This is a genomic window from Venatorbacter sp. C2-1, assembly GCF_022832715.1.
GTDB lineage: Bacteria > Pseudomonadota > Gammaproteobacteria > Pseudomonadales > Oceanobacteraceae > Venatoribacter > Venatoribacter alkanivorans.
The window spans coordinates 1,550,690-1,608,360 of record NZ_CP094879.1; the positions used below are offsets into that span (position 1 = coordinate 1,550,690).

Genomic DNA, 57,671 nt, shown 5'->3' on the forward strand with positions numbered 1-57,671 from the left:
AATATCCCGATAATCCGGCGTTCGATTTTAACCAGCTGTATCAGCGCTTAAAGCAGGAAGGCTTTGTGATTTATCCGGGCAAGGTAACGGCAACGCCGTGTTTCCGCATTGGCCATATCGGTGATGTTTTTCCGCAGGATATGCAGCGTTTGCTGCAGGCGCTGGAAAAACACCGCTTCTGGCTCTGACAGCCGACAACGGAGGAATCATCATGCGCTTACGCACGCTGGCGCGCAAAGCCGTGGATCAGGTCTGGCAACCCTTTGCTGATTACGGCCATATGCCATTGGGGGAAGATATTTCCCAGACCCGTCATGCTCTGCAATGTGCCTGGTTTGCCGAACAGGATAATGCGCCAGCGCATCTGGTTATTGCCGCGCTGCTGCATGATGTTGGCCATTTAATTACCTGGCAGGAACAGGGGCTGCATCCGGAAGCCGGTGGCGATAACGGTTACCACGAAAAAGTCGGTGCGGCTTTTTTAAATGAGTATTTTGCCGATGACGTGACCAAACCCATTCGTCTGCATGTCGCGGCCAAGCGCTATTTATATTCCACCGATGCCGTTTACCGCGAGTCGCTGTCGGCGGCATCGCAGCAGAGCCTGGAACTGCAGGGCGGCTGGATGGATGAAAGCACCTGCCGCGCCTTTGAATCTTCGCCCTGGTTTGTCGACGCTTTACGGCTGCGTAAATACGACGAGCAGGGAAAACAACCGGCGTTACAGGTGCCGGGCATTGACCACTATTACGAACTATTAATTCAGCACACCCGTGTGGTGCAGGAGCGCAATACCCATGTTTAAATCGCAACGTTTTTTTGCCGGGCCAACAGAAGCCGTTATTCTCGACTGGGCGGGCACCACCATTGATTTTGGCTCGCTGGCACCGGTTTACGCCTTTATGGAATTATTCGCCGCCGAAGGTATTGAAGTAACCCAGGCCGAAGCGCGTGAACCCATGGGCACCGAAAAGCGCGAACACATTACCCGTATGCTGGCCAATCCGCGTATTCATGCGCGCTGGTTGGAAGTGAAAGGGCAGGAAGCCGACAGCGCCGAAATCGACCGCCTGTACCATGCCTTTGCGCCGATTCAGACGCGCATCGTTGGCGAGCGTGCGCAATTAATTCCGGGCTGGAAAGCCGCTTACGACCAGCTGCGTGCGCAGGGGTTAAAAATCGGCGGTAATACCGGCTACGGCCCCGGCATGATGGAACCTGCACTGGCCGCCGCCAAAGATCAGGGGTACGAACCGGATGCCTGTGTCTTCGCCACCGATGTATTGCGTGGCCGCCCATACGCCGATATGGCGCTGGCGTTAGCGCTGCAACTGAGCGTTAACCACGTACACGCCTGCATTAAAGTGGACGACACCTTACCCGGTATTGAAGAAGGCCTGCGTGCCGGTATGTGGACCGTCGGTGTCAGCATCAGCGGCAACGAAGTTGGCCTGGATCTGGTCGACTGGCAGGCGCTTTCCGCCAGCGAACAGGCACAGCGCCGCAACAAAGCAACCCAGCGTTTTAACGATGCCGGAGCACATTACGTGATTGACTCGGTTGCGGATTTGCCGGGAGTTGTTGCCGATATTAATGCGCGTCTGGTGCGGGGAGAAAAGCCCTGAGCTGAGTTCAGATCAGGGTTTTCAGAGTTCAGAAAGAGTGGGGTGATTTAACGGATGCTTTGGGTATGGTGTCCGTTAAAGCAGTAGCGATCATGATTCACGAAGCATGATGTCTAATTTTTTCCGGCATTCGCGAGCTTAGAGGCAATTTCAAGTATTTCATCTTTCATTGCTAATTTATCTACCCAATGCGAGGGGATATTTTCAAGACCGTAAAAGGCTCCCGCGATTTGCCCGGCAATGGCAGCCGTTGTATCCGCATCATTCCCGATGTTAGCAGCCATAAGTACACATTCTTCAAAACTATTACTATTCATAAAACACCAGAGTGCGGACTCCAGGCTCTCAATAACATAGCCGCTGCCGGTTAACTGTGAATATGAGTTATCGAGGAATCGCGCTTCGGATATGCCGGAAACTTTATCTGTGGCCGGTTTATACGTATTCCGGGTAAAAATCTCAGTTTTTTCAGTGCTTGCATAAGCATGGTAAAGAAGGCTTGCGAATAACTTGCAGCTATCGATGCACTCTGCTGATCCATGTGTCGTGCGAGAACTTTCACCAGCAAATTTTATGCACTCTTCCAGATCTGAAAAGAACATTGGAATTGGTGCAAGTCTCATTAAAGAGCCATTGCCGGAAGAGTATTCATCCACAGCTCCTGAAAATGGATTGCCGTTTTCAAGATAGCTTCGTAGGGCAGTTGATACCGTGAAGCCGATATCGAAGCATTCTCCCGTTGAACTCATGTAACCATATTGATACCAATTGCAGTATCGGTTCATCTGATCAACGGCATCGAAACCGTTTCTGAATACAAGACTGTGAGCCAGGCATAAAGCCATGGATGTATCATCTGTCCACTCGCCGGCATTAAGCCTGAACGGCCCACCACCCATCATATCGGTGACAGGTTCAAAGTTGCCGCGGGTCTCAAACTCGACTGTTGTTCCTACGGCGTCACCAATGGCCAGGCCTACTAATGAACCTATTTTTCTGTTCTCCATGCATTCTCCACAGAGTAGTGCTCAAAGTTGAGAGCTTATATGTCAGCTTGATTAAATTAATAGGTCAATAATGTGAGGGCATATATTTCTTCATACTATCTATCATAAATTCAGATGCCTGAATGAGTATGCAGGGCTTCATTATTATTCACAAGGATGTGAATTTTTCAGGAACTCACAAAAGCCACCGACATTCATTTTAACAATCATATCGGGTGTGTCTTTGGCAGATAATGCTGCTTGTGCTTGCTGTTTAAGAATATAGCCCTCTACTAGCTGCAGGGCATTGTACAAGCCACAGCTGTTTGCTGCCCCATCGTTGTCTATCGCATACTGAAGAGTCTCCATGCTTTCTTTAGCCCTATCGGCCGTGAAACTGGACTCTGACCAATGAAAGGAATCTTCTTCGGATGGTTGGTAGTCTTTACATATTTCACCAGCCTGAGTAAGCGGTGAAAGGAATATTATTGTCAGGATAATTGTCTTCATAGAAGTTGGCTCCTGAATCTATAGTTCGTCATAGTTCTGTTCCAGATTTTTAGGCGATAGCTAAGCTAACACCGTATTCATGCAAGCCCTTGCGTTTGATGCTGGTCATAATATCGTCAGAGCTTGAATAAGTGTACCTACGGTATGTGAAGGTTCGTGTCGTTCTTCGATAATGACGTCGGCCTGGACTTCCGGAGTGGCAAGCGCTTTCCGCCAGCGAACAGGCACAGCACCACAGCAAAGCAACCCAGCGCTTTAACGATGCCGGAACACATTATGTGATTGATTTGGTTGCGGATTTGCCGGGCGTAATTGCCGATATTAATACGCGTCTGGTGTGGGGAGAGAAGCCCTGAACTGAGTTCAGATCAGGGCTTTTGGAGTTCAGAAAGAGTGGGACTGCTTTAACGGATGCTTTGAGTATGGTGTCCGTTAAAGCGGGGGTAGATCAATTTTCCGTAGCAGCACTTTGTTAGGGCTGATCTTTGTTAATCGGATAAAATCTAGTAGCAATATTTTGCGCATCTGATTCTGTCATCGCATCATGTACAAACTTTAACTTTGACACTAAACGTATACATTTAAGGCCAGACTCATCATATATTTCTAGTTTGACAAGGTATTCATCTCCAAAATCTATATAAACTGGGCAATTTGCATCTAACCATGTTTTTCTTGGTCGTACCCAATCATATTGATGGTAGCCGTTATATGATTCTGTTATTTCTTCCTCAATATCATATATTCCATGTATCCAACCTCCCCTGAGAGTTGCTTTCGTAACCTCCGGGTATTCTTCAACTGCCTCAGAGAGCCGGAAAAAGATTCCAGTGTTGGCTCCATGCATATGCCTTTTGGCCTTACTCCACACTAAATCTTGAGCCAACTCAGATCGCGGATCGGGCAGCATGTGATAAATATCAAAGTTGTCTTTAAAAGCGGAGCCATCAATTACCCAAACAAGATTTTTATAAAACTCTTCTCTGGATATTCTTTCAGCATCAGTCATTGAGGAATGCTGAACTTCAATAACGATCCCTGTTGGAGTCTTTATATCTGCCCTGTGAATTTCTCCATCTTCAGCAACATGAGATACTTCCCTGCATTCCAATGGAAATCTATTCTTCCACTCTCGATGCCAAGGAGTCTCATTCTCCCACCAGGGATCGCAATCCCTTTTTCTAAGGTGTGCCCAGTGATGCATAACTCTCGGGCCGCACTTGGCTATAGCTTCTGCGCCACAAATAGGACAAAACCCTCTACCTTTTGGAAATGCCTCTAACTTTTTTTCATTGACCAATGCCAATTGCATAAATTAATGTTCGAATCCTTGTGTGCCCTAACGTTCAAAGCAGCGGCGCGCGTTAGCGCGTCCAGCCCGAAGGGTGATGCTGCCTTTGCTTGTTATACGTTTAATGAACATTCGCCCCATCGCCATTTTTAACGATAGACACTGATAGTTCACCGTTGTTCTTTTCATTTGTAGCCCAGACTACTATTTGATTGTTGGATAGCTCGTAATGAACCCTTATCAAGGGCTGTCTTGCTTCTTCAAGCTTATAGCCCCGGATTCTCAATTGACCTATCAAACTCTCATTCGTAGCTATAGTTTCTGAGCTTCGATGAAACTCCAATGTAATCTGATCCTGCATATTTTCATCTGTACTGAATGAATAAGACCCTTGTGCCGGGTAGCTTTCACCTTGCTTTGCAAAAGGTGCAATTGAGCCATCGTAAATCCGAATTCCGAAAGCCTGAGTCAAAACCCCATCTGCAGAAATTGGAGCATTAGAATCAACAATTAACCGATTATTACTCGGAGTTTTCTTTCTTGAAAAAATATTCTTAAGCATTATTTACCGTATAACGCCCGCATTTTCGGCTGTTTTTGAGCGCTGCGGAAAAACAGTCCGACAACATGCGCTGTTACATGCTGTGACTAGAGCGAATTTCATCATACGGTATAAATCCATAAGCGATATTTGCTTCTTCATCAAACTCTGCCTTTCCAACAATCACTCTTAAATTGCAGCCCATTTCTGGCATACGAAGTTTTGCGAAACGTAAAACCTCATCAAGATCATCTTCGTTCAATACAACAAAAATTAGTGCAACCTCATAAAACCCATTTTCGTTTAGCATAAAATAGGCTTGGTGAATCATATCTCTGATTCTGTGCATCAGCATTCGAGGTTCACGAATTACTTTAACCTCAAATCCAAACTTTAGATTATCTTGATAGCCAACGAAGTCAGGAAAACCTCTCCGGTTTTCTTCCAAGTTTGAGAAGCTACTAGATAGCCATTCAAAGACTGCTTTTTCAGCAGACATAGCCAGCCGCTGAATACTTTTCATCTCCATTGCTCTACTCCGCCTAGCAACAGAAACTTCTCGTACCTCCTCAATAGCTTCTTCTGTTACCTGTGCATCTAGTTGCTCATTGGCGTAACTTAGGAAACCTTCGGTGTTATACACATAAAACCTTTCAACACCGGTCTCCCTTTTTAACTCATCTGTCAATTCAGGCCTTACACCAATGTTTTTTTTACCATTACTATCTATTTGCCACCACCAATCAGATTTATTGTCATCTGTGATGAAGATTATATCTTTAATGGTCCTATTTTTGGCTTCTTTAATAATCTGCTTCCATACTAAAATATCACCGTATTTTCGTTTGTAAGTTATTCCTCCGTATGTAAATTCATCAGGATTTTTATCATCTTTATTAGAATCCTTAAAACCAGGAGGAATTGAGCACTTGTAGCGTTCTTCGGCTTCCTTAAATAGATCGTCAATTTCTTTTTGGTCGTCTGGAGAATCTCCAACTTTACCTTCAAAAAGCTTATCAATTCGATCCCTTATTGTGTCAGTAGAGTTGACACTAATGCTTTTTTCTTCAAGCGAATCCAATTCGGAAAGAAAACCATCCTTAATACTATTGATTCCGATAATTAGCTTGTCTGGGTCAATATGACTATGTCGCTTTTTTAGTTGGAGACCTTCTAGCTCACTCTGCATTCCAGATATTGACTTAGTTACAATATTTCGGACCTCTGAATAGCGCTTGTGTTGATCAGCTATCACTTGCAGTCGATTGCGCTGAAACTCTAAGCCAACGTGATACGGAATCCATACACGATCTGCCAACCGCTCAACAACCGAAAAAAGAGAGTCTCGGGTAGATGTTTGATACCTATATAAATTAAGTAATACATTGGTATCAAATACGAAAATTGCATTCTTCCAGAGAGTGGAGAACTCATCTGTTGTCAGCTTGTAATATCCGTTGAAAATTGTCTTCATAATTCCTTTAGTACTCTACGGCTGGGTGGGCATGTAACAGTTTATTCCTAGGCGTGCTCGTTTACACACCTAAGCCCTTATTCAGATTCCCAGCCTAAAGCACTGTCCGGGCTGTAAAAATCATTGTTATTTTTTTCTTGTCAGGATATGAACGCGCATGCGCGTTTTTCCCTGAATAGTTCTTTGACTTTGCAACTATCACTTTCTGATAGTAACCAGCGTCTATCTGCTCTTTTTATTCCAGACACGCTGCCGCCCATCCTTATAAACGCAGGGCAGGAGTGGCGCATGTTTGATATCGGGGTTTCAGACGGGGAGGGGAATCGGATTGGATATCTGTCCGTTAAGTGTATAGCTGCCTCCCTGCTGTGGTTTGAGAGTACTGAAGTTTGGGAAGAGGTTCAATCTGTTGATAGATTTGGTTACAAGTGGCAAATGACGACAATAGCTTTGGTGGGCAGTGCCCACCCTACATTTCGGCGTGAGCGTATGGCTGGCCATGTCGCGGATAAGATCCGCTCCTTGTATCCGTTTGACCGCTAGTAGGTTTGTCGGCAGCATCGCGGGCATGGCCCGTTCCTACAATGCTGCGCCTGATCTGATAGGCGGCATTGCGTCTGAGTTTATGGAAACCCCTTTTCAAAAGTACTCTGTTTGCTCTGAAAAGCCGCGTTGAGTCTGAATAAACGCGGCATTTGTGCGGTGCCAGTCAACCAGGCAGACAATCCGGTGGAAAGCACAGTACGGCCCGGAGCCCATTCATTTCAATTATCAAACGGTAAAAGGCTCCGGGCGAATTGCTGTGCGGGCCGGATTGGCCACGCAGTTGACTGAACAGCACCGGACAGCCGCAAGAGAGGATCGGAAGGAGATACTTCTCCTTGCATGGGGGCGCAGGGGGCGGAGCACCCGCAAAGGCATTGCAAAGACTACAGAGGCCAGCCCGCGCAGCGGCTACAGAAACAGTATCGCGGCTGAAAGCCGCTCCCACAAAGCCGCTCCTGCAGCCATTCCAAAAAAACACTCCCCACAAACATTCAGCCCAAAACCGCGCTGCCCGGCTGCCAATCGCAGCCATAAAAAAACCGGAGCCTCTGCTGCACTCCCAACAGAAACTCCGGTTTTATTACATTTCAGTGCTCTCAGTTCAGACAGCTCTGCTGATGTTCTCCCGCGCACCTGCGCGAAACAATCACAGCGTTAGTAAATACTGCACTAAATCATCTACTTCAGCGCTGTTCTGCGCACACCACGGATGCGGAGCCGCTGGCATGCCAATCGGTTCGGCGGTGCCCATTTCATCCGGGCCGTATTCGGCGCGCATTTTCTGGTAATCCCAGTAATAGTGGTCTTTATCCCAGGGTACGCTGACAAAATATTTATGCCGCTCGATAAAGAGGTTACGTTTGTAGCCTTTATCCAGCTTGGTTAAATATTTCGATTTAGGTACACGGAACACATCGCCTTTGCGGTTCAGGTCGGGGAATGGCGTAACATGATCCGGGCCACCGGCATCCGGGCGTACCGGTGCGTGCAGGGTGTAGTAGTTGTTATACAGGTTGCTGCCCGGTGTGCAGCGTTGCGGGCTGACCAGATCTTCGAGGTTGCGCACATGGCCATCCGACAATAAACCACGGTGCTGAGTCCAGTACAGATCGCGCAGGAAAGTCGCACGTACCGATTCGGTTTCTTTCTGATAAATGGTCGGGGTAAAGAAGCGGCCGACTTCATCCAGCCGTACCATTTTCTCGTTGGTATTGGCACCTACGCCGTCGCTGTGGCAGCTGCTGCAGTCGCGCTCATAAGTGGCCTTACCACGGTTAACAGCGGCGCTGACATCGGCGTATTGTTGCCAGCCACTCTGTACAAATTCCCCTTCGCTTAACTGAGCATTGCCGGTTTGCGCGCTGAGTTTATTGCTGTATTTCAGCCAGCGGTATAAGCCGACATTGCGCAGATCATCGTCGTCCTGATCGAGGGTGGTCATATAGGCGGTCAGGGCTTCGAGCCATTCTTTGCTCATGGCACCCTGTGCGCCGTCCGGTTCTTCGGAGTGAATATAAGAACCTTCAAAACCCACATAGGATTCGGTGTGCGATAACGAACGGCGGATGGCCATGTAATTGGTCACGTTCGGAATGGCAATGGGCGAGAACTGGTAGTCGTTGTCGGTATGGCTGCCTTCGCCAACCACGCGCACCATATTGTGTTCACCGGCACCGGCGGGCATATGGTAAAGCAGCATATCTTTGGCGATGTCTTTTTTACCGCTGTTCCAGCTCGGGCCTTCTTCGCTGGTATAAATACCGTCGAAGGTGTTGGTGAGGGTTTGCAGCACGGTCCATTTCATCGACCAGTTCGGGTTAGGTAAACCCGGAATCACTTTACTGATGGCCTGGCCCGGTGCTTTTTCATAACTGACTTTATAGCCGTGGCAGGAGGCACAGTTAAAACCAATCCATTCGCCATTGCCTTTATAAGGCTCGTTGGCTTCGGCGTAACGGTAACCCACCCAGCCGCTGTCGCGGGTATTGCCTTTGAATTTCGCCGGTTGTGTGGTTAAAAAGCCGGGAATCGGTGTCGCCATCGGGTAGGAATTAAAATACACATCGTCGATGGCTTCGTCCGGTACTTCGCCGCGTACGGTTTTTACCGCACCAAAGAGTTTCGCCGGGTCGGCTTTACCGCCGGCAATCGGGTCGTTGGCTTTGTAATTAAAAATCGCATTCCAGTCGAGTTTGCGCACGCTGTGCGCTACACCGATGTTGTAATCGTAAGACCAGAAAGCCTGGCGGCCTTTTTCCACCAGTTGCTCAAAGCCGGGGTTATTCACGCTGACAGCTATCGGCGTGGTGGATTTTGCATCGCTCAGGGTCGAGACCACATCGCAGTCGTGCTCAAAGGTGTCGGAAATAATGCGTGAGGTTTGTGCATCAATCACGTTATGCGCCTGGCCCGGATGTTTTAATGATTCATTAAACCCGGTGCGCTTTTGTACCTGCACAATTAACGGCCCGCTGCTGGCATGGTCGGGTACGCGGAAGCGGATTTCGCTGTCGTTCCAGCTGAGAATGTTTTTATCCCAGCTGTCGAACTGCTCGTCGCTTTCAAAATTCACCTGATCGTTAATGGCCAGGTACTGAGTGAACATGCGCAGGTCGGTTTCCAGAATACGGGTATTGCCGAGCATGATTTTTGAGAAGTCGATGTCGGTACCGCCACCAAAGCCGCTGCCTTTTAAGGTAACTTCGTCACCGGCATTCAGTTGGGCAGTATTGGCAGAACCGGCACTCCAGCGCAGTTCGCCATTCACCAGTAATTGCTGAATCTCCGGTTGCGGAAAGCTGGCCACCGAGGCCGCACGCTGTGCTTCGCGGCTGGCGTCAAAGGTACAGAGCGTTTCCTGGTCGGGAAATTCACCGGGCAGTTCGGTAATGCAGCCGCTGAGCAGCAGCGGTACGGCCAGCAATGCCAGCCCTCCGCGGGTTGGGTATTTGATTGTCATGGTGGCTAGGCCCCTGATTATTATTGTTGGTAAGAATGCGCCGCCGGCCGGCAGAAGCGGCCAGCGGCTGTATCACGCTATGCCTTGCTGTATGGGGCGACAAGCCTATGATGGAGGCTTCGGCGGGTTGGCCTGAACTACGCTAGTACGTTTGTGCTAAAAACTCAGGGTGGCGTATTTTATCCGCCCAATAGCGGCCACAGAGCTGACGATTAAACCAAGCGGAGAGAGAGGGATGGACGACAGTTTTTTGCTGGCACTGGCAACCTTGTTTGCCACCGTCGGCCCGGTGGATGTGGCGGCGATTTATGCGGCCATCACTCTGCATGCCAGCCAGCAGGAGAAACGGCGCATGGCCTGGCGCGGTGTGCTGATTGCCAGTGGCGTACTGCTGCTGTTTGCGCTGGTCGGCGATCTGGTGCTGCATACGCTGGGTATTTCGCTGGCAGCACTGCGCACCGCCGGTGGCATTATGCTGCTGCTGATTGGTCTGGATATGGTGTTTGCGCGTAACTCCGGCGCCATCAGCACCACGCCGCTGGAAGAAGCCGAAGCCCGCCGGCGCGGTGATGTGGCGGTGTTTCCGCTGGCGCTGCCGTTAATTGCCGGGCCCGGCACCATGGGCGCGGTGATGCTGCTGATGGCGCAGGCCAGCGATGACCTGACGGCGCAGTTATCGGTACTGGCCGCGTTGTTAACCGTTATGCTGATCTCGCTGTTGTGCCTGCTGGCGGCCAGCCGGTTAACTCAGCTGCTGGGCGTAACCGGCATGCAGGTCATTACCCGCGTGATGGGCGTTTTATTATGCGCTCTGGCGGTCCAGTTCGTGTTTGATGGTATCGCCGGGAGTGGTTTGCTCAGCCATAGTGCTGACGCCGCCGCGGCCGCTTCTGTTGCGCCCGGCATCACCACGGTCGAGCAGTAATAACAGCGGCGGCAGCAGCAGAAAATCAATCAGCAGTGCCACGGCAATCGACAGCGCCAGCAGGTTGCCCATGTTGGTGCTCGGATTAAAGTGCGAAAATTCCAGCACGGCAAAACCGCCGACCAGAATGGCTGAAGTAATCAGCAGCGCCACGCCGACGGTGTGAAATGCATAGCGTATAGCATCGGCCGCCTGCATCGTCAGCACCTTGCGCGCGTGCTGGTATTTACTGAGAAAATGCACGGTGTCATCCACCACAATCCCCAGACTGAGGCAGACCACCACCGAGGTGGCGGTATCGACCAGGCCGCTGATCATGCCCCATAAACCGTAGGCCATCGCCGCCGGCAAAATATTCGGAATCATGCTGATTAAGCCCATTTTCCACGACCGCAGGGCGGCAATCAGCAGCAGCGAAATTAATACCAGCGCAATACCGGTGCCCTGCAACATGCCATGAATATTGCGGAAGGTAAGGTTGGCGAACACCACATCCAGGCCGGTGGCTTCGCTCAGATGCAACAGCGGTGCATGTTGCTGCGCCCAGGCAATGGCGGCCTGTTCGACGCGGATAATATTGACCGAATCGGAGCGGTATAAACGCACCTGCAGACGTGAGGATGAGCGGTCATTATTGACCGTATCGTCCAGACCCAGCCCCAGCGGTAACGACAGTTCGTACAGCAATAAATACTGAGCCGCAGCTTCGGCAGAATCGGGCACGCGGTAAAAGGTCGGATCGCCGCCGTTTAAATTCTGATTCAGGCGTTTAATGATGTCGGTCAGGCTGCTGACGTGTACGACCTCGGGCTGAGCGCGCAGCCACTGACTGAAGGCTTCCAGTTGCTGCAGATAGTCAACATTATTAATGCCTTCCGCCTGCTGGCTGTCGGCAATCATAAACAGAAGATGCAGGCCACCCAGTTCCCGGTCGATCATGTCGTTGGTCTGACGCACTTCAAAACTTTCGTCAAAAAATTCGTGCCAGCGTTCGGTAATTTCGTTGCGGCTGATCTGGCTGGCACAGGCGGCGACAATCAGCAGCATGCTGAGCAGCAGACCTTTATGATGACGCACAATCAGATCGGCCAGACGGTCAATCCACTGGTGGTTATTTTCGGCGCGTAATTTTTCCGGAACCGGCAGTAACGCCAGCACGGCGGGCAGAAAGGTGAGGGTAAAGGCCCAGGCAAAAAATACTCCGGCGGCAATCATATTACCCATGTCACGGTAAGGTGGAGAGTCGCTGGTATTCAGGCAGAGTACGCCGACCATGGTGGTAATGCTGGTGATTAAAACCGGGGAGAAATTCAGCCTCATGCTGTTAAGCAGTGCCTGCTGCCGTGGCTGGCCGTGGCGCAGGGCAAAATAATACGACACCAGAATATGCACGGTATCGGCGACGGCAATGGTCATGATGGCGGTGGGTACAAAACCGGTGGGCGGTGTCAGGGTATAACCCAGCCAGCCGAACAGGCCCATGGTGGACACCACCGAGAAACTGATAATGCCGAGAATCAGCAGGGTGCCCGACAGCGTACGCAGGGTCAGCAACATAATGCTGATCATTACCAGATAAGACACCAGCAATAATGACTGAATATCCTGATGAATGGCTTCGCCCATGGTGACATTGGAAACCAGCGAACCGCTGAGCATAATCCTGAAATCCGGGTAGCGGGCGCGGAATTCATCGGCGAGGGCGCGGGCGGCGTATACCACCTCCGGGGATTTTTCGGCGCTTTTTCCTTCCGGTAATAAAAAGCGCACATTAACGCCGGAGGTGCCGCCATCGGCGGAGATTAATTTATGCAGCAGCTCGGGTAATGAAACAGCCAGTTGCTGGAGGCCGGATAAATCTTCCGTTAATTCTTCTGTGCGGTAAAAATCGTTGATCAGCAGGTCATCGCCATCAACCTGAGTGTGCTGATAATTCTGCAGCGAGTCGACCCGCTGCGAATAGGGCAGCTGCCAGCCGCGTTCAGTCAGTTGTTCTATCAGGGTCAGCCCCTGTGGGGTAAACAGGCTGCCGTTGGGGTTCTGCACCAGAAAATAAATATTATCCTGATTCGAATAAGTGCGCTCCATGGCTTCGAAGGCCTTTAACTGCGGATTTTCCGGGCCGAAATAGGTGCGGAAATCGCTGGTAAAGCTCAGCTTCAGTACGCCGCTGGCAAGCAGGGCAACGATTAACAGGGTAAAAAACACAACGCGGCGCGGGTGGCTGATAACCCACTGTAGGTAGCTTTGGATCATGATGAAAATGCCTGCAGGCAGAAATTATTATTGTCGGCCGATTGTAGGCCGGTCAGGCCTGCCCACAAGGGGGAATTCCGCCATTCGGGTACCTCTTCAGGCGTATAGCGATGGGCGCCTCAGGCTCTCGCCGCTATACTGGGGCAGACTTTCAGTCTGATACAGCAACAAAAAGCAACAAACAGGAAGAACAGCATGAACGGCAGTAACGATCAGGCAGTACCCAGCATGAACTGGCAGCAATTATTATCGGCCGCCCGTTCCGGTGAGCGTCAGGGTTCGCTGGGTTTTGCGCTGGAACCCGGGCGTACGCCGTTTCATAAAGATTATGACCGCATTATTTTTTCTTCGGCGTTCCGTCGCCTTGACCGCAAAACCCAGGTGCATCCGTTATCGGAAAATGACCACGTACACAGTCGTCTGACCCACAGTCTGGAAGTTGGCTGTGTTGGCCGCTCGCTGGGTACCCGGGTTGGTCAGGCGCTGGGTGAGCGCTTACCGGCCGGCATTGATGCCAGCGATGTTGGCGCACTGGTGCAGGCCGCCTGTCTGGCCCACGATATTGGTAATCCGCCCTATGGCCATACCGGGGAAGATGCTATCCGTCACTGGTTCCGCGCGGAGGAAAATGCACATTTCCTGCAGGAACTGACACCACTGCAGCGTGCTGATCTGCAGACCTTTGAAGGCAATGCGCAGGGTTTCCGCATTGTTACTCAGGTAGAGTCGCACCGTTTTCAGGGCGGTATGCGTTTAACCTACGGTACCTTGGGTGCTTTTCTCAAATACCCCTGGACGGTGGATTATGTGCAGCGCGGCGAGGCGAAAAAGTTCGGCTGTTATCAGACCGAATTACCGCTGCTGCGTGAGATTGCCGGGCGTCTTGGTTTGCTGGAATTAAAACCGGACTACTGGGCGCGCCATCCGCTGGTGTATCTGCTCGAAGCGGCGGACGATATCTGTTACGGCCTGATCGATCTGGAAGATGGTATCGAAATGGATCTGCTGCGCTACGATGAAGTGGAAGCGTTGCTTAAGCCTCTGCTGGCCGATCACTGGGACATGGCTCAGGCCGAACTGGAGCAGGCCGATAACCTGCGCCGGCGTTTACAGGTGTTGCGCGGTATGGCGATGGAAGTTTTGGTTACGGCTGCCAGCCAGGCCTTTATCCGTAACGAGCAGGCGTTACTGCGCGGTACGCTGCAGGGCGATCTGATTGATTACTGCCCGCCGGTGGTTAAGGCCGTTGTGCAGGGCGCTAAAAATATGGCACGGGAGCGGATTTTTAAAGACAGCCGTAAACTGGCGGTGGAAATCGGTTCTTATTCAACCCTGGGGGTATTGCTTGAGGCCTTTTTAAGTGCCGTGCGTGAACGCGTACTGGATGGTCAGGCGACCTTCCGTAATCAGCGCGTGCTGGAATTAATGGGCCGTTCGGCGCCACAGGCCGATTGGAGCCTGTACGAAGCCTATATGCGCGCGCTGGATTTTATCTCCGGCATGACCGACAGCTATGCCGCTCAGATTGCCCGGCAGTTTTCCGGTTACCAGCCACCGGGGCGTGGATTTTAACAACGCCGGGTTATGCTGTTGTTTTATCGTTGCTGTTGCTGTTGCTGTTGCAGGACGGGCGGCTGATAATCAGCGCCGTATTTTTTTCTTCTTTTTTTGCGCCGGTGAGGTGCTCTGATGATTAACGAATTATTACTGATAGCGCTGCTGATTGTACTCAGCGGGCTGTTTGCGGTGTCGGAAATATCCATCGCTGCGGCGCGTAAAATCAAATTACGGGTACTGGCCGATGAAGGCAACGAACAGGCTGAGGCGGTGCTGCGTTTGCAGGAAGAGCCCGGTGCTTTTTTTGCCATGATACAGATCGCCCTGAATGCGATTGCCATTATGGGCGGTATTGTCGGTGAGCAGACCCTGACGCCGTATTTTCAGAATCTGCTGCAGCTGTTTTATCAGGGCCCGATGCTGGAACAGATCAGCTTTGTACTGTCTTTTACCACGGTTACCTCGCTGTTTATTCTGTTTGCCGATCTGCTGCCGAAGCGTCTGGGCATGATTATTCCGGAAACCATGGCGATGAAAGTCGTCACGCCGATGCGCTGGGTCACGCAGTTACTTAAGCCTCTGGTGATGTTATTTAACAGCCTGACCAACCTGTTGCTGCGCCTGTTTGGCTTGCCGATGCAGCGGGAAGATACGGTCACCACCGACGATATTGTTGCCATGATGGATGCCGGTGCCGAGCACGGCAGTCTGCAGCAGCAGGAATACCATCTGATTGGTAATGTGTTTGAGCTGGAAGGGCGCACGCTGCCAACGGCGATGACCATGCGTGAGCAGATTGTCTATTTCGATATTAACGACAGCAGTGCAGATATCAGCGCCAAAATTATCGAGCATCCGCACAACTGGTTTTTAATCTGTGATGGTTCGCTGGATAAGCTGGTGGGCGCGGTGGAGTCGAAAGAAATTCTGCGCAAGGTATTAAAAGGGGAACAGGCGCAGATTGGCGACGATATGATCGAGCGCGAGCTGCTGTATTTACCCGACACCCTGACCCTGGCCGAAGGCCTTAACGCCTTTAAAACCACTGCACAGCCGTTTGCCGTGGTACTGAATGAATATGCGCTGGTGGTGGGTATTCTGACGGTAAAAGATTTAATGAACAGCTTTATGGGCGATCTGGTTGCGTCCAGTGGTGACGAACAGATTGTGCGCCGTGACGCCAGCTCCTGGCTGGTGGATGGCAGCACCCCGGTGGTCGATCTGGCACGGGTGCTGGAGCTGGATATCGATGATTTTCCGGATAACGGCCAGTATGAAACCGTTGCCGGATTTTTAATTTACCGCCTGAAACGTATTCCGAAACGGACCGATTTTATTACCTTTGCCGGTTTTAAATTTGAGGCGATGGATATCGACAACCTGCGCGTCGATCAGCTGATGGTGTCACGTATTAAAGAAAACGACAGCCCGCAGACCAACCATATCAGCGGGCCGTTGTAATCATTTTATTGCCTGTGTTGCGGCCGGAATAACCTGCTGCAGATGGGCAATAAAATTCTGTTCCAGATGGCTGGTATCGCCGGCAATCACATTGTCGGCGTGAAAGGTTGGCCATTGCTCCCGCAGACCCAGGTAACGGTTGGTGAGAATGGGCTGTACCAGAACGTCATCAATATGCTGATAATTTTCCAGCACCGGACAGGCGCTCAGATCGCTGGCTTTCATATTGGAAGTAACAACCAGCATAAAAGCCTTGCCGCCCAGCTGTCCGCCTTCGCCATAAATATCGGTAATGAAAAAGGTTTTGCGGTGCTGCAATACTTCATCAAAGTATTCTTTTAACAGCGCCGGCGCACCAAACCACCAGATCGGAAAATGGTAAACAATGGCATCGGCCCAGTGCAGATGCTCTATTTCTTCTTCGATGTTCCAGCCGCCAACAGCTTTAATCGCTGCCAGGTTACGCACCTGAACGGAATGTCCCTGACGCCGTGCGAAGCCCTCGGTTAATGCTGCAAGGGTGGCATTTAATTCGCCTTTGGCGGCGTACAGTTTGGGGTTGGTGGTCAGGATCAGAATATTCATTTATACCTCTGCCGGTCAGCGGCGGTTGTTTTGCGGTTAACAATGGGTTGTCGTCACAATAAATAAGGCAGCCGGGAACGGTAGGCGCAGGCCTGGCCGTTGCTGTCTGCATGAGTGCGCAGCAATAAACAATGACGCTCCAGACTCAGTTGCCAGTCTTTGTTGTGACGGCGGCAGGTACGGATATGGCGAAACATTGTCCGTACGGGAATGCAGTAAACGGCTGTGCTCATATGGCCTCCTGTCAGGTCCTAATCAAAACGGTGTAAGACATCGCCCAGCGGACGGCGGGTTTTCTCTCCCGGTTCTGTCAGGCGATAGCCCAGCGCCAGTGCCCAGACCGGTTTGAACATAGTGTTATCAACACCGGTAAGCTCCTGCAGTTGCTGCTCCCAGACTTCCTGTACAAAACCTTCGATCGGGCAGGAGTCGATACCCAGAAGAGCGGCCACTGTCATCATGTTGGCCAGTGGCAGATACGTCTGATGGGTGGCCCAGTCGGTCAGGCTGCGTTCGGATTCCAGCAGGTTGAAATCCTGTTCCTGAAAGGTACGGAAGAAGCCGCCTTTTGCATTCACCACTTCCGCAGGCAGTTGCTGCACCTCGGTCATCATATGGCGGATGTAATCAGAGTCATGGCGCACGCCCGGAGCGCGGCGCACCATGCCAATTAACACGTGGCTGGCACTGGCAAACTGGCGTTTACCGCCCCAGCTGTTTTCACTCAGTTGCTCGCGCAATTGCGGATTCTGAATTAACAGAAACTGCCAGGGCTCGAAGCCAAAAGAGCTGGGTGACAGGCGTCCGGCTTCGATGATCGTGGCAAAGTCTTCGCTGCTGATTTTTCGGGCCGGATCAAAGGTTTTGCAGGCATGGCGGAAGCGGAATGCCTGCAGAATCTGCTGGCGCAGGGCTTCCTGTCTGTTGTCTGCAGACTGGTTATTAGCAGGTTGAGTGGCTTGAGAGCGCTGGGTTGTTGCTTCGTGGGCGGACATATCGTGTTCCTCGGATGGAGTGGAATATGCCCAGTCTATTTATTGTTTGAGATTGAAAAAGACGATAACGTTTGAGTTACTTTCAAAAATATTTTGATAGTGGCTGTTAAATGGAGGCATTAATGAATCTCGCCGATCTGGAGCTGTTTATTCAGGTGGCCGATGCAGGCAGTTTATCGGCAGCTGCGCGGGTGCTGGACTGCAGCCCGGCGGTGGCCAGTGCGGCATTAAAGCGGCTTGAACTGCAGCTGGGCGCGCGTCTGTTCAGCCGTTCAACCCGCTCATTACGGCTGACGCGGGAAGGTACGTTGTTTCTGGCGTATGCGCGCAAGGCGCTCAGTCTGCTGCAGGAAGGTCGCGGTTTGCTGGACGGTGAGCTGCATCATGTGGCCGGGCAGCTGAGTATTTCTGCGCCTTCTGATCTGGGGCGGCACTGGCTGCAACCGGCGCTGAATGATTTTCAGGCACTGTACCCGCAGGTGCAGCTGCAGCTGAGTCTGAGTGATGAGCTGAGTAATTTTTACCGTGATCCGGTGGATGTGGCACTGCGTTACGGTCAGCTGAGTGATTCCGGGCTGATCGCCACGCGCCTGTTGGATAACCGCCGGTTGCTTTGTGCCGCACCGGCATATCTGCAACGGGCGGGAATGCCGCAGCAGCTGGAGGCGTTAAAACAGCATAATTGCCTGACCTTTTTCCTGCGCGGCGAGCGTTATGATCACTGGCACTTCTGTGATGAGCAGGGCAATCAGAGCGATCTGACGGTCAGCGGTAACCGCAGTGCCAGCGATGGGGCACTGGTGCGCGAATGGGCGCTGGCCGGTCTGGGGATTGCCTACAAATCGCAGCTCGATATCGCCGCTGATTTGCGGGCCGGACGACTGCAGGCTGTGCTGCCGGATTACTGGCAGGATGCGCCGCTGTATCTGGTGTATGCCGAGCGCGAATATCTGCGCCCGGCGGTACGGTGTTTTATCGACTTTATGAAGGCGCGGGTGCGCGGCTGAAGCTCAGCTGCGTCCGGCGCGTAATTCGATAACTTCGGCCGCAGGCGGCAGAGGGGTCGTGCTTTGTGCTGCGTTGTCTTCTGCCGGGTTGTTTGCCGCAGGGCTGTTTTCGGACGTTCCGGCAGCCGCTTCTTCCATGGCCCGCAGGCGTTCTTTTTCCAGTTTTTTCTTCCAGCGTTTTTCAGCCTTTTTCAGGTGTTTTCCCATCATTTTTGCCAGCTGCGGCACCAGTGCCGGTGGCAGGTCGTGGCCCATGCCCTGAATGACTTTCAGCTTGGCTTTGCGGATGGCGGCGGCGGTATCTTCGCCCATGCGCACCGGAATTAACGGATCGTCGGTGCCATGAATCACCAGTGTTGGCAGTTTGATTTTACGCAGCAGGTGGCTGCGGTCACCGGCGGCGGTAATGGCAACCAGCTGGCGTTTGAAACCGGTGGGGTTGGTGGTGCGCTCAAAACTGGTTTCGGCCAGTGCGCGCAGTTCCATTTCATCCATCGGGTAGGCCGGACTGCCGATTAAACGGTTCATCCGCATGGTATAGCGGATGGACGCTTCGCGGTTAAACGGTGTCGGGCGCTTGGCCAGTTGCAGCAGCACTTTCAGTTTGGCGTCGGGCAGGCCGGGGCTGGTGGCCGACGACATAATGGAGGTCAGGCTGCGTACCCGCTTTTTATGTTTGGCGGCCAGAATCTGGGCAATCATGCCGCCCATGGAGGCACCAACCAGATGAGCGCTGTCGATCTCCAGCTCATCCATTAACGCCAGCACATCACGCGACATATCTTTCAGCGTGTAGGGCACCTGTGCTTTGCGTTTGAGTTTGGTGACCAGCCAGGTGGCGAGCAGGCTGGGGTTGCCGTGATGATCCATCTGTGATGAGCGGCCAACGTCGCGGTTATCGAAGCGAACGACCTGATAGCCTTTATCAACCAGAGCCTGACACAGGCTGTCTGGCCAGATCCGCATTTGTGCGCCTAAACCCATAATCAGGATCACAGCCGGATCAGCCGGATTGCCCATTCTTTCGTAGGCCAGCTCAATGCCATCGGGGGTGCGGATGTGGGTCATGCAACCTTGTCTCCATATTGAGGTCTTTGATACTCGCTCGCCTTGTGACCGCGCGGCGGTTAGAATGCGGAACTTTATAGATTGTAGTTATAAGTGCAGAGCTATGGATATCGATTTTCCCCTGATACTGATGGTGCTTACCCTGGGCACCGGCGTGATTGCCGGCGTCGATAAATTCTGGCTGGCCAAACGCCGTAAAGCGCGTGCGGATGCACTCATCGCTGAGCGCGCTCACCCGGAAGACATTCATGAGGCTGAAACCGAGCCGTTTATTATCGAGCAATCGAAGTCTTTCTTCCCTGTTCTGGCCATTGTCTTTGTTCTGCGTTCGTTTGTCGCTGAGCCTTTTCAGATTCCATCCGGTTCGATGGAGCCGGGTCTGGTAAAAGGGGATTTTATTCTGGTCAGTAAGTTCCATTACGGTCTGCGTATGCCGGTGTTCGGTACCACACTGGTGCCGGTCAGTGAGCCGCAGCGCGGTGATGTGATGGTGTTTTTCCCACCGGATGACCCTCGTTACTTTATTAAGCGGGTGATTGGTCTGCCGGGTGACCATATTGAATACCGTAACCGGCAGTTGAAGGTGAACGGCGAAGTCATTGAAACCCATGAGCTGGGTGGCGAGCCTCCTTACCGTCCGCTGAAGTATCTGGCGCAGGAACAACTGGACTCTGCTGATGCTACGGTGCAGTGGATGGTGGGGCGTGATCCGCGTACTAATCAGACCGTGGTCTGGGCCGGGCCGGAAGGCGAGTGGGATGTACCGGAAGGCAGTTACTTTATGATGGGTGACAACCGTGGTAACAGCCATGACAGCCGCGGCTGGGGCTTTGTACCGGAGAAAAATATTGTCGGTAAAGCGGTGGCGGTGTGGATGCATTGGGAAAGCTGGGGTGATATTCCATCATTTGGCCGCAATAAGTGGATCGACTGATCTACACTTAGACGATACGTTATAAACAGGTATCGTCTTATGCCATCCACTAATTCTTCCGTTAAGAAAGCCCCCTGTAAATTCTGCCAGCGTTCGCGCTGGCTGATGACCATCACTATTCTCGTCGTGTTATTCAGCGTTGCCTTTCTGAATCTCGGCAGCTGAAGCACTGTTTATTTCTGCGTTTGCTTTAATTTCACTAAAGTCTTATCTGCAGCGACATATTTTTACTATTTAAGGACTGGATATTTACTGCCAAGGGCATACAATGCCGCCCCTTGACAGGTTGATGTACGGCAGTTCTGATGAATTATCTGACGAGACAGCTCAAAGGCAAGGCACTGGATATAGTCGATCGGCTGCTTCCTGTGCGACCGGTAATGCGCAGCGCCAACGAACAGATGCTGCTGGACCGTGAATCACGCCGAATGCACCTGTATTATTGCCGTACCTGCCCTTCCTCAATCTCCATTAAACGCCACTGTGAACGCCTCGGTTTGCGTGTGGTAGAAAAAGACGTCCTGCGTGTTAATGCCTACCGTAATGAACTGCTCAATGGCGGTGGCGCTCCTAAAGTTCCCTGTTTACGTGTCGATGATGAACAGGGCGGCCAGTGGCTGTACAGCCCGGATGCCATTCTCGACTATCTGAAAAACCGCTTCTGATTCTGATCCCCTGTACATTCAGGCATTGCTCTGTGGCGTGAACGGCCTTCGTCCGTCTGACCGTCTGACGTTAGAATGCGGACATTGTTTTCCCTAGGAAATGGCCATGCCCGTTTTAACATCTTCATATTGTCCGCCGTGGTTATTAGCCAATGGCTATGTACAAAGCATTTTTCCGACTTTTTTCCGCAAGCTGAATGATGATCATCTGCTGCGCGAACGCATCACCACCGATGACGGCGATTTTCTTGATATTGACTGGAGCCGTGTCGGCTCGCGCACGCTGGTGATTGTTTCCCATGGGCTGGAAGGCCATTCGCGCCGGCCTTATGTGCTGGGTACGGTACGTGAAGCCAACCGTCAGGGGTGGGATGCGCTGGCGTGGAATTTCCGTTCCTGCAGTGGTGATACCAACTTATTGCCACGTATGTACCACAGTGGCGCAACCGATGATCTGCACCGGGTAGTGCAGCATGCTCTGACGCAGGGTTATGAGCAGGTTCATCTGGTGGGTTATTCGATGGGGGGCAATCTGAGTCTGGTATACGCCGGGCGCGAAGCTGAGCAATTGCCCGCTGAGGTACGTTCAGTGGTGGCATTTTCGGTTCCCTGTGATCTGCGTGGCAGTGCGTATCAGCTGGCTAAGTGGCAGAACCGTGTGTTTATGTGGAAATTCCTGCGCGACCTGAAAGAGAAAATGACGGTGAAGTCTCAGCGTTTCCCGCATCTGGTCAGCGTGGATGGCTTCGATGATATCCGTACGTTCAAAGAATTCGATGACCGCTACACCGCACCTCTGCATGGCTTCCGTGATGCTGAAGATTATTGGACGCAATCCAGTAGCCTGCGTTATCTGCCTGGGCTGCAGATTCCAACGTTGCTGGTAAACGCGCGCAATGATCCGTTTCTGTCGCCAGAATGTTTCCCTGAACAACTGGCTGCGGGGCATGAATTTCTGCATCTGGAGATGCCGGACAGTGGCGGCCATGTGGGGTTTATTCAGCGCACAGCCGATCAGACCTATTGGATGGAGCAGCGGGCAATGAGTTTTATTGCTGATGCTGTGGCGGATGTGGAAAGCCTTGCTGGACAGGCTACCCGTGAAGTGGCTGTGTCCTGAGGTGTTGCCGGGCAAAACAGTACATGTAAGCGGGTGTGATTGACGTAACTGAAGTCTTCCGGTGGTTACGGCTGGTCAGTCGGTGGGCAATATGTGACCTGATAATTGACGAAATACTTTAAATCTCAGCGTCAATATTTTGTGATCGTGTATTGAGTTGTTAAAACAGCCATTTACTGAACGTGAGTTGACTATTGTTTGAGGTAAGCGTTTTGCGAGCCTCAAGTCATGATCCGTTGGTTCTTTCTATTTTTGCTGCTTTTCAGCAATGCCTCCCGGGCATCGATGCTGCCTGCGGCGCAGTGGCAGCAAATCCGGCTTAGCGATGATCGTGTGATTGAGGTGTTGCCCCGTGGTGATCAGCGCCAGTTGTGGGTTGAGACCCGCGACGGGGAAGCCCTGCTGGAAGTGAACGGCTACTGGTACTACGCCATTACCGGTGATGATGGTCTGCTGAGTGCAGGAGAGCCTCTGGTCAGTGGCACTCCGGCAGCAGAGTCCGTGCTTAAGCCATCATTTCATACGTTTGCTGCCCCGACCTCCCGCTTATCCACCTCCGGAACCTCTACCTTCAGCACTTCTGTTGCCGCTCCACAACGCAGACCTTTCCGTTACGACGCCAGCTCATCTTACTTTCGCCAGTCTCTGCTGGTGGTGCGTGTAGGCTTTGCTGATCAGGCCTTTATTGCCAGTGATGCCGAGGTAGCTGCACGCTTCTTCGGCAGCGAAGGCAGCGTGCAGAATTACTACCGCGAGAACTCCTATCAGCAATTTGATATTCAGCCAGCCCGTGAGCAAAACGGTGTGGCGGATGATGGCATCGTCAGTGTCGTGCTGAGCCGTAATCATCCGGATTTCGGCAACGGCTATGGCAGTGCCAGTCAGGCGCTGGTGCACGAGGTGCTGGCGCAGCTGGGCTCTCAACTGGATCTGAATGAATATGACCGCAACGGCGATCAGTGGCTCGACCCCAATGAACTGGGTGTGGTGTTTCTGATTGCCGGCTATGAACAGGCCTATGCCGGCTCGGCAACCAGTCATCCTCGGGTATGGGCACATAAATCGACTCTGTATCAGGGCCGTCTGGGGAATTTTTATCTGGCGGAATACGCCATGTTTGGCGAGCAGCACCAGACGCATCTGGCGACCATCGGTGTGATCTGCCATGAGCTGGGACACCTGCTGTTTGATCTGCCTGACCTGTATGACCGCAGCGGTAATGGTATGGGCATTGGCCGCTGGGGGCTGATGGGGTTGGGGGGCTGGAACCGTACAGAGGGGGCAGCTGGCGAGACACCGGCGCATATGCTGGCATGGAGTAAAGAGCAGGCCGGGTTTATCCGTCCGCAGTCAGCAGTCAGTGGTGTTAACCAGGTGGCGTTGCGTGCCGCCAGTGATGGTGATGATGCGCTGACTGTGCATCTGGATGCGTACCGCCATGGTGAACGCCTGATGCTCGAGCATCGCCGTCAGTCTGGCTATGACCAGGGCCTGCCGGGCAGTGGCGTACTGGTTAGCCGTATTAACGACCGTGCCGGTTTCGGCACCCTGAATGTGGCGCAACAGGAAGGCCGGTTGCTGGCTATTGAAGAAGCCGATGGCCGTGATGACCTGCTCAGCAACAGCAATCTGGGAGAGCCTTCCGATCTGTTCAGCTCGGTGTCAGGCCAGACCCTGTATTCCGCCGCAGAAGGGCAGGTGAGCAACAGCGGTGCTGTGCAGTTGCTGCAGCTGCAGGCTGGTCTGGTCGCGGAGCTGGACGTTAATCTCTCTGCGGCTCCGGCGGGCGATAATCTGGGTCTGGATGAGTTGCCACCAAATGCCGTTTGGGGTGCTGCTGGTGGTTATGCTCAGGTGCTGATGACTCTGCCGGTTAAAGATGGGGTGTTGTCATTTGATGGTGTGGACCTGTTCGCTCTGGGTGATGGCCGGGCGGATATTGCCCTGTACCGTAGCTTTGATGGCCGGGAGGGGCGGGATCTTCTGGGGCAGGAACATCAGTTTATGCTGCAGAATGGCTGGAACCGGTTACTGCTGTCAGACCGTGTAGTGGCCAGCGGGCTGGAAAGTGTTGTGCTGCAGATCAGTGTGCAGTCGCTGTCTGGCCTGGCGCCTCTGGTAACGGATGAGCAGGGTGGTCTGAGTGGTCAGACCTGGGTGCGGGATGATACTGCTGCGGCATATCAGAAGGCAGGGTTTGACGCCAGTGTGCGCCTGTTGGTCAGCGTGGATTCTGTTGCAGACATTGAAGTACCTGCCGTGGATGCGGGTAAAGGCAATGTCAGCTCAGGTCAGGATACCGGCGCCGCTGCGGATTCAGCATCTTCGGCCGGGGCTCTGTGGTTTATGTTCCCTCTTTTGTCCTTTCTTGGCTTACGCCGTCGCACCGTTTGACGTGTGCATTTCTTTTATTCAGCCGTAGCCATATCGCGGCACAGAGTGAATAATCCCATCTGAATCCGGCGGCACAGTGCTGCTGTAATCTTTCCGACAAACCGAGGATGGGCTTTGTCTTCTCCGTTCAGATTTGCCTCGCTGTGGCGGGGCTATACCCTCTATTTACTCATGCTTGTTGTGGTTGCCGGCCTGGCACTGGCAGAGCCCTTAAGCGGCCAGTGGCTGCGTTTTGACCGTCTGGCAATCGCTGACGGCCAGTGGTGGCGCCTGTTTACTGCCAGCTGGGTGCATATTTCCGGAAATCATGCGCTGAGTAATATGGCTGGGATTGCTTTGTTTGCTTATATCGCCGGCCCTTCGCTGAATTCAGTGCGCGGCCTGTTGTTGCTGTGTTGGTGTGTATTGTTTGTTGGCTGCGGTCTTTATGTGTTTGCTCCGGATCTGTATCGCTATGGCGGAATGTCCGGAGCTTCGCATGGTTTATTGCTGGTTGCGCCCTTTGTTTCGCCCTTTTACGGCCGTCGTATTGCCTGGCTGTTTTTTGTGGTAATTGTAGTCAAAGTCGCCTGGGAACAAACCTCCTGGTATGACGATATGGCTCTGGCGGATGTGATTGGTGGCCGGGTTGAAACCCGCTCACATTTGTTCGGGACACTGGCCGGAGTATTTTTCTTGATGCAGCTGTACTGGCGACGAATTCTCAGGCTGGCACCGTCAGACTAGGAGCGTATCGGCTAAGCCGATGAGAAGCATCAGAGCAATAAAAAAGGCAGCCAGGCTGCCTTTTTTATTGCTCTTTTTACCAGGCGGTTACCGGGTCAGCCGTTGGCGGCTATCGGCATCTGCTTGTGTGACTGACGATACTGAGCCGGGCTCTGATCAATTTCTTTGATAAAGATCCGGTCCAGAGTACGACGGCCAGACAAGCCGATATTCAGCGCAATCTGCTCAATACTTTCATCGGTATTAACCAACAGGCGTTTGGCGGTTTCCAGACGCACACTGGTTACGATCTGCTTCAGCGAGGTTTCTTCGCGGTGCAGGTGACGGTTCAGGGTGCGGGCACTGATGTGGAAGTAATCAGCAACTTCCTGCTGGTTGGCATTCAGGCGGATTTTGTTCTGCAGGAAAGCCTTACGGATGCGCTCAGCCAGAGAGCCGGAGCGTGCCAGTTTGCGGTATTGCTCTTCCACCTCACGCTTCATCATATTCAGGATGTGCGGATTGGTGTTATGCAGACCTTCATCCAGCCACTTACTGTGGAACTGGATAGAACATTCGTCAGCATTGAACTGCACGTCGCTGCGCCATTGCGAGCTGTAGTGCTCACTGTACTGCGTGGCCGGGAATGGCAGGGCGATGGTACTGATGCTCAGTTCCGGGCCACACAGCTGTCGCAGCCAGCTCAGCAGGGTGCTGATAATGATTTCGGTGCGACGGCGCTGAGTTGAAACAATAAAGTTCTCTTCAACCGGCAGTTTTACCTTAATGATGTTATCGCGGGTACGGGTTACCTGAATTTCCAGCTGATCACTCAGCAGGGAGGAAAACTTCTCCAGATAATAGAGTGCTTCGCGCAGGGTATTGCAGCACAGAAACAGGTGCTGCAGCTGGCAGCTGCTGTGAACGTTGAATTTATGCGACGACTGCACACACAGTGACTCGTCATTTGTACGCTTAACCAGCTGGCTGATTAATTCATCGGCATCTTCTGCGTTGATCCGGCTGTCAGGATCTTTCAGTTGCTTAAGCACACGCTGAATCGCACCGGAAGCACTGTCCGGCAGCTGATCAAAAAACGTAGGGCCTGCAGCTTCCAGCAGAGGACGAACCAATGCGGTGGATACGTAACCTTGTTCCATGTTCATAGGCGTCTAATCTGATTCGGTTTTTGTTTTTTAACCTTACTCAATAGCAAGCGGTATGCCACTGATAGGTTGGTAAAAAGAGCAGGCATTATGGTAAATGAATGTGACCAAATTTGTCATGTGTTACCGTAGGTAACAAAGGACTGGCACTTATCTACCCGAGCCCCCATTCTGGTCTAATGAGAAAGGTTATATTGTGACGAATCTAACAATTATTGGCATAAACCTACCCGGAATGAGGTTTTTTTAGCATTTTCTTGTCCGGGCAGGAGATGAAGAAGGTACGGTTGTTCGCTTTTTCAGAATTCGTACTGCGCACCCAATGTTATCAATTGGAAGCGAACACGGCTGAACTCTTTGCTATCCAGCGCCGTTGTCTCCAATTCGGCGCGTAATGCCAGATCAGGAAGCGCGCGCCAGAAGAATCCGCCACCGGAAATCTGGTCAACGGCTGATGTTTGCTTGGTGCTGACGATACGGCGGCTGATGGTTTGGTCCTGGAATGCTTTGATTTCAACAGTGTCATAATCAGCCACCCACAGGTTGGCGCCGGTTTTCAGGAAAAAATCAATACTGTCGGTCAGTGGGAAACGGTAGCGGAAAGTAATAAGAAAACTTTGCGGACGGGCGCTGGCAAAGCCGGTGTAGGTGGCATAGGCCTGTTCACTGGCTGTTGCTTTGGTTCCGGCTACTGTACCGTGTTTCGCGTTTTTAAACGTCGGTGGCTTATCATCAGCCACATCAGTGAAGTCGGCTTTCGGATCATCGTAACTGGCCTCACCAATATCCATAATGCCGAATTCCAGAGCCAGCCGGTCGGTAATGTTGGGTCCGAATGTCAGTTTGATGGTGTTGCCGAAAGAGTCCATATCCTGAGAGTCAGTGATACCGCCCTGCAGGCCAACAAATCCGCCTTCAGCCTGTGCTGCAGGGGAAAGCAGGGATAAACCGAGCAGAGAGCTCAGCGCCAGCGAAGTCAGCATGCCACCACGTGCAGGTGTGCAGGAATATGAGGCCATAGTGAGGGAGTCCATTTTTATAGTTGTTCTGATCTGCCTGAGCAGGAATTATCTTGTTATTTTGTTGGCAGGAATTCAGTGGTATTCGCTACAGATTCCTGACGTTTGCGCATGATACCAGCCACCGCTTCAATATAAAGCCACTCTTCGGGCAATTTACGTTATAAAACCGCAGCCGGATGCAGCAGGCTGCACGTTCTGGAGTGCGTCTGGCAGGGCGCACTGTGGACGGAGGTCCGGGAGATATAGGCCTATTTGTCATTAAGTCTGTCCGATGAGCCTCTGATATTGGAAAATATGGCAATAATTGCCTTTATTTTCCGGCGAATTTTGCTATCGTTTATGAAAATCAATTCTTAAAACTACGGTTAATATGACAATTCGAGGTGTGAATTCTCCGGCAAAGCCAGCTACCTGGCTGGGAGAAAACGGCATTGTCTACCACGACCTTCACGGCTTCAGCCATCTGACGATCGACCTTGTCCGTTTTATGCACAATGCTCATGGGCGGATTGCGGGGCAGCGCAAGCGACCTGTATTACTGTTGGGGCAGGATATTCTTACCGTTGATTTCGAGGTGCAGCTTTTCGCTTCACACCCCGACCTTCTGCGTACCACAACAGCGCTGGCGATTGTGGGCGACTCTTTTATGCTGCGTCATCTGACGGCGATGTTTCTCAGTTATCATGCTCCCGCTTATCCGGTGCAACGCTTTGATCAGCGTGATGAGGCCGAATGCTGGCTGACGGGGATGGCCGCTCAGGCTCAGCATGGCTGAGCCTGAAGGCTGCTTCTGTCTCTTCAGATTTTCTCAATCCGTCCTTTCATATGAACCTTTTCGCCTCGGACGCTGCGCAGCTCGAAGTCGATGCCAGCGTTGTTTGGCTGATCACTACTGAGTGTTTCATGCAGGTTGTAGTGCAATTCGACAGCAGATGGCAGGAAAACCGGCAGCTTAAATTCAGTCGTCAGGCGACAAGCGTCGCTGTGCAGCAGGGGTTGCAGCGCCGCCGCTGTACGGGCTTTGCTCCACATACCATGGGCAATGTGGCTTTTGAAACCGAACAGTTTGGCTGACAGGGCGTATAGGTGAATGGGATTGGAATCACCGGAAACCCGCGCATAGCGCCGACCCAGATTACTGTGCAGCGTCCAGCGTTCTATGGTGGCGAAGCTGGCCAGTGGTGGTCGCTCTTTTTTCGCTCCTTTGGCTTCAGTGCTGCGCATGCGCGCCAGATTGGTACTGACTGATTCCCAGACTTTTTCACCGCCGATGGTTATTTCGGTATAAATATCAAACTCCAGCCCTTTATCGGTTTTTGTGCTTCCGGAAAAATGACAGCGGATATCCAGTTTCTCTTCCTGGCGAATGGCCCGGTATTGAGTGATCTCATTGCGGATATGCACCAGCCCCATGAGGGCGAGAGGAAATTGCTTATGCAGCATCAGCTCCATGTGCAGCGGGAATGCCAGTACGTGTGGGTAGGTCAGCGGCAGCAAGGATGTCTGAGTGCGGAAGCCGCAGACGCTGGCGTAAGCCGCTACCCGCTCCGGGCGCGCTTTCACACCAACCAGCAGAGCTTCAATATCAGGCATCTGTATATCACGCTGGCCGGCGCCACGTGCCAGCAGCGCCCGGGCGTATTGGCTCAGAGTTCCCGGAGTCGCACTGAATTGCATGCGTATAGCTTGAGTCATGGCCACGGTGTCCTTAATTAATATTCTGATCAGACAAGGGTGAGAAAGGGGAGTATAGAGGCAGCTTGCAGAGGGCCATTGGCGCAGCCACTTCGTGTGCTGCGTCAGTTTGGTCAATAGGACTTGCAGCGGCCTGTTTATCTGGCAGAATTCGCCAACACTCATCAGGAATTTCAACGACTTATGTCCGGTGGAATGACAGAACTGCGTGACTCTGGCGTCATGATCCAGCTGGCTCATCAGGCCATGCTGAAAATGGGGTTGGATGTGGATGCGGTGTTTGCGCGTTTGGGGGTTACCCCTGAGTTGCTGGCAGACAGGAATATCCGCACACCACACGAAGCTCAGCTGATCTTTTGGCATGTGCTGGAAGAGGTCAGCCAGGATGCTGATATCGGTCTGCATCTTGGCGAACATATGCCTGTATATAAGGGGCAGGTGCTTCAGTACCTGTTTCTGTCCAGTCCGACCTTTGGTGAGGGGTTGAAAAGAGCACTGAATTATCAGCGCCTGCTCAGCGATGCTTCCCAGGCCAGTACCGGCACGGAAGGCGATCAGGCATATATTCTGGTCGAGAGTGCCAGCGACCGTGTGGCCGGCCTGCGCCATCTGAATGAATGCATGGCGCTTGGCCTGATCCGTTTCTTCCGTTATGTAACCGATGATGCGTTTGCGCCGTCCTGTGTGCACTTCAGCCACGAAAAGCCGGCCGACAGTGCTGAACACGAGCGGATTTTTGCCTGTCCGGTGTTATTTGATCAGGAAGACAACCGTATTTACTTCAATACCCAGCTGCTGGATATGCCGTCTTCCCATGCTGAGCCGGAACTGCTGCAGCTGCACGAAAAACTGGCGATTGAGCATGTGGCCAAGCTGGAGCGTCAGGATATTGTGACCAGAGTATACAGGGTCTTCGGCGAAATTCTGGAAACGGGACAGGTCAGTCTGGAAGATGTCGCGGAGCGGCTGGACATTAAATCCCGCACATTACGTACCCGTCTGGCGGAAGCGGGCACTAACTTCAATCAGTTGCTGGCAGACTACCGCTGCAACCTGGCTAAACGTCTGTTATCCGGTACCGATGAGAGTATCGACGAGATTGTCTACCTTACCGGTTTTTCTGAACCGAGTACTTTCTACAGGGCATTTAAACGCTGGACCAGCCAGACACCGGTTGAGTACCGCAATCAGCGTAAACAGTTATGAAGCGGGCTGATTAGCCTTTTCTTGCAGGGCAATACTTTCAGCCGTCGTGAATTTTTAACTTATTGTCATAATAGTGTTCATTTTTTGATCTGGTTTTCTTCGTGTGCCTGAGCCATTGTAATCGGGTTTTTATTCGGAGGATTTGTTATGAGCCAGACGCAGAAATTATCACTGATTCAACCCTTGGTTGAGCACATGATGCAGACTCAGGACGTTGCAGAATGGCGTCAGGCCCTGCTCAATCAGGGAATTATGAGTAAAGAAGAAGTCATCGCCCTTGATCAGAATGCTCTGCATGCAGCGTATAAAACATTTAAAATCATGCAGTTGCTGAATGAGCACCCGGATCACATCATGAATGAGATCGAGCGTAATAAAGTTTGCTGGAAACTGGATTTCAGCTACGACTATCATCAGGGCGCTGTCTGCTACTGACCTGCAGGCCTGTACTTTTATCAGCCTGTTAGCGTAAACAAAAAAAGCCCGCCAGTTGCGGGCTTTTTTTGTTTACTGACTAAACTGTCACAGGGTTCAATTTCCGGCCGTTCTGGCCGATAACCCAAAGAACAGCAACACAGTCTGAGCGGAGGCTATATGGCAATCACAATTACCCCCTCGCAATACCGGAATTACGGCACCCAGAATCCTGAGGGCAGTAAAAAGACCGGAGCTTCTGCCAGCGATGTAAAACAGGGTGCAGCCGCCGAATCCCTGGCTAAGGCACTTCCCGGCGTTGTTCAGCTGGATAAAAAACAGAGCCCGGAGGAAACCGCTTCAGCCATCCTGCGCCATGTACAAAATGGTATTAACCAGCTGCGTTCCCAGGGGGCAGATCAGAGCCGCATCGATCAGCGCCTGCAGGCCGCCCGTGAAGGCATTGCCAAAGGTTATGCTCAGGCAACAGAGATGCTGGACGGTATGGGGCTGCTGGATGACGAATTAAAAGGCCAGATTGCCGCCGGACGCCAACTGGTCGACGATGGACTGGATCAGCTCGCCCGACCGGCAGAACAGAGTCGGGCGTTGCTTGCCAGTAAAAGCTCGCTCAGCGTGGCCAATGAGTTGTCTCTGCAGGTCCTGACCCAAGAAGGCGATCGGGTCACGGTACGTTTCTCTCAGGGCAGCAGTCTCAGCACGTCAATCAGCCAGGATGGGCAGGGTAATTCGGCTTTCAGTCTGCAGGCCTCGGCTCAGCAAAACTGGAGTATGGAAGTGAATGGCAGCCTGAGTGATGCCGAGAGGACGGCGCTGGCTGGCCTGTTTGATGATGTACAGTCACTGAGTGAGCGTTTCTTTGCCGGTGATATCGGTGCGGCATTGGGACAGGCAATGGACCTTGGCTTTGATGGCAGCCAGCTGGCGGCGATGAGTCTTAATCTGACTCAGCAAACGGTTGCGACCTCAACCAAAGCCTATGCCAGTGTTCAGCCGCAGTTGCCTACACCAGAGCTGGAATCGCTGAAAGCACCGCTGGCGTCTTATGTGGATGCTTATATGGCTGCGCTGGAAAAGGCCCGACCTCTGGCTGATGCTCCGCAGACTTTGCAGGATCTGGTGAATCAATTGTTGCCGGAAGAAGAACGCTTACCGGTCTGGAATTCTTTCCATGAAGGGTTGAATTCACTGCTTGCTAATAAAGCCTGACAGTCGTTTTCTTTTCTCCGCTTCTCAGGGGCAGACTTTTTGTCATGCCCCGGTGCTAACCGCTATACTTCCCCTGTCTGTTTTTACTGGAACTGCCTGATGGCTCTGGTTTTATTTGGCACAGAGGCCTGTCATCTGTGTGAGCTGGCACAAGCTGTTATTGTGAATGTCGCCGGCCAGATTTCCCTCGATGTTTATGTCGAAGATATTGCTGAAACAGAAGCGTTGGTGGAACGCTATGGTTTGCGAATTCCGGTGCTGCTGAATGAACAAAGCGGGGCTGAACTTGACTGGCCCTTCGATGAGACGCAACTGCTGAACTGGCTGCAGAGCAGCGCTCAACCTGAACTAATTTCTGAATAAAAGGATGATTACCATGCGGATTTTATCTGGACTGATCCTGGCTTCGCTGGCGCTGTTACAAGGCTGCTCCAGCAATCAGCTGTCACCCACCGGAGAGGCGGTTTATTACGCGCTGCAGACCGATACCACACTGCGCACCTGGGTCGATGCCTGTGATGATGTCAGCGCCAAAGCCAAGCAGGCAGCCTATACCGCGAAGCAAAACTGGTGGCAGCGTAACGGTGCCTTTGTCGAGAGCGCCGATTTTGGACTGGCCTACGATATTATTCATGTAACCGATGACCGTACTGAAACCGGTGCCCGCATGGCGATGGCCCTGACCTGGCAGGTGGTTGAGACGGCAGAGGCCGAAGTGCAGGAATTGCTGAGTGCCAGTGGTGATAAAGAAGACCTTTGTTTACGGGTGTTATCACAATATAACCAGGGCGAACGCGACCTGCGCAGTCAGGATAAAGTGTACGAATCACTGGTAAATTTACAGCGACGCTCACAGCGTGATGGTACGGATCTGAATTTAAAGCGTGCGGCCGTTGAGCAAAAAACCGGAAAAGTGTATGGCCGCTCTTTTTATGTGGTAGAAAAAATGGCGAAGCGCAATGGTTGTTCCGGTGCAGAAGTTCACCTGCTGAAAAATGCCTGGCCGCATGAGGTATATGATGCCCGTTGCCCGGATAACAGCTACCTGCTGGTGCGCTGTGAGTGGGGGAATTGTCTGGTAACAGACTGACCGATAAACAGAAAATATCTGAAAAAAGAGCCGCATAGCGGCTCTTTTTTGTGCGCGCTTTTTATGCGCTGTTTTTTATATTTTATTCCAGTGCCAGCATGGAACGGTTTTTATCAAGGATGGCTTTGCCGATTCCTTTAACCTGAGTGATGTCGTCCAGTGATTTAAACTGACCATGTTGTTGGCGGTATACAATAATGGCTTCCGCTTTCGCTTTACCAATACCGTCAAGCTGGCTGAGTTGTTCCGCGGTGGCGGTATTGATATTAACGGCTTTTACCCTATTACCGTCTGGCTTGCTGGTTTCTGCTGCCTGTACGCTGAGGGTGCCCAGAATCAGGCAGACAGAAAATAGTGCGTGCTTTATCCATTGCATAATCGTCTCTCCTTGAGTGGAGATCCGAACATAGCAATGAATATTTTGCGGAAAAATCCGGGAAAAGTATCAAATTAACCGACACTTTCCCCAGACATTGGTGTGAATCAGGCTTTGTCGGCCTTTTTGGCGGGTGCTTTTTTCTTGTCGTGCTCAACCCATTTATTATCGACGTAATAGGCCGACCAGCTGGTGGCTTTGCCGTCTTTTTCAGTCATTACATACTGCTCTTTGGTTTTGCGGCTGTAACGGATGATGGCCGGATTGCCTTCCGGATCCTGGCGCGGAGCATCCAGCAGGAAATGGTATTTCTGCGGCAGTTCGGCCTGATGAGGAAGCAGTTCTTCAACCAGTGGTGCACGGGTTTCGCGTTTTTTCGGGAACTGGCTGGCGGCCAGGAATAAACCGGTTGCACCGTCACGCAGAACGTAGGTGTCGTCTACTTTCTGACATTTCAGCTCCGGCATGGCAATCGCGTCCATTTTCGGAGGTGCCGCTTCGCCGCTCTTCAATAATTTTCGGGTGTTCTTACATTCGCTGTTTGTACAGCCAAAGTATTTGCCGAAGCGACCGGATTTCAGCTGCATTTCACTGCCGCATTTATCGCATTCAAGCGTTGGACCGTCATAGCCTTTAATCTTGAACTGGCCGGTTTCTACGGCGAAGCCGCTGCAATCCGGGTTATTACCGCAGATATGTACCTTACGGGTTTCGTCCAGCAGATAGCTTTCCATCGCGCTGTCGCAGATGCTGCAACGGCGCTTATCCATCAGGCGGCGGCTTTCTGCTTCTTCGTCTTCATCGGCGGAGATTGCTTCATCGCCCGGTACCAGATTGAGCGTTTGAGTGCAGCGTTCTTTCGGTGGCAGGCTGTAGCCGGAACAACCGAGGAATACACCGGTAGAACCCGTGCGGATCTGCATATGGCGACCACAGGTAGGACACGGAATGTCGGTATCAACCGGATCATTCGGGCGCATGCCGTCTTCGCCTTCAGCCACTTCCAGCTTTTGCTGAAAGCCCTGATAAAACTCATCCAGAACGTCGGTCCAGTTCATATCACCTTCGGCAATATGATCGAGTTTTTCTTCCATGCTGGCGGTAAAGCCGAAGTCCATCAGGTCGTCGAAGTTCTCAACCAGACGGCTGGTGACAATGTCGCCCATTTTTTCGGCGTAAAAACGACGACCTTTCAGGCTGACGTAACCACGTTCCTGAATGGTGGAAATAATCGAGGCATAGGTCGAAGGACGGCCGATACCGCGTTTTTCCAGTTCTTTAACCAGTGCCGCTTCCGAGAAACGCGGTGCCGGTTTGGTAAAATGCTGCTTCGGTTCCAGTTCGACCAGTTGCAGGGTATCGCCTTCGCTGACATCCGGCAGCAGGACGTCATCTTCGCCTTTGCCCATCGCAGCCAATACTTTCAGGTGGCCGTCAAAACGCATAACGCGGCCGCGGGTTTTCAGTTCAAACTCGCCGGCTTTGACGGTGATGCTGGTGCTGGTGAATTGCGCATCTTTAATCTGACAGGCAACAAAGCGGCGCCAGATCAGATCGTATAAACGCTGTGCATCCGGTTCCATGGCACTGAGATCGGTTGCACGCAGGCGGACATCGGAAGGACGGATGGCCTCGTGCGCTTCCTGAGCGCCTTCTTTGCTGCTGTAGCTGCGCGGCTCATCCGGCAGGTACTGTTCGCCCAGTTTATCGCTGATGTAATCACGCACGTTGCTGACCGCTTCCTGACTCAGGTTGGTCGAGTCGGTACGCATGTAAGTGATGTAACCGGCTTCGTACAGGCGCTGCGCCAGCGTCATGGTTTTCTTAACGCTGAAACTCAGACGCGTACTGGCAGCCTGTTGCAGCGTAGAGGTAATAAAAGGTGCAGCAGGCTTGGAACTGGTCGGCTTGTCTTCGCGTTTCAGCACTTCATAGCGGTGGCCACGCAGCGCGGCGACGGCCGACATGGTGTCCTGCTCGTTAACCGGACGGAACTCGTTACCGTTCTGGCGCATCACCTGGGCGCGCAAAGCTTCACCGGCAGGAGTGCTCAGATCGGCGAAGGTTTCCCAGTATTCCTGTGGAATAAAGGCACGGATTTCCCGTTCGCGTTCAACAATCAGACGAACAGCAACGGATTGCACACGGCCGGCGGATAAACCACGTGCGACCTTGCTCCACAGCAGAGGTGAGACCATAAAACCGACAACGCGGTCGAGGAAACGGCGTGCCTGCTGGGCATTGACGCGATTCATATTAAGTTCGGATGGCTGCTCGAACGCGCTCTGAATCGCTTTTTTGGTAATCTCATTAAACACGACGCGGCGGTATTGTTTTTTGCTGTCGCCAATAATCTCACGAAGGTGCCAGGCGATGGCTTCTCCCTCGCGGTCCAAATCCGTTGCGAGATAGATCTGATCGGCATCTTTGGCCAATCGCTGCAGTTCTTCGACAACTTTTTCTTTACCCGGCAGCACCTGATAGTTGGCTTCCCAGTGTTTTTCCGGGTTAACGCCCATGCGGCCAATTAACTGCTCGCGGGACTTTTTCTTTTTGTATTCGGCCTTGGCTTCGGGCGACATTTTACGGGTGAGAGCTGCCTGTTTAGCGCGCTCTTTAGGATCGCTGGGCTGTCCTGAGCCAGAGGTTGGCAGGTCGCGTACGTGGCCCACGCTGGACTTAACAATAAAGTCCTTACCCAGGTATTTATTGATGGTTTTAGCCTTTGCAGGCGACTCCACGATAACCAGCGATTTGCCCATATTCCTTTGATTAACCCTTTCTTGTTGATATAGCCAGGCGCACAGAAGGCGACACTTTATAGGTACACCGGGGGGGGTGGTCAAGCTTCTCTCGTTACCGGAGTCCTGCAATGCGCTCCGGCAGGGTGGTGAAACGTTGCTAAACTTGTCACCAGCATATGGTGATATTGACGTCACCAAAGGCCGTGTAAACAGGGCCTTTGTTTAGGAATAGCATAGATTGGGGAGAACCGTTTTTTATGTCAGCGATTGGTTTGATCGTGGCGATAGCGTTACCGGTTGCATTGATTCTGTTCGGACTGGTTATGGCGGGGCGCAGGCAGCAGGCGCAGCAAGCCCAGCGTTTACAGGCCCGGGCGGTGAAGCAGGGGGCGGATGATCTGCTGGAAGCGCTGGAGTTTCTGATTCTGGTTGATAATTTTAAGGAGGTGCAGCTGGCGGTCCTGGAGAGGGTCGAGCAGTTGTACGTTGTTTATCAGGAAGCCCTGCCTAAAAAAGACAACAACAGTTCCGCACAGGAGCTGTTTGATGCAGCACCTTACCGGCGCAAAATTGATGAAGGCAAAGGTAATCGCCGGGTACTGAAAAGCGATCGTGAGATACGTTTTGCGCGCCGCCAGTTTGGCCGGATTCTGAAGGCGCTGAATGTTATGGCGCGTAAAAAACTGATTTCGGAGGCGGCAATGATGGAGTATCGCCGTTATCTGCGTCTGACTCTGCTGGAGAAAGAAGTCGATACCTACACCGCGCAGGGTGATGTGGCGGCAGGGCGTGGTGATGTGATTACTGCGACCAATTACTACAAAGCAGCGAAAAAGATTCTGATTGAGTTTGACCTGCAGTATCCGGAGAAAAACCAGCGCATCCGCGATCTGACCCAGCGTACTGCTTCTTTATATAACGGTGGCGAAAAGAAAGAGGGCAGCCTTGCTCAGGCGTTATCGAAAGAGATCAAAGATGAGCATGATCCTTTTGGCATTCCCACCAATCCTAACGCTTCAGAGAAACGTAAGTTTTGACAGGCCCCGGAAGTTATCCTGAATGCCCCTTTAGTGGGTCGTAAAATGTCACATGCCTGCTTTCAGTGATTTTTTTAAAGTGCTGAAAACAAAGGGAAAAATTCGTTTGTGACGTTCGTCACAGAATATAATCCTTCATTTTGGTGGCGGGAACTGACCTGTTCGGCGTCATAAGTTTTCATTAGTGTGTCAGACAATCTCAGGGCCGGCTGACACGAATTAAACAGGCCCTGATTTGTTACTACCCGCTGACGATGACCTTTGTCTGTCCGGCACCATAAGCAGAGATGCAAGCATGAGTATTCAGGAAGCCGTTTTAGTCCTGCATGACCACGAGGTGGTCGAAGCGTACTGGCTGGCAGATTTTGAACGTCTGGTTCGTCAGCAAACACCTCTGCAGCATGCTGCGGAACACAAAATACAGGCGGCCTATCTGCAGATCGGCAATCACCGTTCGGCCGAAGCGCTGGTGCTGTTTGAGGCACCGGTTAAACATTCTGTGATTGATGCGCGCTGGTATATGCCGCTGCGTCGTCTGGCTGACAGTGCCGGGCGTGGTCCTAATATGGGCGCCGGCCGTATCCGGCTGGCCTGTCGCAGTCAGTGTTCCATCAGCTGGCATGCTGACTCGCTGTGGGAGCCGGTGACATCCGATTTTATGGCTATCCGCAAAGCATTGCGTGGCAGCATGCTGCGCGATCAGGCGCCGTTAACCGAGCGTGATTTGTGGCCGCAGGAGCGAATTTCTGCTGTGGAACGTGTGACCGGTGGCGCCGGCGCCGGCAGCCTGCTGGCTAAAAAGCACAGCGACCCGGAAGTCGAAGACCTTAAGCGCACGCTGCGCAATGAGATGGAAGCCTACCGCCGTCAGCTGCAGCAGTTGCAGCAGGAAATTGAGCGGCAGAAGAGCCTGAATGAAAAGCTGGGACGTCAGGCGGATGCCTCCGGCGAAGCCGAACTTGAAGAGCTGCGCCAGGTGCACCGCAATGAAATGGCCGCTCATGCCGCCGAAGTCGAAAGCCTGACCCTGGCGCTGGAGCAGGAGCGTCAGGAGACTGAGCGTTTACGTCAGTCTCTGAACGATAACCAACCAGTGGCAGAGCCTGTGGTCAGTGATGAAGAAGCCGCACGCTTAAAAGAAGAAGCAGCAACCCTGCGCCAGTATCTGGAACAGGCAGAAGAGCAGAGCGCTGAACGTTTTGTTAATCGTCTGGATGGCCTGGAAGCGGTGCTGGTGGCATTTCATCCGGGCGTTGGTCATCTGACCATTACGCCGGCCAACATGCTGCGTTATGCCGATAACCCCCTGGCCTACGCGGCGCAGAAGTGTTTTGTCAGCGAAGAGGTTTACCGCCGCTGGCTGGATCATTATGACGATCCGCGCTGTCAGCAATGCAACGCTGAAATCCCCCGCATAGAACACCCGCGTGAGTTCGATCACGACCTTAATGCCTACTGTAAACTGCACCGCCAGTTGCACCTTGCCGGCAGCTGACGACACCGGGGTTCGCTGGTCCGGGATTGATCCGGCTGAGCTGGCTGCCCTGATTGAGCCTGTGCCCGGCCTGCCGTCCCGCGGCCATGTCGATATCCTGCGGCTTGATCGTCTGCATCCTCATATCTCCGGTAACAAAGCCTTTAAACTGGCCGGATTTCTGCCGCGCTTCAGAGCATCCGGCCGCCGTGCGCTGCTGAGTCTCGGCGGCCCGTACTCCAATCATCTGCATGCTCTTGCAGCCCTCGGGCAGGCGCTGAATATTCCGGTGATTGCGTTGGTGCGCGGCTATGCGCATCTGCCGCTGACGGCTACGTTGCAGGATTGCCAGAGCTGGGGAGCTGAACTGGTTTTCGCCGATAAGAAAACCTACGCCCGCCGTTATGATCCGCAATGGCAGCAGGAACTGGCTCAGCACTACGATGCCTTTGTGATTCCTGAGGGCGGCTCAGGTGATGCCGGAGAGCAGGAGTGCCGGCAACTGGCGTCATTGTGCGAAGGCTACGATCAGGTCTGGCTGGCAGTTGGCAGTGGTACAACGGCACGGGGACTGGCGAAAGGGCTGCAGGAACAACGGATTGATTGTGAACTGGTCGGGGTGAATGCGGTTGCCGATCAGGGTGAACGCCTGCGCGCCTGGCAGCAGGCGATGCCGGCGGATGTACGCTGGCGCCTGCTGGATGATGCTCATCTGGGTGCGTTCGGACGTACTTCGCCAGAGCTGCTGGCGCTGATTGAACGCTATGATCGTCAGCATCTGCCACTGGACCCGGTGTATACCGCCAAACTGTTGCTGGCCTTTGAGCAGGCCCTGATGACTGAATCCGCGCACGCCCGGATTTTACTGATTCACAGCGGCGGGTTGCAGGGGCGTCGCGGCTATTCGCTGTAATGTGCTTTTAAATCTGACCTCAGCCCAGCTTAACCGGCAGATTCTTATGGGTGCCGTTCTGCGGCCAGTCATCCGGCATAATCAGCCAGCGCTGCTGTTCGGCCCAGCCGTATGGACCTTCCTCTGTCTGTATCACGCAGCAGGGATAGGTCAGATGACGGAAATGCGTGCACAGATACTCAAGTAACTCCTCCCGGCCGATGCTGAAAGCCGCCAGCGCCGGGCTCAGCCACTGCGGTTTGGCCAGCACGTACCAGCGCCCCTGTGGCAGATAATCGGCGGCCTGCCGGGCATGGCACCAGTGTCCGCGCCAGTGATGGGCCGACACTTCCGCCGGCAGGCTGGCCTGATACTGCGGGTTGGCTGGATAAAACAGGCAGCCGCGCATCACCGCCAGACTGGTCTGCGGCTGCCAGTTCAGCGCAGCCAGTTGTTGCTGTGCCTGCGGATTCTGGCGCATGGGCAGCTGATGTTCGTGGGTATGGCGGATTTTGCGTGCCAGCAGATCGGCGCGGTTGGGGCCGATCCAGTGCTGGCCCTGTTCATTGCCGTAGCCAAGATAGAATTTCAGCGCCAGCTCCAGATGCCATTGCTGGCGGCCGTTATCCAGCAGCAGGTCCAGCTCACCGAGGGTTTTGCCCTGATCAATAATCTGCACATTGGCCTGAAAACGGATGCCACTGAGTTGCAGATATTCCTGCCACAGCTGCTCAAATATTAATCCCAGACGCGGACTGCTGAAGTCCGGAGCCAGATTGCTCAGTTGGGCAGCCAGAGGTTGCCAGTTATCAGGAAGCCAGGGTTGATCAGCCGGGCTCCAGTCACAGTCGAGCAGGGGCGGGCCGAACAGGCTCCAGATCAGGTCGCGCTGATGCTGGCCGGGCAGGGCGAAGTAGGAATGATCAGCGGCAAACAAGCGTTTTTAACTCCTCTGTGGTATAAATCGGGCCATTATTCGCAGGGCTGCAGCCAGCCGTTCTGCCTATCGCCCACTTAAATGCCAGGTCGCAGTAATGGAAGAATTTCGTAACATCGGCATGATCGGCCGTCTGAACAGCAATAAAGTGATTGAGACGGTTAAGCGTCTGTCCCGTTATCTGATCGATGAAGGCTATCACGTTATTCTTGATGACCGTATTGCTGAAGTGATGCCGGGTCATGGCATGCAGGTCAGCAATGTTAATCTGCTCGGTGAGATCTGCGATCTGGTGATTGTGGTGGGCGGTGACGGCAGTCTGCTGGGTGCGGCGCGCGCACTGGCGCGTTTTAATACGCCGGTGCTGGGGATTAACCGTGGCCGCCTGGGATTCCTGACCGATATCAGCCCGGACGAAACCATGTTCGACGCGGTGCAGGATGTTCTTAATGGCGAATACGTCAGTGAGATGCGCTTCCTGCTCGATGCTGAGGTAAAGCGTGATGGCAATCCGATTGCCACCGCCGCGGCGCTGAACGATGTGGTGCTGCACCCGGGTAAGTCAGCACGGATGATTGCTTTTGATCTGTGGATTGAAGGCCAGTACGTTTATAACCAGCGTTCCGATGGTCTGATTGTATCGACACCAACCGGCTCGACCGCGTATTCGCTCTCCGGCGGTGGCCCTATTATGCACCCGAAACTGGATGCGCTGGTGCTGGTGCCGATGTTCCCGCACACGCTTTCCAGCCGGCCGATTGTGGTTGACGGCAAGAGCGAAATTAAAATCGTGATTGATTCGGATCTGGGTATTTACCCGACCATCAGTTGTGATGGCCAGACGCATATTCCCTGTGCGCCCGGCGACAGTATTACCATCCGCAAAAAAGCCCATAAACTGAAGCTGATTCACCCCAAAGGCCACAATTTCTATGAAATTTGCCGGACTAAACTGGGCTGGAGTAGCAACCTGGGGGATTAAGTATGCACCAGGGTTACGATTTAATCGGTGACATTCACGGCTGTGGCGAAACGCTGATCGAGTTGCTGGAGCAGATGGGCTACAGCAAACGCGGCGGCGTGTACCAGCACCCGAAGCGCAAGGTCGTTTTTCTCGGCGATATTGTTGATCGCGGACCGCATATCCGCCTCGCCTGTCATGTTGTACGCGATATGGTCGATGCCGGTCATGCCGATATAGTGATGGGTAATCACGAATACAATGTGGTGACCTATTGCACCGAAGCGCCGCCGGGAATGCGCCAGCCTTTTCTGCGTCCGCACACCAAACGCAACAGCTTTATTGTCGAGCAGACACTGGAGCAGTTTGCTAATTATCCGCACGAGTTTAATGAATTTCTCGACTGGTTTATCGATCTGCCGCTGTTCCTTGATTATGAGCACTTCCGCGTGGTTCATGCCTGCTGGGATCAGGCCATGATTGACGAATATCTGCGCCGTTATGGCAGTAATAAACTGCATAAAAATATGCTCGCTGAGTCGGTGAATACCAGTTCATTTATTTATAAGTTTCTCGACCGTATGCTGCGTGGCACATCACTGAAATTACCCGATGGCCGTTCAATGACAGCCAAAGACGGTATGGTGCGGCAGTTTTTCCGTACCAAATTCTGGGAAGGTGACCCGGAGCGCTACAGCGATGTGGTTTTTCAGCCTGATCCGCTGCCCGATGATATCGAACACGCTTTATTAAGCGGTGAAGAACGCGACCAGCTGCTGTTTTACGGCCCGCAGGAAAAACCGCTGTTTATTGGCCACTACTGGATGCAGGGTTTACCTGCGCCCATTGTGCCTAATATCGCCTGTCTTGATTACAGTGCGGTTAAATACGGACGTCTTGCCGCGTACCGTATGGATACCGAACGCAGTTTGCAGCCGGGTAAATTTACCTGGGTGCGGGTAGAAAAGAGCGAGCGGTGATGGAGCCTGTGCTTGTGCTGGTCGCACCGGCCGGTGTGGATTTATCGCCGCTGACTCAGCGTCTGTGGGCCGAACGTATAGCGCACAGAGTCATTGATCAGGCGGATGGTCAGCAGTGTTTATACCTGGCCGATGGCCGTCATGCGCCGCAGGTTAAGCAGTGGCTGGAAGAATGGCAGGCAGGGCAGATTACTCCGCTGCCTGCGGAAGCGGTTGAACCTAAGCTGTGGCAGGGATTACTGCAGTTACTGGCAACACCGCTCAGCACCTTTATTTTATTGTTGTTACCGGCCGTATTTATCTGGATGCATTTTTCAACCGGCTGGCAAAGCTGGGTCAGCGCAGGCGCAGATTATTGGCCAGAGCAACGCTTTGATCCGGGTGTTTACTGGCAATTAGGTGTCTGGGAATTATGGCGGCCAACCTTGCTGCATTTTTCACTTCTGCACTTGCTGTTTAATTCGCTCTGGTGGTGGATTCTGGCCAGAAGAGTAGAGCAGCATGAGGGCGTTAAGCCTCTGCTGGTTCTGCTGCTGGTTTGCGGTCTGATGGGCAATATGGTGCAGTGGTGGTATGCCGGGCCGGCATTTGGCGGGATTTCCGGCGTCACTCTGGGATTGCTTGGCTGGGTTGGATTCCGTCAGCGCCGGCGCAATATCGATTACCGTATTCCGCGCATGTTATTACCGGTCATGGTGGGCTGGTTGTTGCTCACCATCAGTGCCGATACCCTGGTGCCGGGATTATCCGGTACCGCGCATGGAGCGCACTTAGGCGGACTGATCAGTGGTTTTATTCTGGCTATGCTGTGGCCGGTTAAAACCGTCAGCCGTGATACTGAATTTAAGTAAGAAAAGACACTGCCGCTGTGGGCAGGTCTGTGATGAGGTTGCTATGACACTTGAACAACTTATTAAATCCCTGACGCCTGAGATCTATCAGAATCTGCGCAATGCCGTAGAGCTGGGACGCTGGCCTGATGGCCGTAAGCTGGAGCCTCAGCAGCGAGAACTGTGCATGGAAGCCATTATTCATTATGAACAGATTCACGACCTGCCGGCGGAGCAGCGCGTGGGTTATATGGAAGATGCCTGTAAATCATCAGGTAAAGATGATCACGACGATGTTCAGACACTGACCCTGCAGTAATTTATGACTCAGATTCTGGCCAGTGGCCTGCTCAGTAAAATGGCCCTGCAGGCCGGCGAACACGATGATGTTGTGCAGTATCAGCTGGTGCTGGACGATCAGCGGCTGGATTTAAATCCGCTGATTGGCCGTCATATTGAAATGACCTACAGCGGTGCCATTCACTGCAGTCATTGTGGGCGGCGTACCAAGACCAGTTTCAGTCAGGGCTATTGTTACCCCTGCTTTACCTCGCTGGCGCAATGCGATTCGTGCATGATGAGTCCGGAAAAATGCCATTTTTCGGCGGGTACCTGTCGCGAGCCTTCGTGGGCGGAGCAGGTTTGCTTTAACGATCATATTGTCTATCTGGCGAATTCTTCCGGATTAAAAGTGGGCATTACCCGTGCCACACAAATGCCGGTGCGCTGGCTGGATCAGGGCGCAGCACAGGCGTTACCGATTGCGCGGGTTAAAAATCGCCGCTTGTCAGGTTTGATCGAAGATTTATTGCGTTCGCAGGTAGCCGATAAAACCAACTGGCGCACCTTGCTGAAAGGCCCGGCCGCTGCTCTGGATTTAGTAGCTGAGCGCGATCGTCTGCTGAGTGAGTTTGCCCAGCCGCTGGCAGAAATTGAACAACGCGAAGGCGTTGGCAGTGTGCAGCTTCTGCACGACGCCGATGTCTGGCAGTTTGACTACCCGGTCAGTCAGTATCCAAACAAAATCAGCAGTTTTAATTTTGATAAAAATCCTCAGGTCAGCGGTCGTCTGCTGGGCCTTAAGGGGCAGTATTTAATACTGGATGGTGGTGTGATTAATTTACGTAAATTCAGCTCATACCATATTTCATTTGCGTTAAAGGATTAAGTCTATGCGTGATGCACAGCCAACAGCCATTTATCTGAAAGACTATCAGCAGCCGGACTACTGGATTGAGCGCACTGAGCTGACCTTTGAATTACAGGATGAATATACCCTGGTGACGGCGCTGCTGGATCTGGTGCGCAATGATCAGGCAGCGGATGGCGCTGATTTGCTGCTTGCCGGTCAGGATCTGGAACTGATCAGTCTGGTGCTGGATGGTCAGACTCTTACCACCGAACAATATGAGCTGGGTGATGAAAGCCTGACCGTGAAAGGCGTACAGCAGCGCTCACAACTGGTAATAAAAACCCGGATTTATCCGGCAAAAAATACCGCCCTCGAAGGCTTGTACCGTTCCGGTGGTATGTACTGTACCCAGTGTGAAGCCGAAGGTTTCCGCCGAATTACCTATTATCTCGACCGTCCGGATGTGATGTCGGTTTTTACCACGCACATTATTGCCGATGCGGCGCAATTTCCGGTGTTGTTATCTAACGGCAACCTGATTGCTGACAGGGTTGAAAATGGTCTGCATAAAGTGACCTGGCACGACCCGCATAAAAAACCAGCCTATCTGTTTGCGCTGGTAGCCGGTGATTTACGCGTTAAGGAAGACCGCTTTACCACCATGAGCGGGCGTGATGTGGCACTGAAAATTTTTGTCGAGCCACAGAATATCGATAAAACCGACTATGCCCTTGATGCGTTAAAACGCTCCATGCGCTGGGATGAAGAAGTGTATGGCCGCGAATACGATCTGGATATTTTTATGATCGTCGCCGTCGATGACTTCAATATGGGCGCGATGGAAAATAAAGGACTGAATATTTTCAATTCGTCCTGTGTTCTGGCCAATCCGGCGACCGCCACCGATGCTGCCTACCAGCGTATTGAGGCCATTGTTGCGCACGAATATTTCCATAACTGGTCGGGTAACCGCGTCACCTGTCGTGACTGGTTTCAGCTGAGTCTGAAAGAAGGATTTACGGTGTTCCGTGATGCCTGTTTCTCGGCTGATATGAATTCCGCCACGGTTAAACGTATTGAAGACGCAAACATTATGCGCACCGTACAGTTTGCCGAAGACGGTGGGCCGATGGCGCACCCGGTGCAGCCGGATTCCTTTATCGAAATTTCCAACTTCTACACCGTGACCATTTATGAAAAAGGTGCAGAAGTGGTCGGTATGCTGCACAAAATTCTCGGCAAAGACGGTTTCCGTAAAGGTTCCGATCTGTATTTTGACCGCCACGATGGCCAGGCCGTTACCATTTATGATTTTGTGCAGGCGATGGAAGACGCTAACGGCGTTGATCTGACCCTGTTCAAACGCTGGTATAAGCAGGCGGGTACACCGCTGGTAACGGTGAACAGTGAGTACGATGCGGATGCTCAGCAGCTGCGCCTGACACTGACTCAGCGCTGCCCGGATACGCCGGGGCAAAGTAATAAACTGCCGCAATGGATTCCGGTACAGCTGGGCCTGATTGGTGCTGATGGCAAGGATTTGGTGATTCAGGTTGAACCCGCGTCCGCCTGGACAGAAAGCAGTCAGGTGCTGCATCTGACCGAAGCTGAACAAACCTTTGTTTTTAGCGGTGTTGCAGAACAACCACGCTTATCGCTGTTCCGTGATTTCTCCGCACCGGTGAAAGTGGAGTTCGAACAATCCGCCGACGATCTGCTGTTTTTACTGCAGCATGACAGCGATGGCTTTAACCGCTGGGATGCCGGTCAGCGTCTGCTGCTGAGCTGGATTAATGCCGCCCAAGAGGGCAATTTTGAATTACGCCCGGAAGTACGTGAAGTTTTTGCCCGTCTGCTGGCTGATGAATCACTCGATCCGGCGATGGTCAGCTGTCTGCTGACACTGCCATCGGAAGCCTATGTGGCTGAATTCTCTGCCGAGGTTGATCCGCTGGCGATTCATGCGGCGCGTAAACAGGTGCAGCAGGCGATTGCTGAATCGCTGAGTGAAGAATTTGCCGCCTGTTATCAGCGTCTGCAATCGGACGCTCCTTATGCACCAGAACCGGCACAGATGTCGGCGCGCAGTCTGAAAAACCTGGCGCTGGCGTATTGGGTGAAGGGCAGTGCTGCAGGTCTGCAGCAGGCCGTCAGCCAGTATCGCAGCGCGGATAATATGACCGACCAGATGGCCGCGCTGGTGGCGGTGGTCAACAGCGGTGATGCCGCGCAGGCAGAACAGTTGCTGGCCGATTTCTATCAGCAGTGGTCACAGGATGCGCTGGTGGTGAATCAGTGGCTGTCGGTGCAGGCTGGTTCGGCGGAGCTGGGTAAGGTGGAATTTATTCAGCAGCTTCTGGCACATACCGCCTTCGATTGGCGTAACCCGAATAAGGTACGCTCGGTATTGGGGGCATTTGCCAATCAGGCACTGTGTCATTTTCATCGTGAAGATGGTGCCGGCTACCGTTTACTGGCCGATGCGGTATTGCGTCTGAATGACAGTAATCCGCAGATCGCCGCACGTCTGTTGACGCCACTGACCAAGTGGCGGCGTCTGGTGCCGCAATTATCGGAGTTGATGAAAGCCGAGTTGCAACGCATTATGCAGCATGGCGCTTTATCCAAAGACGTGTATGAGGTTGTCAGCAAGAGTTTGATTTGAGCATCGCTGCAAGTTTCTTTATTCTTGCTTCGGGGAAGATTGCCGCACTCTGCGGTGTAGTTGAGGTCGCATAATGAAAAAAAATAAGTGGATAGCGGCTGGTGCATTGGCGTTGGCGTTTGTAATGCCGACGGCAATGGCGGCAGTATCCGTTAAAGAAGCGGATCGCCTGAAAGGGGAACTGACACCGCTGGGAGCTGAACGTAGTGGTAATGGCAGTGATATTCCGCCCTGGCGTGGTGGTCTGAATCTGCCGCCGGTGGGCTATAACAAGCCTGGCCAGCACCATATTGATCCGTACGCCAAAGATAAACCGTTGTTTGTCATTACAGCGGCCAATATGAAGCAGTATGCCGAGTACCTGACCCCGGGCCAGAAGGCATTATTCAAGGTATATCCTGATACTTTTAAAATGCCGGTCTATGAGACCCGTCGTACAGCAGCTGCACCTGAGTGGGTGTACGAAAATACCTACAAAAACGCTATCCGTGCCGAGCTGAATAAAGACGGCAATGGTCTGATGTATGCCTATGGCGGGATTCCTTTTCCGCTTGCCAAAACCGGTCTGGAAGCCATCTGGAACCACGTAACACGCTGGCGCGGCATTTATTTAACCCGCCGGGCGTCTGAAATTGCCGTACATGTTGATGGTGATTTCTCACTGGTAACGGTGCAGCAGGAAGTCGAATTCAACTTTTATCGCCGTGATAAAAGCATCGAAGATCTGAATAATATTCTGTTCTACTACCTGTCATTTACCAAAGCCCCTGCGCGTCTGGCGGGTGGTGCGGTATTGGTTCATGAAACCCTGAACCAGGTGGATGAAGCACGTCAGGCATGGGGTTATAACGCTGGTCAGCGTCGTGTACGCCGTGCGCCTAACCTGGCTTACGATACGCCGATTGCGGCGGCTGATGGTCTGCGTTATGCCGATGACACGGACATGTATAACGGTGCTCCGGATCGTTACAACTGGAAGCTGCTGGGTAAAAAGGAAATCTATATTCCTTATAACAGCTACAAGCTCAGTTCAAATAAGGTCAGCTATAAAGATCTGATTAAGCCAGGTCACCTGAATCCTGATTACACCCGCTATGAAAAACACCGTGTATGGATTGTTGAAGCAACCCTGAAAGACGGTATGCGTCACGTATATCACAAGCGTGTGTTCTACCTGGACGAAGATACCTGGGGGGTTGCGGTTGCTGACCAGTACGATTCGGCCGGTGATCTCTGGCGTGTGAACATGGCTTACATGAAAACCTATTACGAGTTGCCGGTAACCTGGACCACGATGGATGTGTTCCATGATCTGAAAGCCAAGCGTTATCACGTGCAGGGGCTGGATAATGAAGAGGCGGGGACCATTGACTATACCAATGAGCCTCCGGGGGATCGCTACTTTACTCCGGCCGAATTGCGCCGCCGCGGTAAGCGCTGATCGGGCAAACGAACGGATGAGTTTTACTCATCCGTTCTTGTATTTAAGGGTCAAAACAGACGATTTTCCCCTTACATTCTGTAACAACTGGACGTTAGTCAATGATAAATCAGTCGGCTAGACTAGCCGCCTTCCGACATTACTATAAAAACGGAGCTCCTTATGTTTTCTGATTTGGTTCAGTCTTACGCTCGTGCTACGGGAAGAGCGCTGGCGATGGGCTTTACCCGGGTTGGGTTGATTCTTGGCGTACTGCTAAGCGCAGTTTCAGCTCAGGCAGCCTGGCAGGACCCTCTTAATACCCCGGCTTTACAGACTCAGCGTGCCCATCAGACGCTGTTACTTGATGTTGTCCGGGCAGACCGCCGTCTTGTTGCCGTGGGGTCGCATGGTCATATTGTCTATTCCGACGATGACGGCTTAACCTGGGCCCAGGCCAGAGTGCCGGTATCGGTCACCCTGACGGCTGTGTATTTCCCATCCGGTGATTACGGCTGGGCGGTTGGTCACGATGGTGTCATTCTGCACTCATCAGATGCCGGTAAGACCTGGGTTAAACAGTTCGATGGCTATCAGGCCAATACCGCCATTGTTGCTGCAGCAACCAAATCAAAACAGCGTGCCAAAGATCGTCTCGAAGCGGCTGAAGCGGCCGGCGATGATGTTGCCATTGAAGAAGCTGAAATGGCTTTGGAAACCGCAACCTATGGTCTGCAGGATGCCCAGTACGATCAGAGCACAGGCTCTACCAAACCTTTCCTGGATGTGTGGTTCTACGATGCCAAGCGCGGTTACGCCGTTGGTGCTTATGGCATGTTTTTCTACACCCTGGATGGCGGTACGACCTGGGAAGACGTGTCTTCACGCTTACCGAATCCTGATCGCCTCCACCTGAATGCAATTTCCATGGTAGGCCCGCGCTCTCTGGCGATGATTGGCGAAATGGGCATGATCCTGCGTTCCGATGATCTGGGCCAGAGCTGGCACAGCATGGACTCTCCGTATGAAGGTTCACTGTTCGGTCTGATTGCCGCCGGCGATAAGCAGATTATGTTTGGTCTCCGTGGTCACGTCTTCAGTTCTGTTGATGGTGGCATCAGCTGGGATGAAAAAGCCACAGGCAGTGAGCAGACGTTACTGTCCGGCACTATTGGCCGTAAGCATACTTTGCTGGTCGGCAATGGTGGTTCAGTGGTGATTTTTGATGCTCAGATGCAGAATCCAAAAGCATCGATTCTGGAAGGGCGCAAAGCCTTTGCAGCGGTTGCGGAAGCATCAGACGGTAACTTTATTATTGTTGGCGAGGCGGGTGTTAAGCGCCTTAATGCTGCCGGCGAGTTAATTGATCAGAGCATTAGCATGGCGGCGGGAGATTTTTAATCATGGCTGAACAACAGCACCATTTTTCTACAGAGCCGGAACATTACATCCTGTCGAAAGAGACAGAGCCGGCTTTAGAACGCATTCTGTTTAATAACCGCATGCTGGTTATGATTGTCCTGGGTCTGCTGACCCTGCTGTTTGCCTATGGTCTGACCAAGGTAAAACTGGACTCCAGCATCGAGAAATACATTCCGCTGAACCACACCTTTATCCAGAATTTTCTGGTACATAAAGATGACATGAAGAGCGGTGTCGCCAATGTGAAGATTTCGATCGAAGCACTTGAGGGCGATATTTTTACTAAAGACTATATGGAAACCCTGAGCAAAATTAACGATGAAGTATTCTTCGTTAAAGGGGTTGACCGTTCCGGTATGCAGTCTTTGTGGACGCCGAATACCCGCTGGACGGAAGTAACGGAAGAGGGCTTCCAGGGTGGACCGGTTATTCCGAGTACCTATGATGGTGGCCCGGAAAGCCTGGAACAGGTTCGTCAGAACGTACTGAAGTCTGGCCAGGTTGGACGTCTGGTATCAAACGATTTCCGCTCATCCATTATTGACGTACCGCTGGTTGAATACGATCCGGAAACCGGTGCCAAGCTGAGTTACCAGAAGTTCTCCCAGGACCTGGAAGATAAAATCCGCGCCAAATACAGCAACGATAAATACCGCGTGTACATCACCGGTACGCCGAAGAAACTGGGTGATTTGCTGGATGGTGCAAAGTCCATCGTTTACTTCTTCCTGGCGGCGATGGCGATGACTGCCATTCTGCTGTACCTGTATTCGCGTTGCCCGAAAGGTACGCTGGTTCCTATTATTGCATCGCTGATTGCTGTGGTATGGCAGTTGGGTGCACTGGCGCTGATGGGTTACACCGTTGACCTGTACTCGGTACTGGTACCTTTCCTGGTGTTTGCGATTGGTATCAGTCACGCGGTACAGATTATTAATGGTATCGCCATTGAATCCGGTAAAGGTGCCGACAAACTGCAGGCTGCCCGCCAGGCATTCCGTGGTTTGTATGTACCGGGCATGCTTGCTCTGTTAAGTGATGCGATGGGCTTCCTGACGCTGCTGTTTATTGATATCGGCGTAATTCAGGAACTGGCGATTGCTGCAAGTATCGGTGTGGCGATGATTATCGTTACTAACCTGGTATTGCTGCCGATTGTGATGTCCTTTATCGGTATCAGCGAAGCCGGTGTGCGTCACGCCAAGAAAACCGAAAAATCCGAGCCGAAACTGTGGAAGGCAATGTCTTATTTTGCCAGCCCGAAGGTGGCGCCGATTCCTATTGTGATTGCCATTGTGATGGCTGTATTCGGCTATCAGATGAGCCAGGGCCTGAAAATCGGTGATCTGGATAAAGGTGCGCCAGAATTACGTGCTGACTCGCGCTACAACCTTGATAACGACTTTATGGTGTCCAACTACTCAACCAGTTCTGATGTTCTGGTGGTGATGGTTGAAACCGCTAAAGAGCAGTGCAACAGCTTCAAGGTAATGGACGCCGTGGATCGCTTTATGTGGTACATGGAAAACGTACCGGGTGTGCAGTCAACAACCTCGCTGGTCACCGTATCGAAGCTGGTTACCAAAGCGATGAACGAAGGCAACCTGAACTGGTCAGCACTGTCGCGTAACCAGACCATTCTGAATACCTCTATTCAGCGTGCGCCAAGCAGTCTGCTGAATCCTAACTGCTCTATGGCACCGGTTATTGTTTACCTGAATGACCATAAAGCAGAGACTCTGGAAACCGCCGTCGCGGCTGTAGAGGAATTTAAAGCGCAGTACGACGACAATATTGACGAAAAATATTTCGGCTACACCATTGCCGAAATTGAACAGGCAATTGCGGATAAAGAAATCGATTCTGTACCGGTGCGTTTCCAGCTGGCATCCGGTAACGCCGGTATCGAAGCGGCTACCAATCAGGTAATCGCCGATGCGCAGGATACGATGCTGATCTTCGTTTACGTTGTGGTCTTTGTGCTGTGTTTCATGACCTTCCGCTCGTTCACTGCGGTGGCCTGTATTCTGATTCCGCTGGCGCTGACTTCGGTGCTGAGCCAGGCGCTGATGACCTATCTGGGTATCGGTGTGAAAGTAGCGACGCTGCCGGTAATTGCACTGGGTGTGGGTATTGGTGTCGACTACGGCATTTATATTTACAGCCGTCTGGAAGTGATGCTTATTGCCGGTAAGACCTTGCAGGAAGCTTTCCTGGAAACACTGAAATCTACCGGTAAGGCGGTAAGTTTCACCGGTATTACCCTGGCAATTGGTGTGGCAACCTGGATTCTGTCCCCGATTAAATTCCAGGCCGATATGGGTATTCTGCTGACCTTTATGTTCCTGTGGAACATGCTGGGTGCCTTGATTCTGCTGCCGGCTCTGGCGCATTATCTGCTCAGCCCGAAACGCATTATTGCCCGTCATAAAGCCCGCCACGGAGATATTCCTCCGGCTGGCTGAGTGGCAAAAAATTAAAACGGTGGCGCTGCCACCGTTTTTTTTGTCTTTTTTCTTTCAGGGACACAGACATAAAAAGAAGGAAACAGAAATGAAAAGCCCTTTAGGATTAAGTGCCGATCTGCCTGTGGCTGATCTGGTAAGCGAAGCGGTTGCCTTGCTCTGGTCAAAGCGCGCAGCGGTGATCAAAATGTTTTTGCCAGCCATGTTAATTCTGGCACTGGTTGACTGGAGCAGCTCAACCTTTCTGGCCGAGAATAACTATGCTGGCCAGTTTGGCTTCCTGATTGTTTCGATTTTGCTGAGCGTGGTGTTTGCCACGTCTTGCCATCGTTTTACGCTGCTGCCACAGGATAAATGGGACGCCAATGCACTGCACGGTATGAGACGGGAAGAGTTCCGTTATCTGCTGCGGGGCTTGTTGTTGGGGGTTATTGGCGCGGTGGTTTTTTTCTGCACCATGCTGGTTGCCATGCTGTTTATCGGTCAGGAGGAAGCCTGGTTAGGGGCCGTGGCCGGCGTTCTGCCAGCGCTTTATATCTGGTCGCGGCTTTCGATTACTTTACCGGAGCTGGCTCTGGGGCAGAAAAGTGATCTTAAACGCGCCTGGTCATTAAGTGAGGGTAATGGCTCGCGTCTTGTGTTGGTGGTATTTATTGTGCCTATTGCTCTGGCGTCGCCTTTTTTAGCCTTATTTATGCTGGATCACTCTGTACTGAGCTATGTGGCAGCGTTCGGCACTTATATTACCAGTCTGATTTCGCTGGTGATGTTGTCGCTGTCTTACCGTTTTCTGCTGGATTTTTATGAACCACAGGCCGCTGAGAATGAGCAGGAATATCAGCCTGCTGAGACCTCCGTGAAACAACAGGATAGCGGGTTTGATGCCTGACCCTTTGCCTGCTTCTGAAACCTGCTTTGGCAGGTTTTTTTATGTCTGCGTTTTAGGCTGCTGCAGGCTTTGCGTGCGGCAGCAGGGCCAGTGATAATGCCTTTTTATTTTAATAACAGAAAAAGACGATGAGACTCGGTGATATTTCGGTGGCTTATGTGGAGCTGATGGCGCGTGCGGTGGAAGTAACCGGTGCCCGGCCTCAGGCTGTATTGGCTCAGTATCAGCTGGATGAGATAAAGCTGGCATCACCGGATGCACGTATCAGCATTCCGCGTTTTATGCGTATGGGGCATGCCTGTATTCAGGAATTTTCAATGCCCTGGCTGGGACTGGAGATGGGCCGTCTGACATCACCTCCGGCGATGGGCCTGGCGGGTTTGCTGGCACAGAGTGCCGCGGATATCCGCAGTGCCTGCAGGGCGCTGACCGAGTATGAATTATTGTCGAGCTTTAACGCCCGTGGCCGTTCGCAGTTTCTGCTGGAAAAGGGCAGGGGCGTTGCGCAGTTTTATTCCATCAGTCCGTATAACGAATACAACCTGTTTGTCGTTGATTCGGTATTGTCAGGCTGGAACCGCTTTATGCAACTGCTCAGTGGTCGTCATGACTTGCTGGCACGGGTTGAATTTGAATTCTCAGCACCGGCTTATCGGGAGCGTTACAGCGATATTTTTCAGTGCGAGGTTCATTTTGGTGCAGAGCGTAATGCGGTTGTGCTGCATGACTGGGCACTGGATTTACCGGTTCAGCAGCGTTGTGCATCGACGTATTCGGCATTAAAGCAGCTGGCGGACCGCGAGCTGGAACGGGTGCGTCTCGGTTTAACTTTCCGTGAGCTGACAGAGCGTGCCATTGGTCCGCTGTTAAACGGTCAGACGCCAACCCTTGAGCAAGTCGCGCAGCGGCTGAATATGGCGCCCTGGACGGTCAGGCGGCGCTTAACCGATGAAGGGTGCAGTTTTCAGCAGGTATTAAATGATACGCGGCGGGATCTTGCAGTGAGCTATGTGCGGGATACGTCGCTGACTCTGGGTGAAATAGCCTATGTATTAGGCTTCGGATCAGCGACGGCATTTCAGCGGGCATTTAAACGCTGGACTGGCGAGGCGCCAGGGCGTTTCCGCGAACGGTCGGGCAGAGCTTACATCTCTACCGCGTCGTCCACGTCGTCTTCGTAGTCGTCAAAACCGACTTCCAGAAGATCTTCGATGTAGTCAGACATAACTACCTCCATGTTCAGGATTATTGTTGTGGTTGTTTTACGTTAAGCACACCCTGTGCCAGAACGTACAACTGTCAGCGCTTCTTCAGAGCATGAATCTCTCTTAAAGTTCCTGTGCTCAGATCATTCAGCGCTAAGGCAGGCGTAAGTTAATTCTGTACTGTTACAGCAAGATGAAAACCGATGATTACTAAGAAAGGCAGATCAGGAAGGATACGTGCGAATCGAGCAGAGGAAATCGGAGGATTTTTCAATACCAAGAGTGCGCCAGAGCGAACGATTGGTTGGTACAGCTAAAGTAAAACGTTTTTAAAATGGCGGACTGGACGGGACTCGAACCCGCGACCCCCGGCGTGACAGGCCGGTATTCTAACCAACTGAACTACCAGTCCGCTGATACCAATCTTAAAGACCGCTCTTTAAGAATGATGGTGGGTGATGACGGGATCGAACCGCCGACCCTCTGCTTGTAAGGCAGATGCTCTCCCAGCTGAGCTAATCACCCAAATGTGTCACTAAATTTTGTCACTTAACTGCAATCATTACCTGTCAGGGTAATGAAATGGCGGACTGGACGGGACTCGAACCCGCGACCCCCGGCGTGACAGGCCGGTATTCTAACCAACTGAACTACCAGTCCACTCTGTATCATTCCAGAGGAATGATGGTGGGTGATGACGGGATCGAACCGCCGACCCTCTGCTTGTAAGGCAGATGCTCTCCCAGCTGAGCTAATCACCCAAATTCTGTATGAAAAATGGCGGACTGGACGGGACTCGAACCCGCGACCCCCGGCGTGACAGGCCGGTATTCTAACCAACTGAACTACCAGTCCATATTTTCATACGATCCTTACGGATCATTCACTTGTGCAGCTTTGGTGGGTGATGACGGGATCGAACCGCCGACCCTCTGCTTGTAAGGCAGATGCTCTCCCAGCTGAGCTAATCACCCCCTGCAAAGTGAGTGGGCATTCTACTCACGCGGATCTTTATGTCAACGCTATTTCTGAGATTTTTTTGATTTTTTTCAGTAACTTGCGGAAATTCTTCAAAAAATCGGCCGGTGTCCGGAAAGACACCAGCCGATTGTATAAAGCCTGATCAGGCTGAGGGTTGAGTACTGCTTTCACTGATGACAGGCATTTGCCGTGCCTGCAGATGACGTTTTTCCCCCAGAACCAGTAAACAGGGCGTCAGAATCAGCGTCAGTACCGTGGCAAAGGTCAGGCCACCGGCAATGGCCGTCGACAGCTGCGTCCACCACTGTGACGACGGTGCGCCTACCGTAAAGTGCTGGTTGAGCAGGTCGATATTCCACTGCATCACCATCGGCAGTAGACCAATAACGGTGGTAACCGCCGTCAGTAATACCGGACGCAGGCGCTGGGCACCGGTACGCAGAGCGGCATCAACCGGGTCGAGTCCCTGACGTATAAGCACGTTGTAGGTGTCGATCAGAACGATATTGTTGTTCACCACAATACCGGCCAGGGCAATTACACCGACGCCGCTCATCACAATGCCAAATGGCTCACCGCGGATCATCAGACCAATCAGTACACCAACAATGGACAGAATGATGGCACTCATAATCAGACCGGCCTGATAGAAGCTGTTGAACTGAGTCACCAGAATGGTAGCCATCAGGAACAGGGCAATTCCGAAGGCCTTGCCGAGGAAGGCACCGGTTTCGCCCATTTGCTCAAAGTCGCCACGGAAGCGGGGCTCGACACCGGCACCACGCCAGTCGAGGTCTTTGATTTTTTCACTGAGCTGCTGGATCTTTTCCGTTGCGTTCACGCCTTCGGTGACGTTGGCGGTTAAGCGATAGCGGCGCTTACCATCAATACGCACAATATCGCCCGATTTCGGCACGGCGTTACGCTGCATAAAGTTGCTGACCGGCACCAGGCCATAAGGCGTGCTGATATTAAAGGCTTCAAACTGATCAATGCTGCGGGTCTGCAGCGGATAGCGCAGCAGAATCTCAACTTCGTCATCACTGAAATCCGGCTGGAAGGTGCCGACTTTCTGGCCGCCGGTAATCATGCGGATCATGGCGCCGGTGCTGGCGATATCCGTGCCGTAGCGGGTGGCCTCTTCGCGGTCAATCTGCAGTTGCCATTCAATGCCTTCCAGCGGCCGGTCGTCGCGCACGTCTTTCAGTTCCGGGTCTGCATTAAAGATGGCTTTTACTTCTTCCAGCAGAGGCACCATGGCTTCATTGCTGGCGGCGGTAAACTGCAGCTGGATATCGGCGCCGGCAGCCGGGCCACCTTCTTTTTTCTGCGTTTCAATAATGATGCCGGCAATATCGGCGGTGCGGTGTTCAATGTCGGCCAGAATCTGGTTGGCGGAGCGGCGATGCTCCCAGTTCACCAGTTCGATCTGAATGCGGCCAATCACATCGGCAGCGGAATCCGAAGGCGCTTTGACAAAGGTGGCGGTATACAGCGACTGAATTTCGGCCATATCGAAAATGCGTTTTTCCACCTGCTGTACCAGTTCTTCACGCTCAAGCAGCGACAGGTTGCCGCGCGCACGGACATCGACCAGGCCGATATCGGCATCCACATCGGGGAAAAACTCGACGCCGTGTCCCAGTGAGCCATACAGCACGAAGGAGCCAATCAGGGCCGCAATCGCCATACCCAGCACCTGCAGCGGGTGTTTCAGAGCTTTCGACAGCAGGCGAATATAACCGCCGGTAAAGCCTTTCAGCTCGTCGAAGCGGCCTTGTTCGGCGGCTTCGATGGCGCTCAGGGCACCGTTGTTATGATGACCATCCTTTCC

General features: G+C 52.5%; 51 protein-coding genes, 6 tRNA genes and 1 pseudogene (2 of these 58 running past the window's edge). 34 read left to right on the forward strand and 24 right to left on the reverse strand.

The window, feature by feature from the left end:
* The 3 genes in view from phnW to phnX are tightly spaced (at most 23 nt apart) and all read left to right on the forward strand, a layout consistent with a single transcriptional unit that may run on beyond the window.
* On the forward strand, positions 1 to 188 hold the 3' portion of the coding sequence (gene phnW, locus MT343_RS06945; protein WP_145469412.1) for a 2-aminoethylphosphonate--pyruvate transaminase. 928 nt of this gene lie to the left of the window's left edge; 188 of the gene's 1,116 nt are visible here — the last part of the coding sequence; its start codon lies off the left edge, out of view; it ends in the stop codon at positions 186 to 188.
* Positions 189 to 211: 23 nt separating this feature from the next.
* On the forward strand, positions 212 to 805 hold the full coding sequence (locus MT343_RS06950) for an HD domain-containing protein (protein ID WP_145469413.1): 594 nt from the start codon (positions 212 to 214) through the stop codon (positions 803 to 805).
* Complete coding sequence (gene phnX, locus MT343_RS06955; RefSeq protein WP_145469414.1) at positions 798 to 1,625, forward strand: phosphonoacetaldehyde hydrolase; 828 nt, start codon at positions 798 to 800, stop codon at positions 1,623 to 1,625. Before MT343_RS06950 ends, phnX begins: the two co-directional genes overlap by 8 nt.
* Positions 1,626 to 1,738: 113 nt before the next feature.
* On the opposite strand, the gene MT343_RS06960 is transcribed toward phnX, so the two are convergent.
* The 5 genes from MT343_RS06960 to MT343_RS06980 all read right to left on the reverse strand — a co-directional run bounded on the left by MT343_RS06960 (position 1,739) and on the right by MT343_RS06980 (position 6,427).
* Complete coding sequence (locus MT343_RS06960; RefSeq protein WP_145469415.1) at positions 1,739 to 2,632, reverse strand: ADP-ribosylglycohydrolase family protein; 894 nt, start codon at positions 2,630 to 2,632, stop codon at positions 1,739 to 1,741.
* A gap of 144 nt (positions 2,633 to 2,776) precedes the next feature.
* Positions 2,777 to 3,121, reverse strand: a complete 345-nt coding sequence (locus MT343_RS06965) for a hypothetical protein (RefSeq protein ID WP_145469416.1) — start codon at positions 3,119 to 3,121, stop codon at positions 2,777 to 2,779.
* A gap of 472 nt (positions 3,122 to 3,593) precedes the next feature.
* Complete coding sequence (locus tag MT343_RS06970; protein ID WP_145469417.1) at positions 3,594 to 4,433, reverse strand: competence protein CoiA; 840 nt, start codon at positions 4,431 to 4,433, stop codon at positions 3,594 to 3,596.
* A gap of 100 nt (positions 4,434 to 4,533) precedes the next feature.
* Positions 4,534 to 4,974, reverse strand: a complete 441-nt coding sequence (locus tag MT343_RS06975; protein ID WP_145469418.1) for an Hsp70 family protein — start codon at positions 4,972 to 4,974, stop codon at positions 4,534 to 4,536.
* Between the two features lie 73 nt (positions 4,975 to 5,047).
* Entirely contained in the window at positions 5,048 to 6,427 is a 1,380-nt protein-coding gene (locus tag MT343_RS06980; RefSeq protein WP_145469419.1) for a PIN-like domain-containing protein, read from the reverse strand.
* Positions 6,428 to 6,574: 147 nt separating this feature from the next.
* Between MT343_RS06980 and MT343_RS06985 the strand changes: the two genes are divergently transcribed.
* Positions 6,575 to 6,970 carry a hypothetical protein gene (locus tag MT343_RS06985; protein ID WP_145469420.1) on the forward strand — a complete coding sequence of 132 codons (396 nt, stop codon included), beginning with the start codon at positions 6,575 to 6,577 and terminating at the stop codon, positions 6,968 to 6,970.
* Between the two features lie 649 nt (positions 6,971 to 7,619).
* Here the strand turns inward: MT343_RS06985 and MT343_RS06990 are convergent.
* Positions 7,620 to 9,932, reverse strand: a complete 2,313-nt coding sequence (locus tag MT343_RS06990; protein WP_145469421.1) for a cytochrome c — start codon at positions 9,930 to 9,932, stop codon at positions 7,620 to 7,622.
* Between the two features lie 235 nt (positions 9,933 to 10,167).
* On the opposite strand from MT343_RS06990, the gene MT343_RS06995 reads away from it, so the two are divergent.
* Positions 10,168 to 10,857, forward strand: a complete 690-nt coding sequence (locus MT343_RS06995; RefSeq protein WP_145469422.1) for a MarC family protein — start codon at positions 10,168 to 10,170, stop codon at positions 10,855 to 10,857.
* Positions 10,858 to 10,902: 45 nt separating this feature from the next.
* Here MT343_RS06995 and MT343_RS07000 read toward each other — a convergent pair.
* A pseudogene (locus MT343_RS07000) lies at positions 10,903 to 13,113 on the reverse strand (efflux RND transporter permease subunit); the annotation flags it as partial.
* Positions 13,114 to 13,308: 195 nt separating this feature from the next.
* Here MT343_RS07000 and MT343_RS07005 point away from each other — a divergent pair.
* Positions 13,309 to 14,685 carry a deoxyguanosinetriphosphate triphosphohydrolase gene (locus MT343_RS07005; RefSeq protein WP_243989472.1) on the forward strand — a complete coding sequence of 459 codons (1,377 nt, stop codon included), beginning with the start codon at positions 13,309 to 13,311 and terminating at the stop codon, positions 14,683 to 14,685.
* Between the two features lie 117 nt (positions 14,686 to 14,802).
* A complete protein-coding gene (locus MT343_RS07010) occupies positions 14,803 to 16,131 on the forward strand; it encodes a hemolysin family protein (RefSeq protein WP_230330646.1) in 1,329 nt (442 codons plus the stop codon).
* Here MT343_RS07010 and MT343_RS07015 read toward each other — a convergent pair whose 3' ends face one another.
* From MT343_RS07015 to MT343_RS07025, 3 genes are read right to left on the reverse strand one after another with little or no spacing between them, the layout of a single operon-like run.
* Positions 16,132 to 16,716: an NAD(P)H-dependent oxidoreductase gene (locus MT343_RS07015; protein ID WP_145469424.1), complete on the reverse strand. Its 585-nt coding sequence runs from the start codon at positions 16,714 to 16,716 to the stop codon at positions 16,132 to 16,134.
* 53 nt (positions 16,717 to 16,769) lie between these two features.
* Complete coding sequence (locus MT343_RS07020; protein ID WP_145469425.1) at positions 16,770 to 16,949, reverse strand: hypothetical protein; 180 nt, start codon at positions 16,947 to 16,949, stop codon at positions 16,770 to 16,772.
* A gap of 18 nt (positions 16,950 to 16,967) precedes the next feature.
* Positions 16,968 to 17,711, reverse strand: coding sequence for an NAD(P)H-dependent oxidoreductase (locus MT343_RS07025; protein ID WP_145469426.1), 744 nt, complete (start codon positions 17,709 to 17,711; stop codon positions 16,968 to 16,970).
* Positions 17,712 to 17,833: 122 nt separating this feature from the next.
* Here MT343_RS07025 and MT343_RS07030 point away from each other — a divergent pair, with 122 nt between their 5' ends.
* The gene (locus MT343_RS07030; protein WP_222428572.1) at positions 17,834 to 18,718 is read left to right on the forward strand and encodes a LysR family transcriptional regulator; all 885 of its coding nucleotides are present in this window, start codon (positions 17,834 to 17,836) and stop codon (positions 18,716 to 18,718) included.
* Between the two features lie 3 nt (positions 18,719 to 18,721).
* Here the strand turns inward: MT343_RS07030 and MT343_RS07035 are convergent, their stop codons facing one another.
* Complete coding sequence (locus MT343_RS07035; RefSeq protein ID WP_145469428.1) at positions 18,722 to 19,786, reverse strand: alpha/beta fold hydrolase; 1,065 nt, start codon at positions 19,784 to 19,786, stop codon at positions 18,722 to 18,724.
* A gap of 103 nt (positions 19,787 to 19,889) precedes the next feature.
* On the opposite strand from MT343_RS07035, the gene lepB reads away from it, so the two are divergent.
* From lepB to rrtA, 6 genes are all read left to right on the forward strand, one after another.
* The gene (lepB, locus tag MT343_RS07040; RefSeq protein WP_145469429.1) at positions 19,890 to 20,720 is read left to right on the forward strand and encodes a signal peptidase I; all 831 of its coding nucleotides are present in this window, start codon (positions 19,890 to 19,892) and stop codon (positions 20,718 to 20,720) included.
* A 39-nt stretch (positions 20,721 to 20,759) separates the two neighbouring features.
* Positions 20,760 to 20,885: a hypothetical protein gene (locus MT343_RS19540; protein ID WP_255449037.1), complete on the forward strand. Its 126-nt coding sequence runs from the start codon at positions 20,760 to 20,762 to the stop codon at positions 20,883 to 20,885.
* A 140-nt stretch (positions 20,886 to 21,025) separates the two neighbouring features.
* Positions 21,026 to 21,385, forward strand: coding sequence for a glutaredoxin family protein (locus MT343_RS07045; RefSeq protein WP_145469430.1), 360 nt, complete (start codon positions 21,026 to 21,028; stop codon positions 21,383 to 21,385).
* A 106-nt stretch (positions 21,386 to 21,491) separates the two neighbouring features.
* A complete protein-coding gene (locus tag MT343_RS07050) occupies positions 21,492 to 22,505 on the forward strand; it encodes a YheT family hydrolase (protein WP_145469431.1) in 1,014 nt (337 codons plus the stop codon).
* 228 nt (positions 22,506 to 22,733) lie between these two features.
* Positions 22,734 to 24,899, forward strand: a complete 2,166-nt coding sequence (locus MT343_RS07055; protein ID WP_145469432.1) for a M6 family metalloprotease domain-containing protein — start codon at positions 22,734 to 22,736, stop codon at positions 24,897 to 24,899.
* Between the two features lie 114 nt (positions 24,900 to 25,013).
* A complete protein-coding gene (gene rrtA / locus MT343_RS07060; RefSeq protein WP_145469433.1) occupies positions 25,014 to 25,625 on the forward strand; it encodes a rhombosortase in 612 nt (203 codons plus the stop codon).
* 95 nt (positions 25,626 to 25,720) lie between these two features.
* Here rrtA and MT343_RS07065 read toward each other — a convergent pair whose 3' ends face one another.
* Both MT343_RS07065 and MT343_RS07070 read right to left on the reverse strand, forming a co-directional pair.
* Positions 25,721 to 26,770 (reverse strand): AraC family transcriptional regulator, encoded by a 1,050-nt coding sequence (locus tag MT343_RS07065; protein ID WP_145469434.1) that lies wholly within the window; start codon positions 26,768 to 26,770, stop codon positions 25,721 to 25,723.
* A 299-nt stretch (positions 26,771 to 27,069) separates the two neighbouring features.
* Positions 27,070 to 27,789 carry an outer membrane beta-barrel protein gene (locus MT343_RS07070; protein WP_186435941.1) on the reverse strand — a complete coding sequence of 240 codons (720 nt, stop codon included), beginning with the start codon at positions 27,787 to 27,789 and terminating at the stop codon, positions 27,070 to 27,072.
* 373 nt (positions 27,790 to 28,162) lie between these two features.
* Between MT343_RS07070 and MT343_RS07075 the strand changes: the two genes are divergently transcribed.
* On the forward strand, positions 28,163 to 28,567 hold the full coding sequence (locus tag MT343_RS07075) for a SpoIIAA family protein (RefSeq protein ID WP_145469436.1): 405 nt from the start codon (positions 28,163 to 28,165) through the stop codon (positions 28,565 to 28,567).
* A 23-nt stretch (positions 28,568 to 28,590) separates the two neighbouring features.
* Here MT343_RS07075 and MT343_RS07080 read toward each other — a convergent pair whose 3' ends face one another.
* The gene (locus tag MT343_RS07080) at positions 28,591 to 29,487 is read right to left on the reverse strand and encodes a MaoC family dehydratase (RefSeq protein ID WP_186435942.1); all 897 of its coding nucleotides are present in this window, start codon (positions 29,485 to 29,487) and stop codon (positions 28,591 to 28,593) included.
* Positions 29,488 to 29,670: 183 nt separating this feature from the next.
* On the opposite strand from MT343_RS07080, the gene MT343_RS07085 reads away from it, so the two are divergent.
* The 5 genes from MT343_RS07085 (at position 29,671) to MT343_RS07105 (ending at position 33,427) form a co-directional block, all read left to right on the forward strand.
* A complete protein-coding gene (locus tag MT343_RS07085; protein WP_243989473.1) occupies positions 29,671 to 30,693 on the forward strand; it encodes an AraC family transcriptional regulator in 1,023 nt (340 codons plus the stop codon).
* 147 nt (positions 30,694 to 30,840) lie between these two features.
* On the forward strand, positions 30,841 to 31,128 hold the full coding sequence (locus MT343_RS07090) for a hypothetical protein (RefSeq protein ID WP_145469438.1): 288 nt from the start codon (positions 30,841 to 30,843) through the stop codon (positions 31,126 to 31,128).
* 159 nt (positions 31,129 to 31,287) lie between these two features.
* A complete protein-coding gene (locus tag MT343_RS07095; protein ID WP_145469439.1) occupies positions 31,288 to 32,337 on the forward strand; it encodes a DUF5610 domain-containing protein in 1,050 nt (349 codons plus the stop codon).
* A 99-nt stretch (positions 32,338 to 32,436) separates the two neighbouring features.
* Entirely contained in the window at positions 32,437 to 32,700 is a 264-nt protein-coding gene (locus MT343_RS07100; protein ID WP_145469440.1) for a glutaredoxin family protein, read from the forward strand.
* 13 nt (positions 32,701 to 32,713) lie between these two features.
* Positions 32,714 to 33,427, forward strand: a complete 714-nt coding sequence (locus tag MT343_RS07105) for a hypothetical protein (RefSeq protein ID WP_145469441.1) — start codon at positions 32,714 to 32,716, stop codon at positions 33,425 to 33,427.
* Between the two features lie 82 nt (positions 33,428 to 33,509).
* Here the strand turns inward: MT343_RS07105 and MT343_RS07110 are convergent, their stop codons facing one another.
* Positions 33,510 to 33,803: a ComEA family DNA-binding protein gene (locus MT343_RS07110; protein WP_145469442.1), complete on the reverse strand. Its 294-nt coding sequence runs from the start codon at positions 33,801 to 33,803 to the stop codon at positions 33,510 to 33,512.
* Between the two features lie 107 nt (positions 33,804 to 33,910).
* On the reverse strand, positions 33,911 to 36,565 hold the full coding sequence (gene topA / locus MT343_RS07115) for a type I DNA topoisomerase (protein WP_145469443.1): 2,655 nt from the start codon (positions 36,563 to 36,565) through the stop codon (positions 33,911 to 33,913).
* Between the two features lie 239 nt (positions 36,566 to 36,804).
* On the opposite strand from topA, the gene MT343_RS07120 reads away from it, so the two are divergent.
* The 3 genes from MT343_RS07120 to MT343_RS07130 all read left to right on the forward strand — a co-directional run bounded on the left by MT343_RS07120 (position 36,805) and on the right by MT343_RS07130 (position 39,971).
* Positions 36,805 to 37,584 carry a hypothetical protein gene (locus MT343_RS07120; RefSeq protein ID WP_145469444.1) on the forward strand — a complete coding sequence of 260 codons (780 nt, stop codon included), beginning with the start codon at positions 36,805 to 36,807 and terminating at the stop codon, positions 37,582 to 37,584.
* A gap of 295 nt (positions 37,585 to 37,879) precedes the next feature.
* Positions 37,880 to 39,079: a hypothetical protein gene (locus MT343_RS07125; RefSeq protein ID WP_145469445.1), complete on the forward strand. Its 1,200-nt coding sequence runs from the start codon at positions 37,880 to 37,882 to the stop codon at positions 39,077 to 39,079.
* Positions 39,066 to 39,971 carry a 1-aminocyclopropane-1-carboxylate deaminase/D-cysteine desulfhydrase gene (locus MT343_RS07130; RefSeq protein WP_243989474.1) on the forward strand — a complete coding sequence of 302 codons (906 nt, stop codon included), beginning with the start codon at positions 39,066 to 39,068 and terminating at the stop codon, positions 39,969 to 39,971. The genes MT343_RS07125 and MT343_RS07130 overlap by 14 nt, the downstream gene beginning before the upstream one ends.
* A 19-nt stretch (positions 39,972 to 39,990) precedes the next feature.
* Here the strand turns inward: MT343_RS07130 and MT343_RS07135 are convergent, their stop codons facing one another.
* Positions 39,991 to 40,887, reverse strand: coding sequence for a DUF1853 family protein (locus MT343_RS07135; protein WP_145469447.1), 897 nt, complete (start codon positions 40,885 to 40,887; stop codon positions 39,991 to 39,993).
* 97 nt (positions 40,888 to 40,984) lie between these two features.
* Here MT343_RS07135 and MT343_RS07140 point away from each other — a divergent pair, with 97 nt between their 5' ends.
* The 11 genes from MT343_RS07140 to MT343_RS07190 all read left to right on the forward strand — a co-directional run bounded on the left by MT343_RS07140 (position 40,985) and on the right by MT343_RS07190 (position 54,832).
* Complete coding sequence (locus tag MT343_RS07140) at positions 40,985 to 41,869, forward strand: NAD(+) kinase (protein ID WP_145469448.1); 885 nt, start codon at positions 40,985 to 40,987, stop codon at positions 41,867 to 41,869.
* Between the two features lie 2 nt (positions 41,870 to 41,871).
* Entirely contained in the window at positions 41,872 to 42,828 is a 957-nt protein-coding gene (locus MT343_RS07145) for a metallophosphoesterase (protein WP_145469449.1), read from the forward strand.
* Positions 42,828 to 43,679 carry a rhomboid family intramembrane serine protease gene (locus MT343_RS07150; protein ID WP_255449041.1) on the forward strand — a complete coding sequence of 284 codons (852 nt, stop codon included), beginning with the start codon at positions 42,828 to 42,830 and terminating at the stop codon, positions 43,677 to 43,679. Before MT343_RS07145 ends, MT343_RS07150 begins: the two co-directional genes overlap by 1 nt.
* Positions 43,680 to 43,722: 43 nt before the next feature.
* Positions 43,723 to 43,977 carry a YeaC family protein gene (locus MT343_RS07155; RefSeq protein WP_145469451.1) on the forward strand — a complete coding sequence of 85 codons (255 nt, stop codon included), beginning with the start codon at positions 43,723 to 43,725 and terminating at the stop codon, positions 43,975 to 43,977.
* Between the two features lie 3 nt (positions 43,978 to 43,980).
* Positions 43,981 to 44,826 carry a DUF2797 domain-containing protein gene (locus tag MT343_RS07160; protein ID WP_145469452.1) on the forward strand — a complete coding sequence of 282 codons (846 nt, stop codon included), beginning with the start codon at positions 43,981 to 43,983 and terminating at the stop codon, positions 44,824 to 44,826.
* A gap of 4 nt (positions 44,827 to 44,830) precedes the next feature.
* Positions 44,831 to 47,455, forward strand: coding sequence for an aminopeptidase N (gene pepN, locus MT343_RS07165; protein ID WP_145469453.1), 2,625 nt, complete (start codon positions 44,831 to 44,833; stop codon positions 47,453 to 47,455).
* Positions 47,456 to 47,528: 73 nt separating this feature from the next.
* Positions 47,529 to 48,896, forward strand: coding sequence for a DUF1329 domain-containing protein (locus tag MT343_RS07170; RefSeq protein WP_145469454.1), 1,368 nt, complete (start codon positions 47,529 to 47,531; stop codon positions 48,894 to 48,896).
* Between the two features lie 162 nt (positions 48,897 to 49,058).
* On the forward strand, positions 49,059 to 50,276 hold the full coding sequence (locus MT343_RS07175; RefSeq protein ID WP_145469455.1) for a YCF48-related protein: 1,218 nt from the start codon (positions 49,059 to 49,061) through the stop codon (positions 50,274 to 50,276).
* A 2-nt stretch (positions 50,277 to 50,278) separates the two neighbouring features.
* The gene (locus MT343_RS07180; protein WP_145469456.1) at positions 50,279 to 52,762 is read left to right on the forward strand and encodes an efflux RND transporter permease subunit; all 2,484 of its coding nucleotides are present in this window, start codon (positions 50,279 to 50,281) and stop codon (positions 52,760 to 52,762) included.
* A gap of 88 nt (positions 52,763 to 52,850) precedes the next feature.
* Positions 52,851 to 53,651 (forward strand): hypothetical protein, encoded by an 801-nt coding sequence (locus MT343_RS07185; protein WP_145469457.1) that lies wholly within the window; start codon positions 52,851 to 52,853, stop codon positions 53,649 to 53,651.
* Positions 53,652 to 53,779: 128 nt separating this feature from the next.
* Entirely contained in the window at positions 53,780 to 54,832 is a 1,053-nt protein-coding gene (locus tag MT343_RS07190) for an AraC family transcriptional regulator (protein WP_145469458.1), read from the forward strand.
* A gap of 359 nt (positions 54,833 to 55,191) precedes the next feature.
* Here MT343_RS07190 and MT343_RS07195 read toward each other — a convergent pair.
* The 7 genes from MT343_RS07195 to MT343_RS07225 all read right to left on the reverse strand — a co-directional run.
* A tRNA-Asp gene (locus tag MT343_RS07195) sits at positions 55,192 to 55,268 on the reverse strand.
* A 37-nt stretch (positions 55,269 to 55,305) separates the two neighbouring features.
* A tRNA-Val gene (locus MT343_RS07200) sits at positions 55,306 to 55,381 on the reverse strand.
* 58 nt (positions 55,382 to 55,439) lie between these two features.
* Positions 55,440 to 55,516 (reverse strand) — tRNA-Asp (locus MT343_RS07205).
* Positions 55,517 to 55,541: 25 nt separating this feature from the next.
* Positions 55,542 to 55,617, reverse strand: a tRNA-Val gene (locus MT343_RS07210).
* A gap of 17 nt (positions 55,618 to 55,634) precedes the next feature.
* Positions 55,635 to 55,711: transfer RNA gene (locus MT343_RS07215), tRNA-Asp, on the reverse strand.
* Between the two features lie 43 nt (positions 55,712 to 55,754).
* A tRNA-Val gene (locus MT343_RS07220) sits at positions 55,755 to 55,830 on the reverse strand.
* 149 nt (positions 55,831 to 55,979) lie between these two features.
* On the reverse strand, positions 55,980 to 57,671 hold the 3' portion of the coding sequence (locus tag MT343_RS07225) for an efflux RND transporter permease subunit (protein WP_145469459.1). It continues 1,458 nt past the right edge of the window; only the last 1,692 of its 3,150 coding nucleotides appear in the window; its start codon lies off the right edge, out of view — the gene reads right to left on this strand; it ends in the stop codon at positions 55,980 to 55,982.

Coding starts and splice junctions, on each gene's coding strand:
- MT343_RS07110 (WP_145469442.1), bottom strand. CDS start 33,803: ATGCAATGGATAAAGCACGCACTATTTTCTGTCTGCCTGATTCTGGGC.
- MT343_RS07010 (WP_230330646.1), top strand. CDS start 14,803: ATGATTAACGAATTATTACTGATAGCGCTGCTGATTGTACTCAGCGGG.
- lepB (WP_145469429.1), top strand. CDS start 19,890: ATGGATATCGATTTTCCCCTGATACTGATGGTGCTTACCCTGGGCACC.
- MT343_RS19540 (WP_255449037.1), top strand. CDS start 20,760: ATGCCATCCACTAATTCTTCCGTTAAGAAAGCCCCCTGTAAATTCTGC.
- MT343_RS07065 (WP_145469434.1), bottom strand. CDS start 26,770: ATGAACATGGAACAAGGTTACGTATCCACCGCATTGGTTCGTCCTCTG.
- MT343_RS07100 (WP_145469440.1), top strand. CDS start 32,437: ATGGCTCTGGTTTTATTTGGCACAGAGGCCTGTCATCTGTGTGAGCTG.
- MT343_RS07145 (WP_145469449.1), top strand. CDS start 41,872: ATGCACCAGGGTTACGATTTAATCGGTGACATTCACGGCTGTGGCGAA.
- MT343_RS07045 (WP_145469430.1), top strand. CDS start 21,026: ATGAATTATCTGACGAGACAGCTCAAAGGCAAGGCACTGGATATAGTC.
- MT343_RS07180 (WP_145469456.1), top strand. CDS start 50,279: ATGGCTGAACAACAGCACCATTTTTCTACAGAGCCGGAACATTACATC.
- MT343_RS07080 (WP_186435942.1), bottom strand. CDS start 29,487: ATGACTCAAGCTATACGCATGCAATTCAGTGCGACTCCGGGAACTCTG.
- MT343_RS07155 (WP_145469451.1), top strand. CDS start 43,723: ATGACACTTGAACAACTTATTAAATCCCTGACGCCTGAGATCTATCAG.
- MT343_RS06950 (WP_145469413.1), top strand. CDS start 212: ATGCGCTTACGCACGCTGGCGCGCAAAGCCGTGGATCAGGTCTGGCAA.
- MT343_RS07035 (WP_145469428.1), bottom strand. CDS start 19,786: ATGACCCACATCCGCACCCCCGATGGCATTGAGCTGGCCTACGAAAGA.
- MT343_RS07020 (WP_145469425.1), bottom strand. CDS start 16,949: ATGAGCACAGCCGTTTACTGCATTCCCGTACGGACAATGTTTCGCCAT.
- MT343_RS07140 (WP_145469448.1), top strand. CDS start 40,985: ATGGAAGAATTTCGTAACATCGGCATGATCGGCCGTCTGAACAGCAAT.
- MT343_RS07030 (WP_222428572.1), top strand. CDS start 17,834: ATGAATCTCGCCGATCTGGAGCTGTTTATTCAGGTGGCCGATGCAGGC.
- MT343_RS07185 (WP_145469457.1), top strand. CDS start 52,851: ATGAAAAGCCCTTTAGGATTAAGTGCCGATCTGCCTGTGGCTGATCTG.
- MT343_RS07050 (WP_145469431.1), top strand. CDS start 21,492: ATGCCCGTTTTAACATCTTCATATTGTCCGCCGTGGTTATTAGCCAAT.
- MT343_RS07190 (WP_145469458.1), top strand. CDS start 53,780: ATGAGACTCGGTGATATTTCGGTGGCTTATGTGGAGCTGATGGCGCGT.
- MT343_RS07105 (WP_145469441.1), top strand. CDS start 32,714: ATGCGGATTTTATCTGGACTGATCCTGGCTTCGCTGGCGCTGTTACAA.
- MT343_RS06975 (WP_145469418.1), bottom strand. CDS start 4,974: ATGCTTAAGAATATTTTTTCAAGAAAGAAAACTCCGAGTAATAATCGG.
- MT343_RS07090 (WP_145469438.1), top strand. CDS start 30,841: ATGAGCCAGACGCAGAAATTATCACTGATTCAACCCTTGGTTGAGCAC.
- MT343_RS07150 (WP_255449041.1), top strand. CDS start 42,828: ATGGAGCCTGTGCTTGTGCTGGTCGCACCGGCCGGTGTGGATTTATCG.
- pepN (WP_145469453.1), top strand. CDS start 44,831: ATGCGTGATGCACAGCCAACAGCCATTTATCTGAAAGACTATCAGCAG.
- MT343_RS07075 (WP_145469436.1), top strand. CDS start 28,163: ATGACAATTCGAGGTGTGAATTCTCCGGCAAAGCCAGCTACCTGGCTG.
- MT343_RS07005 (WP_243989472.1), top strand. CDS start 13,309: ATGAACGGCAGTAACGATCAGGCAGTACCCAGCATGAACTGGCAGCAA.
- MT343_RS07125 (WP_145469445.1), top strand. CDS start 37,880: ATGAGTATTCAGGAAGCCGTTTTAGTCCTGCATGACCACGAGGTGGTC.
- phnX (WP_145469414.1), top strand. CDS start 798: ATGTTTAAATCGCAACGTTTTTTTGCCGGGCCAACAGAAGCCGTTATT.
- MT343_RS06995 (WP_145469422.1), top strand. CDS start 10,168: ATGGACGACAGTTTTTTGCTGGCACTGGCAACCTTGTTTGCCACCGTC.
- MT343_RS07025 (WP_145469426.1), bottom strand. CDS start 17,711: ATGTCCGCCCACGAAGCAACAACCCAGCGCTCTCAAGCCACTCAACCT.
- MT343_RS07085 (WP_243989473.1), top strand. CDS start 29,671: ATGTCCGGTGGAATGACAGAACTGCGTGACTCTGGCGTCATGATCCAG.
- topA (WP_145469443.1), bottom strand. CDS start 36,565: ATGGGCAAATCGCTGGTTATCGTGGAGTCGCCTGCAAAGGCTAAAACC.
- MT343_RS06960 (WP_145469415.1), bottom strand. CDS start 2,632: ATGGAGAACAGAAAAATAGGTTCATTAGTAGGCCTGGCCATTGGTGAC.
- MT343_RS06965 (WP_145469416.1), bottom strand. CDS start 3,121: ATGAAGACAATTATCCTGACAATAATATTCCTTTCACCGCTTACTCAG.
- MT343_RS07055 (WP_145469432.1), top strand. CDS start 22,734: ATGATCCGTTGGTTCTTTCTATTTTTGCTGCTTTTCAGCAATGCCTCC.
- MT343_RS07175 (WP_145469455.1), top strand. CDS start 49,059: ATGTTTTCTGATTTGGTTCAGTCTTACGCTCGTGCTACGGGAAGAGCG.
- MT343_RS07095 (WP_145469439.1), top strand. CDS start 31,288: ATGGCAATCACAATTACCCCCTCGCAATACCGGAATTACGGCACCCAG.
- MT343_RS06990 (WP_145469421.1), bottom strand. CDS start 9,932: ATGACAATCAAATACCCAACCCGCGGAGGGCTGGCATTGCTGGCCGTA.
- MT343_RS06980 (WP_145469419.1), bottom strand. CDS start 6,427: ATGAAGACAATTTTCAACGGATATTACAAGCTGACAACAGATGAGTTC.
- MT343_RS07160 (WP_145469452.1), top strand. CDS start 43,981: ATGACTCAGATTCTGGCCAGTGGCCTGCTCAGTAAAATGGCCCTGCAG.
- MT343_RS06985 (WP_145469420.1), top strand. CDS start 6,575: ATGAACGCGCATGCGCGTTTTTCCCTGAATAGTTCTTTGACTTTGCAA.
- MT343_RS07170 (WP_145469454.1), top strand. CDS start 47,529: ATGAAAAAAAATAAGTGGATAGCGGCTGGTGCATTGGCGTTGGCGTTT.
- MT343_RS07015 (WP_145469424.1), bottom strand. CDS start 16,716: ATGAATATTCTGATCCTGACCACCAACCCCAAACTGTACGCCGCCAAA.
- MT343_RS06970 (WP_145469417.1), bottom strand. CDS start 4,433: ATGCAATTGGCATTGGTCAATGAAAAAAAGTTAGAGGCATTTCCAAAA.
- MT343_RS07120 (WP_145469444.1), top strand. CDS start 36,805: ATGTCAGCGATTGGTTTGATCGTGGCGATAGCGTTACCGGTTGCATTG.
- MT343_RS07070 (WP_186435941.1), bottom strand. CDS start 27,789: ATGGCCTCATATTCCTGCACACCTGCACGTGGTGGCATGCTGACTTCG.